The sequence below is a fragment of the Nodosilinea sp. LEGE 07088 genome, assembly GCF_015207395.1.
Lineage (GTDB): Bacteria > Cyanobacteriota > Cyanobacteriia > Phormidesmidales > Phormidesmidaceae > Nodosilinea.
This window is the reverse complement of sequence record NZ_JADEWX010000014.1, coordinates 1-57,671: the sequence shown is the minus strand read 5'-3', so window position 1 is coordinate 57,671 and position 57,671 is coordinate 1. Positions and strand designations below refer to the sequence as shown.

Sequence of the window (57,671 nt, the reverse complement as noted above, 5' to 3'; positions counted from 1 at the left end):
GCCGGAGGGGACGTCGGCTGCGGGGGTATGGTCTCTACGGCAGCCAGAGTCTCCAGATTTAATCGGGAGGGTTGAATGCCGCCCGCCAGTTGCTTAAGCAGCTTAGGCTGAGTCTCATGCCACAGATAAACAATGCGATCGCCTACATCCCAGGCGTCTTGCCCCAGCGCCACCCGCAATGCCCCGTCGTGCTCTACCAGCAACGGCAGCATAGCACCGCTACGCGTCAGCATGGCCAGGTGGGCCCGTTGGCGATCGGGTGCCTCTGAGCGCAGATGGGTTTCACCGAGGCGCACCTCGCCATCGCTCAAATAGGTGTTCCATTTCTTAATAGCTAGACGGGGCGTTTGGGCTCCCTTCAGCTGCCCCTGATTGGGCAACTCGCCCGGATTTTTTTCCTTCGGCAGCACAGCAATTACCCGAGCAGGCTGAAATTCCTCCAACGCCCGCTGAGCGACAACAGCGTTGACCTCGCCGTTCTTGGTCATGGCCAAAAAGGTTCCCGCCTTTCCTAACCCCGCCGACTCCAGCACGTCGCTATCGAGAGCACTGCTAATCAGCACCTCAATGCCTTCTTCCTCGGCAGCTGCACTGGCGGCCTCGTTAGTGTCGATCATCACGACCGGATCGCCATATTCCTTGATCAGGCGGGCGATCAAGAGGCTGAGGGGGCTGTACCCAACAATCACGGCTCCCACCGCATCGGCCTTGGTAATCCCCAACCAGCGGGCCACCAGACGCGCCGTCAGCCCCTGCACCAGCACTGTCAAAATAATTGTGAGAAAGACCAGGGCTTTAATGGCATCGCCCCCGCTAATGCCACGCTCAGTCAGCAAGATGGCAAACAGTGAGGCCACCGAAGCTGAGACAATCCCTCGGGGTGCCACCCAGCCTAAAAACAGCTTTTGTCGCCAGTTGAGGTCACTAGATCGAGTGCAAAGCCAAATATTGACCGGGCGTACTACGAACATCAGGGTCAGCACAGTCAATACCGCCCCTTTACCCAGGGCAAACACACTGGCAATGGACAAATCTGCCGCCAGCAAAATAAACAGCACCGACACCGCCAGTACCGTCAGCTGCCCCTTAAATCGGCGCAGCAGGCGTTCTTCGGGCACCGATAGCCAGCGCACCATCATGCCCGCGACCACCGTAGCCATCAGCCCCGACTCGCCGCGAATGCTCTGGGCCAGCCCAAACAGCCCCCAGAGCCCTGCCAGCACCACCAGGTTACGCAAATCTTCGCTGAGAAAACTGGCGCGCTTGAGCAGCAGACCCATGAGCCCGCCGCCGATTACCCCAATCAAGGCGCCAATGCCCAGGCGCAAAATCAGGCCGCCCACTACTATGGCGGGGGCCGTATCGCCATTGAGAATAATGTCGAGCACGACTACGGCCAAAATCGCCCCCACCGGGTCGACCAGTACCCCTTCCCCTTCAAGGATGGTGGCAACTTTGCGATCGACCTCGACCTGGCGCAGCAGCGGGCTGATGACGGTGGGGCCAGTTACCACCACCAGCGAGGCGTAGAGAAAGGCCAGCGACCAGGGAAACTCTCCCAGCCAGTGGGCGGCCATTCCACCACCGATGAGGGTGACAAAAATGCCAATCGTGACCAAGTTGCGCAGACTATTCGAAACCTGCCCCAGTTCGCTCAGTTCTAGGCTCAGCCCCCCCTCGAATAGAATGAGGGCGACGCTGAGAGCCACAATCACCTCTAGCCCTACTCCCAAATCCTGAGGGTGAATGAGCCCAAGGCCGTCTGGCCCGAAGCCAATGCCAAACAGCAGCAGGAAAATAATGCTGGGCACCCTGGCGATTTCTCCAATTACCTGGGCGGTAACCCCGGCCAACACCGTAAGCACAATCTGGATGGTGAGGGCGAAGGAAGTATCCATAGGCGTATAGGGTAACACCCCTACTGTGGCAGACTAGGGGCAATCTCGCCACGGCAACAGGGCTATCTCAAGGGCGTAGCAGCAGATAATATAAGCGTCCTGGCGTATTGATCCGCCCTGCCAGTTCCCCGGCCGCAGCGCCAGAGCCAACAAATAGATCGACTCGGCCAGGGCCAAGGATGGCTCCGCCAGTATCTTGGTCGAGCACCAGGCGAGTGGTGAGGCGGCTGGCCCAGCTGCCCTGGGGAGTTGGATATGGCAACGGTAGCTGAATGGCGGCGATCGCACCCGGGGGCAGTAGCGTCTTATCGGTAGCAATCGAATATCCGGCGGTGACCGGCACACTAAGGCTACCCGTGGGTGCCCCTGAGTCGCCTTCACGAAAGAAAATAAACCGTTCGTTGAGCGGTAGGTATCGATCTAAGTCGGCTGGGTTGGCCTCAAAGTAGGCGATCACGTTGGGCAGCGACAGATCGTCGGGGGCGATTTTGCCGTCGTTGACTAAGGCCCGGCCAATGCTGGTGTAGGGGTATTCGGTGCGGCCTGCGTAGCCCACCGACATGATGTCGCCATTGGTTAGTTCTAGCTTAGCTGACCCCTGCACCTGCACCAAAAACGCCTCGAGTCGGCTAGCCAGCCACACCAGCTCTAGCCCGGCCAGGGGGCCCTGGCCGCTGGATAAGCCATCGCTCCCTTCCAGTTCCAGGCGGGTGGGGTGAGGCTGGGGCCAGCTTTCTAAGGTGGGCGGGCGGCGATAAAGCGGGTAGCGGTACTCGGCGGTGGGTACCGTGCTAGCGCGGTATTGGGGTTCAAAGTAGCCAGTGTAGGCGACGGTGCCCTCGCCATCGGTACCGATCGATTCGTAGAGCACAAACTCACGCCGCAGGGCAGACTGCAAGGCCTGGTCGTCGGGGCTGTGGGTTACCAACTGGCGCAGGCGCTGCAGGCTGCGCCAGACGCGATCGCGGGTAATACCCGGTACCGGATAGGCTTGATAGTCTGCCGCTGCCTTGGGCGTAGCCAGGTAGGTAAGGCTGTAGTGAATAGCCTGAAGCAGCGCCTGGCGATCGCTCGGTAGAGCCAGCTCGGCCCAGATCTCGTCGTTGTCTCCAGGGGCCAGGGGTCGCAACGGCAGCACAGCGGGTGATGCCGCTGTCGAGGATTGCTCCGATACCGCCGCTTCCACTTCAGCCGCCTCAACCAAAGGCAGCATGAAGCCGGATATCGCTAGCGATAACCCAGCGCCTAAACCAGCGCTCAATAGAGCGTTACTCAACCACACCCAACTGCCCATTAAAATCGTTCAACGCTAGAGCTAAACACGGGCTCTACTCGAATAGCGCTCAGGCGGGAGGGGCGAATCACCATGTACTCACCGGGGTTAACCTTGGGCAGCGGCACCGTAATAAACTCCTCAGAGGTGGCCTTAGGCATCAACTCGCCGCTATACCACTTTTGAAAATCTTGAATAGAAGAGAAGCGCACCTCTTCGTGGTGGCCGCCATCAAACAGCATGTGAATGATGTACTCACTGGGCGTTCTGGGCATAGAGATAGCGTTCCTTCAGTTCACCGCCCCTATTATGGGCTGTTTGGTTATAAAAACCACCAATTCTCGAGGAAATTTTCCGCCTTGCCAGCCCCCCCAAACTATGGAATTGGCACGGTGTCTAGCAGATCGGCTATTAGTTGCTGGGGCCGATAGTGGCCCGCTGGTATGAGCCGATGGGCCAGCACGTGGGGGGCCAACTGCTTGGCGTCGTCGGGTATGGCGTAGCTGCGTCCCTCCAGGTAGGCTAAGGCCTGCATCGCCCGATAGAAGGCCACCGACCCTCGCGGACTCACCCCTAGGGTAATGTCACTGTGGTTGCGGGTAGCCCTTACCAGGTCTAAGACGTAGCGTTGCAGCGATTCCTCCACCGTCACCTGGGCGCATTCTCCCCGTAAAGCCAACACCTCATCGAGGGTAATGCAGGGTTGAATATCGTGGGGAGATGCCCCACCACCCAGCCGCTGCAGCATGCTCAGCTCCTCGCTTTGGTTGGGGTAGCCGAGACTAAACGACAGGGCAAAGCGATCCATCTGGGCTTCGGGCAGCGGAAAGGTACCCTGATATTCCACCGGATTCTGGGTGGCGATAACAAAAAACGGATTGGGTACCGGGCGTGACAGCCCGTCGAGGGTGACCTGGTGTTCTTCCATCACCTCCAGTAGTGCCGACTGGGTGCGGGGGGTGGCCCGGTTGATCTCATCGGCCAGCAGAATATTGGCAAACACCGGCCCCGGCAGAAACTGAAACTCGCCGCTGCTGGGGTTCCAAATGTTGGTACCGGTGACATCGGTGGGCAACAGGTCGGGGGTGCATTGAATGCGCTGGAACCTGCCGTCGATGCAGCGGGCGAGGGACTTAGCCAATAGGGTTTTGCCCACTCCGGGCACATCTTCGAGCAGGGCGTGCCCGCCCGAAAACAGGGCCACCAATACCAGCCGAATCGAGTCAGATTTGCCAACGATGGTTTTGTCTAAATTTTGAATGAGTGTTTCAATCCGATCGCGCATGCTGTGTGACCCTTGCAATAACCCAGTCCAGTTTGATGGCGATCGCTGACCCGCAGATACAGGTCTGCCCTGCGACTGGCGTTTGGTGTAGTTAGGATTATGATGCCCTGATCGCTCCCCAACTGCCTACTAGTGAGGACTAATAACCCGCTCAAGCTGGCGATTGGGCCAGTTCGCCCAGCGCGCGCTGGCAGTCGTGCTGAATCTGGCCTTTGAGACCGTCGAGCGACTCAAATTTTTGCTCGGGTCGCAAAAAGCCGTGCAGATAAACTTCTAGGGTTTTGCCATAGAGGTCGCCCGTCCAGTTGAGCAAATGCACTTCAGCGGTGAGCGTGACCCCGTTGACCGTGGGTCGATGGCCCAAATTCATCACGGCTGGCAATAGAGGATAGGGTGCAGCGATCGCTCCCTGCACCCACACGCTATAGACACCATTAGGGGGCAAAAATTTGTCGTTGGGCAACTGTAAATTAGCGGTGGGAAAGCCTAGGGTATGGCCTAGACGCTGCCCTCTGACGACTCGGCCCACTAGGCTATAGGGGCGTCCTAGCAGCTGCTTCACAAGGCTTAGATCGGTTGTCTCTAAAGCCTGGCGAATACGAGAACTGCTGATGCGTTCGGTGCCCAAGCAGGTTAATGGGGCAATATGCACCTGCACTCCGTGGCGTTGGGCCAGGGTTTTGAGGTCATCAACCGTGCCCTGGCGCCGCTTGCCAAAGCAGAAGTCTTTGCCCACGCTGATGTATTGCACCCGCAGTTTTTGTACCAGCAGTTGTTCGACAAAGGCCTCGGGTGATAAATCGGCCAGGTGCTGAGTGAAGGGCAGCAGCAGCAGTTGACCAATGCCCAGACGACTAATCTGGGTGGCTTTTTCGGGCAGCGGCGTCAGTAGCGGACGGGGCCGACCCGAAAAAAACTCCTGGGGATGAGGGAAAAAAGTCATCACCGTGGGCATGGGTGCTGCCGTGGGATCAACCGATTGGTGCCCGTCTCGATCGAGATTGGGCTGCCTGTCTTGGCGATCGCTAAAGCCCTGTAACCCAAACCCATGGCTAGCCCCTTCGATCACTGGCTCAACCCCATGGCCAAATGCCGGTGCCACGGGCTCGATCACAGCCTGGTGGCCTAAATGCACACCATCAAAGTTCCCCAGGGCGATCGCTGTTGGGGTAATAGCAGTTGTCAGCGAAGAGGTGATCCACACGCTTTACATTTTTACACAGATACCACTCGGGTCTGATTAGACATTCCGCTAGCTGGGGTCTAGGGGCCTACCCTAGCGCCGATGTCGCCCCCATGACTCTATTCTGGAATGGGCTCTATTCTGGAATGGGCTCTATAGCCGAGCCGTTGGCGAGGGCCGCCCCGTTGGGCTCAGGTGGTCAGATCGATCACCATGCCTTCTTGGGCCACCACTGCTCCTGGAAAAGCCGCTTTAGTTTGGACGGCAACTTGATCCATAAAGTCATCATTGTGGGTGGGGTCGTGGTGGAAAATTACCAGGGTTTTGACGTCGGCCACTTTGGCCACCTTCACCGCCTCTTGCCAGGTGGAATGGCCCCAGCTCACCTTGCTCGATTTTGGATCGTTGTACTCTTCGTCGGTATAGGTGGCGTCGTAGATCATCACGTCGGCATTGCGGGCCAGCCACACCACATTGTCGTCTAAGCGATCGGGGTAATGTTCGGTGTCAGTGATATAGGCGGCCACATGATTTTGCCAAGTGACCCGGTAGCCCACCGATTCACCGGGGTGGTTAAGCAGGGCATTTTCGACGGTGATATCGCCGAGATGAAGGGTTTCACCCACTTCAATGTCACAAAACTTGAGGTCGGCTCCCATAATCTGGAGCGGCACCGGAAAGTTGGGGTGCAGCATTTGATCGTTGAGCCGTTGCTCGATGGTCGATCCGTTTGGGGCAACGGCTCCATAAATATTGAATCGGTTGCCGGGCACAAAGGCCGGTGAAAAAAACGGAAACCCCTGGATGTGATCCCAATGGGAGTGCGTAAAAAAGAGATTGGCCTCGACCGGCATTTCGGCCAATAGGGCATTGCCCAGTTCACGCAGACCGGTGCCGCCATCAAAAATCAGCCGATGCCCCCCAACTAGCATTTCAATGCAAGAGGTGTTGCCGCCGTAGCGCACCGTAGACGACCCTGGGGAGGCAACGCTTCCACGCACGCCCCAGAACCGGACTAAAAACTGCTCGGTAAGCTCAGCCATGGATCTCTCGAGGTTGGGAAAGCGTGGAACATCAAGCTAATAGGGGTTCTAGATATGCCTTGGGGTAAAGCATTAACCTGAGATGCTTCTAATGGTAATGAACTCTGCTCAAAATGATCAGGGTGGGTCAACCACCTCACCGCTAGAAACTCAAGTTGCTAGTTACTTCATCCTAGTCTGCCCTGAACCGGAACAAGATCCCTCTGGTAGGTGCGATCGATTTAGCCTATGTCGGCAGTAGCGATCGCCGCCCGCTGGCTAAATCGATCAGGTCGCCCAGGGCGGTGAGGTTGTACTGGAGCGGCGTCACCGAGATGTAGTGCTCGTGAATCGCCTGCACATCGGTGGGGATGGCTTTTAAAGATTGTTTCAAGTCGGTTGGCCAGCCTTGATGGGGCAGTGGGTCTTCGATCGCTTCAATCGCTTCTCCCGCCAGCCAGTAGTAGGTTTTGCCGCGGGGGTCAACGCGTTTTTCAAATTGGTCGAAGTAGCGGCGAATGCCCTGGCGGGTGATTTTAGCGCCTTTGATCTCCGCCGCTGCCACGGCTGGCACGTTGACGTTGAGCAGCAGGGGCGCTCCGGCAGAGAAGCGGTGGCCATCGCGATCGCCCAGCAGGTCACAAATAAAGTCAGCGGCGGGGGCAAAGCTTTTTTGGGTAAAGCTGGTCAGGCTCACGGCAATTGATGGAATCCCTTCCATGACTCCCTCCATGGCTGCCGAGACGGTGCCTGAGTAGACCACATCGTTGCCTAGGTTGGCCCCATGGTTAATGCCTGACACCACAATATCTGGGGGGGTTGCCATCAGCGCCCCCAGGGCCAGCTTGACGCAGTCGGCGGGGGTGCCTGAACAACTCCAGGCCTGAATCTCGGCTTTGAATACCGACTCCACCAGTTCGGCTCGAATCGGCTTGTGCATGGTCAGGCCGTGGCCCGTGGCCGATCGCTCGCGATCGGGGCACACCACTGTCACCTGGTGTCCCGCTGTTGCCAGTGTGGTCGCCAGGGTACGCATCCCCTGAGCAAAAATACCGTCGTCATTGCTGATCAGAATGTTCATGACTGTTCCCCCGCCGCACTAAAATAATCAAAGCCTAGAGCGCTCAGCTTAGCCCTCAGGGCAAATCTACTCCACCCATTGTCGTTGCACCTTACCTTTAGAATGACCGCCGCACCCACTTCCCTCGAAACTGACCTGATGGCCATGAAGGAGGCTGCCCAGGGCGCGATCGCCGCTGCTACCACCCTAGAAGACCTGGAGCAGCTACGGGTCGGCTACCTGGGCAAAAAAGGCCAGCTCTCGAAGGTCTTAGGCGGCATGGGCAAACTTTCTGCTGCAGATCGCCCGCGCATTGGGGCCCTGGCCAACGAGGTGAAAGAACTGATTCAGACCCAGCTAGACCAGGGTAAAACCGCCCTTGAAGCCGCCAAAATTGAAGCCCAACTGGCCACCGAAACCCTTGATGTCACCATGCCGGGTATCTTTCGGCCCCAGGGTCGAGTTCACCCCATCAACAGCATCATCGATCGCATTGTCGATATATTTGTGGGTCTGGGCTATACCGTTGCCGATGGCCCCGAGATCGAAACCGATTACTACAACTTCGAAGCGCTCAATTTTTTGCCCGACCACCCGGCCCGCGACATGCAGGATACGCTGTATCTGCCCAACGGCCACCTGATGCGCACCCACACCTCCAATACCCAGATCCGCTATATGCAGGCTAACGAGCCACCGCTGCGGGCAGTGGCCATCGGCCGCTGCTACCGTCGTGACACCGTCGATGCCACCCACGCTGCGGTATTCCACCAGATCGAGTTCTTCGCGGTCGATACCGACATCACCTTCACCGACCTGCGGGGCACCATCAAGGTCTTTCTCGAAGCCCTCTACGGCGAAATTCCGGTGCGCTTTCGGCCCAGCTTTTTTCCCTTTACCGAGCCTTCGGCGGAGGTGGATGTAGAGTGGCAGGGCAAGTGGTTGGAGGTACTGGGCTGTGGCATGATCGACCCCAACGTGCTCAAGTCTGTCGGCTATGACCCCGAGATCTACAGCGGCTTTGCGGCGGGTCTGGGCGTCGAGCGCCTAGCTATGGTACAGCACCAGATCGACGATATTCGTCGCCTCTACAGCAGCGATCTGCGCTTTTTGCAGCAGTTTTAGGGCTGTGAACGCAGCTTTACCAGCATCATGCTGGTTGGCGTTGCTGAGGTAAAAGATGATTTGCCGGAACTGCCCCTCAATCATGCCTGGAATCAGCAACGCCCTGTAGCACTCAAGCGCGAAAAGGTTTCTGTCAAACAATATCGGCCTTAAACTCTGTATACAATGAACTGTATACAGAGACGTCACAGTTTATGATGGTCTGTAACGTTTTCTGGAGTTGGCGTTTCATCTCTTCATTTAACTCCCCTCACAAAGGACCTATGGCTCTCTTAAAAACCCTTGGTATCAACGGCCGACGGCTCAACCAGAGCATTGATGATTTGGCCCAGATCGGGCAGCTAGAGAACGGCGGTATTCGGCGGCTGGCCTTTAGCACAGAAGACCTGCAAGGGCGCGAGCTGGTGCGACGGTGGATGGTAGAAGCGGGACTGAGCGTCTGTATTGACACCGCCGGTAATTTAATTGGGCGACGGCCTGGGCGGATCAAGGCAGCGGCGATCGCCACCGGCTCCCACATCGACACTGTGCCCTGTGGCGGCAAGTTTGACGGCAACCTGGGCGTGCTGGCTGGCATCGAAGTCGCCCGCACCCTGCAAGAAAACGACATCACCCTCGACCACCCGTTTGAGGTAATTGTCTTTGCCGACGAAGAAGACACCATGATCGGCAGTCGCGCCATGGCTGGCACCGCCTCCCTAGATGCGGCTGGCTACCACCGCAAAGACGGTCGGCCCATGGATGCCTGTATCGATGGCGCCGGCGGAAACTGGGAAGAACTGTCCCTCTCGGCCCGCACCCGCGATGATATTTGTGCCTTCGTTGAGCTCCACGTTGAACAGGGCGGCATCCTCGAAACGGCCCAAAAGCAAATTGGCGTGGTGCAAGGCATTGTCGGCATGCAGCGCTACCAGATTCACATCAAGGGTCGGCCTAACCATGCTGGCACCACCCCCATGGATTACCGACAGGATGCCCTGGTGGCAGCCGCTCAAGTGGTGCTGACGGTAAATCGTTTGGGTAAGCGTCCCCCCGGCCACCAGGTAGCTACGGTGGGTGCCCTGCAGGTGTGGCCCAATGCCGATAACATCGTGCCCGGCCAGGTGCAGTGCAGCCTCGATGTGCGCGACCTCAACCAGGATGTCATCAATGATTTGATCAACGACTTCAAAGAAGAACTGATTTTAATTGCCCGGGAAACCGGCACCACTATCGAGCTGGTGCCTCAGCTGGATGTCGCCCCCAGCCCGGCTGCCGACCACATTCAATCGATTATTGCTGAGGTCAGCGATCGCTTTGGCTTGAGCCATATGCCCATGCCCAGTCGCGCGGGCCATGATGCCCTAGAGATGGGACGTTTTACCGATATGGGGATGATTTTTGTGCCCAGCGAGGGCGGCTTCAGCCACTCAGAGGTGGAGTACACCACCCCTGAAGAATGCGTCAACGGGGCCAATGTGCTGCTAGAGACGGTGCTGCGCCTCGATCGCTACTATCAGTAATTGGGCAGCAGGGGCGGCTATTCTCTCTAATTCGCTTCAACATCCCTAAGATTCACCAGTGCCTGGAATAAAGCGTTCCAGGCGTTTTTTATCTGGTTAACACGTTCCTTTAGGCCCAGGGCGAAGCTGCAAGCGGTTCGGATCGCCGCCTATATCCAGTCAGGACATGTTTAGGTGTTGGCGCTATAGTTTAGCTAGTGCTCCTATACAAGCTGCAACAATCCCTATGGTTTTCTTCGGTTTAGGCAAAGGCAAAAAATCTGAAATGCCCGCTCCCAGCGATGCACTGCCGGGTCGGGCTACATCAATGCCTGTGCCCGATCAGCATTACGTCAATGGCAATCCGTTGACGCCTCCCTTCCCCGCTGGCATGGAGATCGCCCTCTTTGGTATGGGCTGCTTTTGGGGAGCCGAACGCAAGTTTTGGCAGCTAGAAGGGGTTTATGCCACCTCGGTCGGCTATGCCGCTGGGTATACCCCCAACCCCACCTACCAGGAGGTCTGCTCGGGTCTCACTGGCCATAACGAAGTAGTGCAGGTCGTGTTTGACCCGGCGGTGGTGAGCTATGAGCAAGTGCTCAAAACCTTTTGGGAAAACCACAACCCCACCCAGGGCATGCGTCAGGGTAACGATGTGGGCACTCAGTATCGCTCGGGTATCTACGTTTATTCCGAGGCCCAGCGTCAGCTGGCCGAAGCATCAAAACAAGCCTATCAGGAGGCGCTGAGTGCATCGGGCTATGGCCCGATCACGACTGAAATATTGGATGCCCCGGAGTATTACTACGCCGAGGCCTATCACCAGCAGTACCTGGCTAAAAACCCTGGAGGCTACTGTGGGTTGGGGGGAACGAATGTCGCCTGCCCCGTGGGTCTAGCGGTTGAGCACTAGGGCAGAGGCACCCTGGGCTAGCCTTTTCGTATCGGCATGGCGTGAGGCCACAATTGTAGTTGGACAACACTGGCGCTACAGCTGAAAATATGTGACGCTACCCGGCGGTAGGGTTGCTTCGAGGTGCGATCGCAGCCCAACAAATTGTCAACGCTGATTTAGCTCGTCGATAGATTTATATCTGGGGGTTGAGGCTAGAGCTAACCTCGACTCCGTAGGCTAAGGTCATTGCGATCGCTAAAATTGATGTCTGATACCAAATCCTGATTAGCTATTCCCGATTCCCCAGTGGTGCATTGCGGCTAATCAAAGCAGTCAGAGGACTGCCGGACGGGGGTGTAGCCGCGAATGCACCCTACGGTTATACCTTTTGGGGATCGGGGTTATGGGATTCGGATTTGGTATGACTAGGAAATTTTCCCGTCTGCCTACCTTTACAGCTGCGGCGAAATTAGATCCTAACCATGCTCCAACGTTGAGTCTGTCGATTGCTTGACCATCACTACCAAGACCGACCATGAAGATTTTGATGATCTTGACCTCCCACGATCAGCTGGGAGACACCGGCCAAAAAACGGGCTTTTGGCTGGAGGAGTTTGCCGCCCCCTATTACGTTTTCAAAGATGCCGGGGTTCAAATTACCCTGGCCTCTCCCCAGGGCGGACACCCTCCTTTAGACCCTAAAAGTGATCAGCCCGATGCTCAGACCGAGGCCACTCAGCGTTTTCGGCAAGACTCTGATGCCCAAACTGCCTTAGCCAACACAGCTGTGCTGGCCAGTGTGTCTGCCGATGACTACAACGCGATCTTTTATCCTGGGGGCCATGGTCCTCTGTGGGATTTGGCCGAAGACGCCCACTCCATTGCTCTCATTGAGGCATTTTATGGTGCCGGTAAACCTGTCGCAGCGGTGTGCCACGCGCCAGCGGTGCTGCGTCATCCCCAAGGTGCTGACGACTCACCCCTAGTCAACCACAAGGAGGTAACTGGTTTCGCCAACACTGAAGAAGCGGCTGTCGGCCTGACTGAAGTAGTCCCTTTTTTAGTAGAGGACATGCTGAAACAGAATGGCGGCAAATACTCTAAAGCGGCAGATTGGCAGCCCCACGTGGTCAGCGACGGTTTGTTAATCACTGGACAAAACCCCGCTTCTTCGGAGCAGAGCGCAATAGCGCTATTAGATCATCTTGGCCATAAATAGGGTTGCCCCAGCAGTCGGAAACTCAACGCTACCTCTGTTCCAAGGGGAGACAGTGCTGTCTGATTGCTGGATCTTGCCAGGCTGTCATGTTTAGCTGCTTATCAATCGTGCTAAACCACAGCATCAGGTCAGCCAGCCTAACACCGTTGCCTCCTCGTTGGATGCACTCGTTGAGGGAAGTTAGTTAACGTCTGACTCAAGGAGATAGTTGACATAAACCCATTTTGGTAGCTTTATGAAGCATAAGGATAAGGCTGCTGATCAACTTCCTATCTGAGCTGAGGGGCGTTGCAATGACGTTAGATGCAAGAATTGGAGCTATCCTACAGCAGAATGGGCAGTGCCAATTCACGGTCTGGGGGCCTGAACTCACGTCCGTTGATCTAGAGTTGGAGGCAACCCCGGCGGCTGTCCCCATGGAGCCCATTGATGGCGGCTACTGGTCGGCTACCGTCAGCGGGGTGACCGCAGGCACTCACTATCGCTATCGCCTTAACCAGGCTGACAGTTTTCCCGATCCGGCCTCTTTCTATCAGCCTGAGGGAGTGCACGGGCCGTCTGCCGTAGTTGACCACAGTGCCTATGGCTGGGGCGACGCCGCATGGAGCAATATCCCCTGGCCAGACTACGTTATCTATGAGCTACATATTGGTACCTTTACACCCGAGGGCACCTTCGCAGCGGCGATTGCCCGCCTCCCTGATCTCAAAGCTCTGGGCATTACCGCGATCGAAATTCTGCCGGTGGCGCAGTTTCCGGGCGATCGCAACTGGGGTTACGATGGCGTGTTTCCCTTTGCCGCCCAAAGCTCCTACGGTGGGCCTGAGGGCCTCAAGAGCCTAGTGGATGCCTGCCACCAGCAGGGCCTGGCGGTGATGTTAGATGTGGTCTACAACCACTTCGGCCCCGAGGGCAACTACACTGGCCAGTATGGCCCCTATACCACCGAGAAATATCGCACGCCCTGGGGTAGTGCCATCAACTTCGACGACGCTTGGTGCGACAGGGTACGGCAATACTGCATTGAAAACGCCCTGTACTGGCTGCGCGAATTCCATATCGATGGGCTGCGCCTCGACGCCATCCATGCCATCTATGATTTAAGTGCCGAGCATATCCTGGCAGAAATGGCGGCGGCGATCGCTGCCCTGTCAGACCAGCTGGGCAAACCTCTATACCTCACCGCCGAAAGCGATCTCAACGACACCCGGATTATTCGCCCGGTTGAGCAGGGTGGGTTTGCCCTCCAGGCCCAATGGTGCGATGACTTTCACCATGCTCTGCACACGGTGATTACAGGTGAACGCTACGGCTACTACCAGGACTTTGGCACCTGCACAAATCTGGCCACATCCCTGCGCGATCGCTTTATCTATAGCGGCAAGTTTTCCCCCTTTCGTCGGCGACGGCACGGCAATTCGGCCACCGCGCTGCCCTCCCACCAGTTTATTGTCTGCGCCCAAAATCACGACCAGATTGGCAATGCCAAAGGCAGCGATCGCCTCTCCAAGCTCGTCCCCTTTGAGGCCCTCAAGCTGACAGCGGCAGTTCTCCTGACCTCCCCCTACATACCGCTACTGTTTATGGGCGAAGAATATGGCGAGGTCGCGCCCTTCCAGTATTTCATTAGCCACGGCGATCCAGACCTGGTCAAAGCCGTTTATGAAGGACGAAAGCGCGAGTTTAGAGCAGCCCATGGGTTTGGGGAACCAGCCCCGGCCCACGAGGTAGCCACGTTTGAGATGTCTAAGCTGAACTGGCACCTGCGCCAAGAGGGTCAGCACCAAACGCTGCTGCGGTTTTACCAGCATTTGCTCGAACTGCGACGGCAGCTCAAACTGGGTACCCCTTCTTACTCCCGAGACATCGCGATTACAAGCGACGACGACCAGCAGGTGATCGTCTATCAGCGGGCTATGGCCAACGGGCTGCTGCTGTGCCTGATGAACCTGAGCCCGGCTCCTAACACGATTGATATTCCCCACCCCGACCAGCCCTGGGTTTTGAAATTTGATTCCGCTGCCGTCGAGTGGAGTGGCCCGGGCTCTGCGCTACCAGAGAAAATTACCGCAGCGCAGTCCCTAGAGCTGTCGCCGCTCAGTTTTACCCTGTACGGAGTGACCTAATTCAGGCAGAGAGTTGCCCACCGCCGATCGAAGCTCCGGTTAATTGCATCATTACCTCCGTTTTGGACTCGCCATGCGCATTCCTACCGCAACCTATCGTCTTCAGTTCAACCCAGCCTTCGGTTTCGAGGCGGCCCAGGGCATTGTCGACTATCTTCAGGCGCTGGGGGTTTCAGACATCTATGCCTCCCCCATCTTTAAAGCGCGGGCGGGTAGCACCCATGGGTATGACGTGGTTGACCCCACCCAAATTAACCCCGAGTTGGGTGGGCCAGCGGCGTTTGACGCCTTGATCGAAACGGTGCAGCACCATGGACTGGGTTGGCTACAGGACATTGTGCCCAACCACATGGCCTACGACAGCGAAAACCCTTTCTTGATAGACATTCTGGAACATGGCCCCTATTCGGAATACAGCGACTTTTTTGATGTGGAGTGGGAACATCCCTTCGATGACTTTAAGGGCAAGCTGCTAACGCCATTGTTGGGCGACTTCTATGGCCGTTGTCTAGAGCGGGGTGAGCTCACCCTCGACTACGACGAAGACGGCCTGACCATAAATTATTACAGCCTCTGGATTCCGCTACGCATTGAGTCCTACGCCGGGTTTTTAAACCATGATTTGGATCGCCTTGCCCGTGCCCTAGGCCGCAGCCATCCAGACTTTATTAAGCTGCTGGGCATTCTCTACATGCTCAAAAATCTGACCCAAGAAACCACCGGGCGGGAGCGCAAAGACCAGGCTCAATTTATTAAGGAGCTGCTCTGGGAGCTTTACACCAGCGACACCGCCGTGCAGGAGTTTATTCAGCACAATCTGGCTTTGTTTAATGGCGAAACCGACACCACCAGCAGCGATCGCTACGATCTACTCGACAAACTGTTAGCCGATCAGTTTTTTCGTCTCGCCTTTTGGAAAGTGGGGGCAGAGGAACTCAACTATCGCCGTTTTTTCACCGTCAACGAACTGATCTGTCTGCGCATCGAAGATATCAAAGTCTTTCAAAAGACTCACTCGTTGATCGCCCATCTCGTAAAAACCGGACAGATTCAAGGACTACGGGTCGATCACATCGACGGTCTCTACAACCCCGAACGCTACCTCCGACGGTTGCGCACCAAGTGTGGCGAAGACGTCTATGTAGTGATAGAAAAAATTCTTGAGCAGGATGAAACCTTACCCGAGGATTGGCCCATTCAAGGCACAAGCGGCTATGACTTTTTGAACCAGGTCAACGGCCTGTTTTGCCAGCGGGCCAATGCCGCAGCCTTTGATGCTATCTATAGCCGTCAGGTGGCTGAAACCCCAGACTATGAGGCCTGGGTAACCAACAAAAAACAGCTGATCGCTGCCACCAACCTGGTAGGCGACGTCGATAATCTGGGCCATCTGCTCAAAGGCCTGGCCGGTCGGTATCGCTATGGTCGCGACTTCACCCTCAGCGGTTTGCGTGAGGCCATTTTGGAGGTGCTGGTGCAGTTTCCGGTGTACTGCACCTATATCAACGAGGATGGAGTGAGCGATCGCGATCGCGCCTACATCCAGCAGGCGATCGCCCAGGCCCAACGGCATATCCCCCAGCTGCAAAACGAGCTGTCCTTTATCGAAAAGGTGCTCACCCTCGACTACGAAGACCTGCTCAGCCCAGAGGATCAGGCCGCCTGGCTGCACTTTACCATGCGGTTTCAGCAGTTCTCTGGGCCCCTGATGGCCAAGGGGGTCGAAGACACGTTGTTCTACGTCTATAACCGCCTCATCTCCCTCAACGAAGTGGGGGGCAATCCCGGCATCTTTGGAGTCACCGCCCAAGAATTTCATCAGTTTAACCAGCGGCAACTGGCCCAGTGGCCCCACACCCTCAACGCTACCTCGACCCACGATACTAAACGCAGCGAAGATGTCCGAGCCCGGCTCAACGTCCTGTCAGAAATCCCCGCAGAATGGGATCAGCAGGTGCAGCGCTGGCAAACCCTCAACAAGGCCTGCAAGCTGGTCACCCCAAAGCGGACTATCCCTGACCCCAACAATGAATATTTTCTCTATCAGACTCTAGTGGGGGCTTTTCCCTTTGAAACCAACCCCCAAGACTACTCCGCTTTTGTTGAGCGCATCAAAGCCTACGTGGTAAAAGCAGTGCGCGAAGCCAAGGTCTACACCGCCTGGCTACGCCCCGACGAAGAGTACGAAGCGGGCTTCGTCACCTTTGTAGAACGGATCCTCGATGACTCCAAGCCCAACCAGTTTTTGGCGGAGTTTCGACCCTTTCAGCAAAAAATTGCCGAGTACGGCATCTACAATTCCCTGGCTCAAACCCTGCTCAAACTCACCGTTCCTGGGGTGCCCGATCTCTATCAGGGCAGCGAACTGTGGGATTTTAGTTTGGTTGATCCCGACAATCGCCGTCCGGTCAATTACAGCGATCGCCTCTCGTTTTTGCAGGAGATTCAGCGCCGCTGCCAAACCGACCTCAAGAGTTTGCTGGGTGATCTCAGGGCCACTCGCCACGATGGCCGTCTCAAGCTGTTTTTGATCACCCGCACCCTGGCAGCCCGCCAGCGGTATCGAGCCGTCTTCGAACAGGGCGATTACCAGCCCATTGCAGTCGAGGGGGAACAGGCCGAGCACATGGTGGCCTTTGCCAGAACCTACCAGGGGCAAACTGCGATCGCCATTGTGCCTCGCTTTCTCACTGGCCTCATCACCCCTGAGCAAAACCCCTGCGGCAAAACCGTTTGGGGCGATACGGCCCTGGTGCTGCCGACCAACCTCAACGGCCCCTGGCAAGACGCCCTCACCGATGTAAAGCATCGCGATCAGCCCAGGGTGCCAATCGCCAAGATTCTGCAAATCTTCCCCGTAGCCTTACTCGTTACCGCGTCTAAAGGATAAGCTATTGGAGTAGGAAATAAGATTTGTAACCAGTGAAAATATCTGCTCTCTCGCCTGCCAGCGAGCTGACGCCCTGGCAGATTCGTGCTGTTCGTGCCTATATCAAAACCTCCTGGCAGACCCTGTCGCGATCGCTCAGCCACGTGCTAGAGGCGGCCCAAGACGAAAAAATCGAGCATACTCCCGGCACGCCCTGGCCGCTCTATATATCGGCCCAGGAAGATCGCTACACCGTGGAAGATGCCCTGCTGGCCGTACTCAGCCCGGAAGAATTTGCCCAAATCGAATTGCGGGTGCTGCCTGCTGACTACGATCAGATCACCGATCATGGGCTGCTGTATTTACCCCACGATTACGTAGTGCCCGGCGGTCGCTTCAACGAAATGTACGGCTGGGATAGCTACTTCATTTTGCTGGGGCTGCTGCGAGATCAGGAGCTGTTGATGGCCAAGGGCATGGTAGACCAGTTCATCTACCAGGTGCAGCACTACGGCACCGTGCTCAACGCCAACCGCACCTACATGCTCAACCGTTCCCAACCGCCAGTGCTCTCACTGATGGTGATGGCCGTGTTTCAGCACACGGGCGATACCGACTGGCTCCAGAGCCTGCTGCCGGTGCTCGAGCGCTACTACTACTACTGGATGGTGCCGCCCCACTTTAGCCCCGTCACCGGGCTCTCCCACTACCACGCCCTGGGCCACGGTCCGGCCCCCGAGGTGGAGAGTTCTGAGCGAGATGAAGCCGGTCGCACCCACTACGATCGGGTGCGGGAATATTTCCGCGAGCACCCCATCGACGACTACGACGTCAGCCTGTTCTACGACGCTGAGACCGACCAGCTCACCGAGCTCTACTACCAGGGCGATCGCTCCATGCGCGAGTCGGGCTTCGACATCACCAATCGGTTTGGCCCCTTCAGCGCCGACATCATCCACTACGCTCCGGTTTGCCTCAACGTGCTGCTCTATCAGATGGAGCAGGATATGGCCGAGTTCTATCGCATGCTGGGTCGCAGCTGGGAAGCCGAAATTTGGCAGACTCGGGCCCAGCATCGCCACCAGCTAATCGACCAATATCTATGGGATGACGAAGCGGGGCTGTACTTTGACTACAACCCCCACACTGGTCAGCGCCGTCCCTACGAGTTCGTCACCACCTTTATGCCACTCTGGGCGGGCATTGCGTCGCCTCACCAGGCGCGGCGGGTAGTCGATAACCTGAAGAAATTTGAGGCCGAGGGCGGCCTGCTCACCAGCACCCATACATCGGGTAACCAGTGGGATGCGCCCTTTGGCTGGGCTCCCTTGCAGTGGTTTGCAGTGGGCGGGCTAGCCCGCAGCGGCTACACTGACGACGCCCACCGAGTCGCCACTAAATTTGTGCATATGGTGGTGCAGGAGTTTGAGAAAACCGGCACGCTCCTAGAAAAGTATGATGTCGAGCGCTGTTCCGCCAATGTCTCCGACGAAATTCAGTTTGGCTACAGCTCCAACGAAATCGGCTTTGGCTGGACTAACGGCGTGGTGTCTGAGTTTCTCTGGATGCTGGAGCAGCGCCCCCAGACCTGGGCTGAGCAAGCAGCTTAAAAGGGGTTAGGCCACCATAGCGATCAGCGTGAGATAGGGAATTGTCTCTGGAGCAGGCGTCAGGAGCCAGAATATACGGCCCTCCTGGGTTCTGGCTCCTACATGCTGAATTCCTGCCTGAGCTGGCTGGCCTGGCTGCACTCCCTCGTCATTTATTGAGAAGGCTTGACAAGGCTATCGAAATGCTAATGGCCCATGGCATTGCAGACCCGATTCGATAGGGTTGAACTACAGCGATGTCATCTTCCCAGGAGGTCTGGCCTATGGCTAATGCGGTTGCCCCGTTCTGTCCGCCAGTGGCAGCAGACGCCTTTGCCATTAAAGACTGCGCCCTACTGACCATCGCCACGGGCAAAAAAGCCACGACCCTCAAAGAGCTGCAAACCCATCTCACAACCATCGATACCGACAGCATCTACCTGCATGTGTGGGGCAGTTTGCTAGAGCCCCACTTCGATGTGCGGGAGTACAACAACCACTTTGCCTCCTGGGCCCGACGGGGATTACACGACGACACCCTGGCCGAGCGTCTGGCCATGGTAGACCCCAATGACTATGGCGATTTAGAGGCCCTGCGGCAGGAATTACTAGAGGTGATCGCTGAGCGCCTAGATGAGCAAGAATACCTGCGCTGGGTCTTGGCCACCGAACCCTTCGAGTTTATCCGCTCCACCATCGTGGTGTTTGATACGGCCAAACGGATCCAGCAGCCCGAAGAGCTGATCACGCTCATTCCGCACCTGTCAACCAGCAGTATTTTTTACCACTTCATCGATGCCCGGCGTCGTTTGCCGACCAGCCAGGACGATTTTTGCTTTTGGCTGGCCTGCTGGGGCGATCGCTATGCCGAATTGGCCCAGCACCTGGCCGCCATTGATCCCTACTTCAACAGCCTCACCACCATCCGTCAGCAACTGGCGAAAACCTTTGAGCGCTACTGTCCGAGGGAACGCCCATGAGCATTTTGGATCACTATGCTCAGATCGTTGGGGATGACGTGATTGATCAACTCCAGCAGCTGGCTCAGCCGCTCCAGGGCAAATCGGTGGTACATGTCAATTCCACCAAAATCGGCGGTGGAGTGGCCGAAATTTTGACCAAGCTGGTGCCGCTCATGCGGGAGCTGGGTTTAGAGAGCCACTGGCAGGTGATTACCGGCGATGAGCCCTTTTTTCAGTGCACTAAGGCTATGCACAATGCTTTACAGGGTAACCCGGTACCCATTAGCCAGGAGCTGTTGACGCACTATGAGGAAATTAACCGAGACAACGCCGAGCGGCTGCGATCGCACCTGACCGACGCCGATTTTGTCTTTATCCACGACCCCCAGCCCGCTCCTCAGCTCTCCCTCTGTCCCAACCGCCAGGGCCACTGGATCTGGCGCTGTCACATCGATGCCAGTCATCCCTACCGACCCGTGTGGAAGTTCTTGCGCCCGTTCATCGAACTTTACGAGGCCAGTATCTTTTCGCTACCGACCTTCGCCCAGGCTCTGCCCCACCCGGAATACATTATTTCCCCCAGCATCGACCCCCTCAGCGAGAAAAATTGCTCCCTCGACAACGACGAGGTGCAACAGGTGCTGCAAGAGTTTCACATTGACCCCGACCGACCGCTGGTGGTGCAGGTGTCGCGGTTCGATCGCTTCAAAGACCCGGTTGGGGTGATTCGAGCCTACAAAATGGCCACCAAATTTCACCCAGACCTCCAGCTGGTGCTGGCGGGGGGCAGCGCCACCGATGACCCCGAAGGCGCTCTGGTGCTGCAAGAGGTCAAAACCGAGGCCAACCACGACCCCGATATTCATATCTTGATGCTGCCCCCGGATGCCCACCGCACTATCAACGCCCTCCAGCGAGGGGCCGACATTGTGCTGCAAAAATCTACCCGTGAGGGGTTTGGCCTCACCGTCACCGAGGGCATGTGGAAGGGGAAGCCCGTGATTGGAGGCGATACCGGCGGCATTCGTCTCCAGGTGGTGAACTATCACACCGGTTTTTTGGTCAATACCCCCGAAGGAGCCGCTCTGCGGATTCGCTATCTGCTCAATCAGCCCGACAAAATCGCCGAATTTGGCCATCAGGCCCGAGAGCTGGTGCGAGAAAACTTTTTGCTCACCCGTCACCTGCGGGAGTACATGACCCTGATGGTTTCGCTCCTCTACGGTGGCGGCGATCGCCTGGAACTGAGCTAAGTCGGGGCTAAGTCAGCGGTACTAGGGCTGCGGACTGGCCATGCTCCTCGGGCGCGGGGCCACCGGGCGACAGGGGTTGCCGTAGCATATTTGTCCTGGGGGCAGCGACTTAAATACGCTGCTGCGCGCGCCCACCACAGTGTTTGCCCCCACCGTCACCCCCGGGGCCACAAAGCAGTCGGTGGCTATCCAGGCTCCGTTTTCAATCACCACCGGAGCTATTTCCAGGCCGAATTGCAGGTCGCCCATGTCGTGGCTGCCGGTGCAGAGGTAGCTTTTCTGGGAAATGACACAGTGCTGACCAATGGTGATCGGGGCCAGGCTGTAGAGCACTACATCGTCGCCAATCCAGCTGTGATCGCCCAGGGTGACATGCCAGGGGTAGGTGAACCGAGCGGTCGGGCGAATGACTACGCCTTTGCCCACAGTGGCCCCAAAGCGACGTAGCAGCCAGCGCCTGGGCCCGTGAGCAGCGTGGAGCGTGAGGGGAAAGATGATCGCCTGGAGGAGCCACCACAGCAAAATCACCGCCTTAGGTCGCCCTGGTTGATACCACGATTGATCATAGCAATCGAGCTGTACCCAGGCAGCAGTATCCTCCAGGTCGGGGGACGAATCAGAAGCAGAACAAGGGGGGACGGTCATAGCCAGCTGCGATCGCAGGAATTCTACGGGGCCGATTCTACCGAAACCATAGCAGAGTTAACCTCTGGCTGAGCTGCGGGTTTTCCATTTTTGGGGGCGACATTGAGCTGGCCACCAAACTGTCGCAGCTCGAACAGTTTGACTCCAATTTGGTACTCATACTGGCTCAGCAATCGCCCATAGATATAGCCTGCCCGGCCATCCAAAAAACCCAGTTGAAGCACATAGAAGATCAAAAACCGCAGCAGAGGCTTGAAAGGAAGCCGTACCCAAATCTTCTTAAGAAACCGTTTGCGCTGCACCGCATCGCCCCACAAACTCGCGCCAATCGTGCCGCCGTCGCCCATGCCCGTCAATAGGTTGTAATAGACCTGGGCCTCCCAGTTTGAGTAGCGGTTGTGGCGAGCCAGCCAGTGGTAGAGGTCACGAAAATCTTCGTGTAGCATGTCGTGTTTGAGATAGCCCACCGGGCCATCGATCATCACATGCTCATGGACTTCGTTGTCGCCGGTATTGGGGATATCGGCAGTTTGCAGGTTTTCATAGCGGCCTGCCCGATGGCGAAACAGGCGCAGGTTCCAGTCGGGATACTTGCCGCCGTGACGAATCCAGGTGCCCAAAAAGAAGACCCGCCGATTGAGATAGTAGCCGTCGAAATTGTCCTGCTGGATGGCGGTTTCAATCTCGTCCCACAGCTCGGGGGTAATGCGCTCGTCACAATCGACAATGAGAACCCACTCGTGACTAAAGGGCAAGTTGTCAAGGGCCCAGTTCTTCTTCTTGGGCCAGTGGCCGTTGAAATCAAACTGCACCACCTTGGCCCGGGCAGCGGTGGCAATGTCTATGCTGCGATCGCTGCTGTGAGAATCCACTAAAAAAATCTCTGCAGCTCGCTCCAGGCTGGCCAGGCAGGCGGGTAGGTTTTGCTCCTCATTCTTAGCGGGAATCAGCACCGAGATGGGAATTTTGGGAGAGGGGGTAGCCATAGTGAATTCTGTTCAACAGGGGGATTGCGTTAGCGAACACTGCGGGCCGCAGTCACCTAAGAGCCAGCCCCAGGGCGGGGCCGGAGGTAGTTTAGGCAACTGGTCAAGTAACCTAGCTGTCCATAGGCGTAGACCAAATTTTCAAACCGTAGGGCCGGGTCAGACCAGTGGCGCAGGGCTTTGCCAAGCCCCCGCAGCAAACTCATGCCTCGCCCGCGTACTCGCCCTAGGGTAAACGACTGGGCCAGCTGCTCGCGGTAGCATTCGCTAATGCCCTGCCACCAGCTGCGGCGCAAAAACCAGCCCCGGTGCAGCCGCTCTGGGGCAACATTGTGGGCGACCTGGGCCTGGGGCACAAATAAAACCTCATAGCCTGCGGCCAGAGCCTGCTGGGTGAGGTGCAGTTCTTCGTTAGACAGCAGGTTATTGCCCACCCGCCCGAGCTGAGGATCAAAGCCCCCCACCGTGGTGAGAAACGCCTTTTTAACCGCGTAGTTGAGCCCCCTCGGAGTCTGGCCAGGGTTGGTAATGGTTTGAATGGTTGAGCCTAGATCGTAGGCCCCTAAGCTCTCGGCTAAAGTCGATGATAACCAACCGGGGGGAGTTCTGTGAGGGGGCCAGACCAGGCTGATATAGCCGCCTGCGATCGCCGCCTGCGGATGCTGCTCAAAGGCCACGGCCAGCGCCTTCAGCCATTCGGACGAGGCCTCGGCATCGTCATCGAGGTAGGCTAGAATCTCGCCCTGGGCGAGCGCAGCGCCCCGGTTGCGCGCCGTTGAGAGACCCAGGTTGCCTTCATAGATATAGGTTAACTGCGGGTGGGGCAGATAGCCTTCGACCACTGCCCGGGTATCGTCGGTGGAGGCATTATCGACCACAATCAGCTCATAGTTGGTATAGGTTTGCCCCAGTACACTGGCGATCGCGGCCCCCAGATAACCAGCCCGGTTATGGGTGCAAATAATCGCTGACATAAACGGTTGAGCCATAGCCAACACCACTACCACCAGGCTGCTAAAAGACCTATTCCTGCCCACCATTAAAAAATGGGCAACTTAGACCCGCAATGATCCTAAGATGCCCATTTAAGTCTCAAGACTATCTCAGCCATAGAGCTGTCATCGCCTAAGCCGAGCTATCGACTATGGCGAGGGTAAGGCTGGTAATACACCTTAGCCCCCTGATCCGGTACGTAGTGGCAGGCCCAGTATGACCGGGCAAAGCTCGTCCACACCGATTCCTTAGAGCAGCGGTAGTAGTCGCCTAAAATCGGTTTAATGGCCTCAGTAGCCGCTTTCAGATGGTAGTGGGGCATGGTTGAGAAAATATGGTGGGCGACGTGGGTACCAATGTTGTGGTGAATGGGGTTAATCAACCCGTAGTCACGGTCAATGGTTGACAGTGCCCCCTTGAGAAAGTACCAGTCTTCGTTCCGATACCATGGAATATCGGGCTCGCTGTGGTGCAAAAAGGTCACCAGATCGAGCCATATCACAAACACCAGGTAAGGGCCAATATAGTACTGCACCAAAAAAATAAATCCCTGGCTGATACCCAAGCCGACGAGCCCCAAAACCATGGCCAACCAGCACAGACTGCTGACCAGCACATCCCCTCGCTCCGATGGGCGAAACAGCTGGCTGCTAGGCAGGAAGTGCGATCCGCTCCGTCCCGAAGATCTAAAAAATAGGTAGAACGGGTAGGCAAACAACAGCCCATAAAACCGAATCATCTTTTGAACCCAGGGCATGGCCCGGTAGGTTGACTCCGCGATCGGGTACCAGCTCTCATCCGTGTCGATATTACCGGTATTGGCATGGTGGGTGCGGTGGCTAATGCGCCAGCCGTGGAATGGCACCAAAATCGGCGTATGGGCTAGGTGCCCGACCAGGTTATTTAGCCATCGGTAGCGCGAAAAAGACCCGTGACCACAGTCATGGCCGACCACAAACAACGCCCAAAACATGGTGCCCTGAGCCAGCCAAAAAATAGGGAAAAATAGCCAGGAATTGAGACTATGGGCGATCGCATAGAGCCCAGCGATAATGCCAAGATCGAGCCAGAAATAGGCGAGGGATTTCAGAGCAGATGGCTGAAAACAATAGTCGGGAATAGCCGCTTTGAGATCTTGAAGGGTAAAGGTCAACTCCTCAGCTGAGCGAACATAGGCTGAAAGCGTCTCGTCTTTCGCCCGTTGAGGAACACGATCTGTTTGCACGCAGGTACCAGTTTAACCATTAAGGATCAATGCCCAGACGCCTTCTATCGATCAAGACGAGGCAATTATGAATGGGCGTTACATAGCTTAACTTTTTATAGAATAAAATTCTATTCTTTTAGAAAATACTCAGTGGCTGAGCTGCGATCGCAGCCAAAAATATAGCGCTGGCCAATTCACTCAAGACCATGCCAGTCGCCCGTGGCCAAGACTGGGACGGCGAACTGGCCTATAGTGATCGCCCTCAGGACAGCAGCCAAACTCAGGTGTTTTGTAGCCCATACCGATAGCAATCCGCCGCTGTAGCAAATCACGGCCCAGCCGACGGCATGGGTCGTAATGCTCCTACTTAGTGGCAACGGCAAGGACTTAGTGTCAACGGCAAGGATGGGTCAAGGTCTTAAACGTCTCTTGGAGCGGTTGGAAAGGGCTAGGCATGGCCACAACCAAAGGATCCATTCCCTTAACCATACGGTCGAATCTTAAGCATTTGGTCAAGAGACGATGATCAACAGTCCTATAGTGAGCTTTTGTTTAGGCCATTACAGGGCTGCCATCGACTTCACTTGACCGGTCTGTGGTTGATGTCTGATGACCGCAGTAATAATTCTCTCCTGACATCTCGGCTCCCGTGGCAGGTACTCCCTTTAAATCGTTAACAGTGGGCTAGTTTGCATCCGAGAATTCCCATTCTATGAGTTCGCTATAACACCTTATGAACTCCGTAGACTACGGAGCTGATAAGGTGTTATTGCCCATTTGACGCGCCTGTACTAAATGGTTTAGATAGGCTTTGAAGTTGCTCTAGGTATCAGTGACTAACCTAAAACAGTTACGCGAATGGTTGAGGAAATTGGCTTTTCAGTGTGCTAGCTGATCCGCGATCAGCCCTCTATACAAGGGCTCTGAACTGAGATAGCCAGCTTAGAGAGCGCCTAAAAAAACCTGGTCTCGGTTTCAAGAAAAATGAAAAGTATAAAAAAAATAACCTTCACTGCAAATGTACGGATAGGCCTTAACGGCATTAATCTTGGCCTCATCAGATTATGTCAATCCTGTGAAAACGGATGCTAAAAATCAGCGGTGTCGATGTTTCTTGGTTAGATCACATATAGGGAACTCATCCGATGGCCGCTGCCAATGTCTAGGCGTAGGTGCAGCGGTCTCCAAGAGTGGGTAACCTGATTGTCATCATAGAGATCGCATCATTTTTTCGCTGGCTTAGTTCCAGCCTTGATGCTCTTGCAAGCCCCTGGCAGGACGAATCCTCTAGCCCCCAGTCTTCTGCGATGACTTATATCTAGCTAGGGAGTATACCTTTGACTATGGCTACGTCTGCACCCCATCCGTCGGTTAATGCTCAAGTTGGTGTCTATGAATGTGCGATCACGCTCAAATTCCGGATTTTAGAAGAGAGCCATGTCATGGTCGATCGCGACCAGCTCCTTGAACAGTTGATTGATGCCTATTCCTACGGCAGTGATGAATTTGTCGAGCAAATAGAGGCTCAGATAGAAGTCTGCGAGGTCTCTGAAATCGCCGCTTCGCCGCTGATGCGTCGGCAGCTGATTCGCCTACGCAATCTCCCTTCTGCCTGAGGGGATGCCTATGCAACTGTGCAGCAACCTGAGTAGACCTGGTTCCCTCGCAGCTCTAAGCCTCGTATATTGGTATTAATAAGGGCTTAGCGCAGAACTAAATAAACTGCTCTAAGCCCAGTAGTTGCTTTAGTCCAGGTCTATGAACAGTCACTCCTCACAACACGGGTTCGCTCGCTTCATTCAAATCAGCTGGAGCGGCTTTTTAGGTTTGGTCTTGTTGCTGCTGGTGAACGGGTTGGGGGTGGCACCAGCCGCAGCCTTGGCTGTATTTCAGATGCCGACAGTAGCAGCTGGGGAGGCGACCTGGATTATCGATGAGGCCAACATCATTAGCCGCATTAACGAGACTAAAATCTCGGGTCGCTTAGGTGGCTTAGCGTCGGCAACGGGTAATGAGGTTCGCCTAGTGACCCTGCACCACTTTGACTATGGTGAAACGGTTCAAACCTTCACAGATAAGTTATTTGAGCGTTGGTATCCAACGCCGGAAGACCAGGCCAACCAAACTCTGCTGGTGCTGGATGAAGTGACTAAGACCGTAGGGATTCGTGTGGGCGATCAAGCGGCTACAATGCTGACTTCAGATATCGCCGCTAGCGTAGCCCAAGAAACAGTGCTCTATCCTCTTTTAGAAGGGGATAAGTATAACCAGTCATTTTTGTCGGCGAGCGATCGCCTGGTGGCAGTACTCAGTGGTCAGACAGATCCTGGGCCACCAGCCTTTGATGACTCCTTTGACAGCGAAGGCACCTTTGCGACTGCTCAGGAAACTGCTGAAAATCGCGGCAACACGACGATTATCCTCGTGGTGTTGCTAGTGCTGGCAACGGTGATTCCGATGGCAACTTATTTCTGGTATGCCGGGTTTGGCAATTAGCGCCTGAGTGAGCGATGCTTGGCAGCCAGATTCTTCGATTCGCCTCTGGGCATGGGGCCCATCCCTCGTTCAGCCTAGCGGCAAGTATGGCTTGACTTACCTGCAACAATAAATGAGCTCACAATAAATGGGTTTAAAGTGCCGACGAGGCCAGCCAAAAGCTGACCAAAAAACCGGCAATCGTAGAAAAAGTGATTGATCCGCCACCCATTTCATAGGCTTCAGGCATCATGGTACTGGCAATCATTGCCAAAATAGCTCCTCCTGCGGTGGCCTGAGCGACTGCTAGCATCCATTCTGAAGCGACGTTGACCATCAGGCTGCCCCCCATGGCCGCTAGGCCGCTGAGTAATACGGCTCCGCTCCACAGGGCTAGGATGCGCTGGGAGGACGTACCGGCCTGACGCATGCCAATAGAGCTTGACATGGCCTCTGGAATATTGGAGATAAACACTGCCATCAGAAATGATGCGCCGGTGTGACCAACGCCAGCGTGAAAGCCAATGACCAGAGCTTCGGGAATATTGTCGATCAGGGTGCCAACTAAAATGGCTAGAGGGGCTGAGCTTTGGGCCAGTTCCTTAAACTGTTGCTCTGAAATCGGAATATCGACCTCAACACTGTCGAGCACCTGCCGCCGCCACTGGTCGTCATCCACTAGGGCTGGTTTGGCGGTCGATTGATTGGTCTCCCGCAGACGCCGAGCCAGAATACGGCTCAGCCCGCTGGATAGCTGGGGTGCGTAGGTGAGCATGGCGTCAAAGTCAGCCTTGTCTAACTCGTAGAGTTCCATGGGGGTTTTGGCGAGCACCGTGGCCGATCGCTCTTCGCCAGTGAGGAGGGCCATCTCGCCAAAGATTTCTCCAGCGCCCAAGGCCGCTAGTCGCTGCGGCCCTTTCAGGATATCGGCTTCGCCTTCTACGATTAAAAACATCGAGTCGCCAGGGGCCCCTTCCTGGCACAGCACTGTGCCAGCTTCAGCTCTGAGGGGTTTCAGGAGCGGAATAATGGCCTGCATCTCTCCCGGAGAGAGGCTGTGGAGCACCTCGATATGGCCGATGCGGTTGAGTATTTCTGAGGCTTCGTCTTGGCGATGGTGGTAGAGAAAGCGCCGCGACGAGGATGGGTGGCGAATGAAGCCTCCCTGGTTGTCGATATAGGTGACGATCACGCTAAATAGGGTGCCGCCCAGGGAGAAACCCACGACTAGGGGCCAGAAACCGCTGCGGGTATAGGCTGGGAGAGTAATGTCAAAGGCGATCGCCGAGAGCAAGGTGCCACTACCAAAGGCCATAATAGCGGCCGTTAGCGATCGCGCCGGGCGCCAGGCAATACCGAGTACGGCCCCTACGAGTAAACTAGAGGCCCCCACTAATCCTTGAACTAGCGCAGCAAATTGAAGGCTCATGATCGCAATGCCGGGAGTGCAATAGCCGGGCATGATGACCAGGGTACTGCACAATGCTCCGCTTCCTGGCAAACTAAAGCTGAGGGAATTTTTAGCGCTTACCATTGTCACTGCTATGACTCTACCCACCCAGCGTCGTCGTTCCCCTGATCCCAATCGTCCCCGACAAGCCAAGGTAGGGGGCACTGCCTCATCTCGCCGCCGCTCCTTTGGGGGACTCTGGCTGCTGTGCGGGCTGTTCTATGCTGCGGCCGGATTGATTTTAACCGCCCTATCAGAGGCCTCTTGGTTGTGGCTAGGGGCGTTAGCGGCGACTGTGCTGCAAGGGGGCGCTCTGGCTGGACCACGGTCACTTCAGCGGTTTCAATGGTTGACGGCTAACTTGCTGGTGCTGGGCAGCATTATAGGCGGCAGTGTGATGGCTGCAATGTTGTCGATTGCCCTTAACCACCTAGGCACTGATAACCTCAATGACTTAACGCTCACCAGTGTATTGGTCGATATCGTGCTCTATAGCTGCTTTGCGGTGGGGCTAGCGGTGTTGTGTAGTCTGGCCGTCACGGCCCTGGGCGATCAGTTGCTGCGCCGCTACTCAGGACGCACAACCAGCATTGTTTTAATCGCAACCAATGTGCTGGGTTTAGCGCTTGGCGGTGCTTTGGGTTTGCTATTGATATAAATCGTCGGCGATGTGAGCCAAGATCTGTGGACCAAGATCTAGGTAATCTCGTAGCGAAAGCTCAGCGCGACCCAGCGATCGTGGTGCAGGGCGTAGGTATCTGTGACGTCACCGGTACTGAGATCTTGCAGCAGTGCCTGGGCCAGCTGCAGAGGCTGGGCCACTGAGCGAAAGCCTGTCGCCGTCGTCGGCAGATTGCCCCCCAAGGTCGCCAGGCATTGGTTCAGAGGTTGGGCACTGAGCACCACGTAGGATTCCACCCAGGTGGCGGCCCCAGGCATAGCCCAACCTGGGCCATCGTTTGGGAGGGCAAGGGTCTTACCGGGATCTAGCGGAGTGGCTTTCTCAGGTACGTCAGCTCCCTCGACGGTAGTATCCCCGGGCAGAGTCACTAAAGCCGTGCATTCTCCCCGACTGTCAAAGCTCATCCACAGTAAGTGTAGGGTCTGGTTAGAGACGTTAGCCAGGTGATAGCCGATGCGACTATCGCGGGCGAGGCGCAGGGGCTTGAGTTTGGTGACCGCCTTTTGGGCCTGACGAATGACCGGTGGCCAAGCGGCTGAGCCGCTGCGATCGGTTGTCTGCACTAGCAAAGTCTGGCGTTTGGGCTGTACGGTTTCGAGCACTGCTGCTGCCGCCAATTGTGAGGCCGCTCGGTTTTCAGTCAGGCGTAGCAGCTTCAGGGCCAGCAGGGTCTGAAGGTTAGGCGTCAGGCGATTGACCGCTGTTTTTACCGCCTCCTCTTTGGCCAACATAGTGCCGGGCAATAGGGTACGGTTGGGAGCAAACAGCCCATAGCTGCTCTCGGTGACGCGATCGTTGGGTTTAGGCATAGTATCGGCAGCTCCGGGTAGGGCCGCCGTTAGGGTAGTGGTCGGGCCAGCCGGTAAGCGGCCAAATAGACAGTCAGCTGCCCGATCGCCAGCGGTCACTGAAGTCACTAATGGAATACCTGCTAGGGCACTGGTGGCGTCAACCCGTTCGACCCGTTTGAGCTGGCTGTCGAGGGCCACTACCAGGTCGATGCTGACCGGTAGTAACCGGACCTGTTCATAGACCGGCTGTTGCCCTAAGGACGTCAAGAGTGGAGTACTGGCTTCGACTGGTTTGGCCAGGGCCTTGAGGCCGGTACGCGACTCTAATCGCAGGGGCACTGTCTGCCCGGCGGTGGTCGTGGCCACTAGCTGCGATCCGGGCTGCAGGTAGCGCAGCACCAGAGAAGGGACTCCGCCCAGCCACACGGCCAGGGGACGATTGTCACTAGAGGGCAAGACTACCCCGGCTGCAATCGGCAGCTGGGCCGGCAGCCCATAGGCGGCAGCACTAACGCTGGAGCTCAAGTGGTTGATGACGACGGGCTGTTGGTCGGCCCCGACCCACCCTCTGGTGCGCTGCATGATCCGTTGCAATAGCACGTTGGCCGTAGGGGACTCGGTTTCCCAGAGGCTTTGGGTCAGAGCATAGGTTAATATCCCGGCGTTAAATCCCTCCCATGGGCTTTCAAGAACCAATCCCCCAGGTTCAGCGGCTCGAATGAGCAACCCTGGCCAGGGTGCCGATAGGTTTAAGGGCAGATCTGAGGGGAGAGAGCCGGTGGGCATAGTGGGTCGCGATCGCACGCGTGAACTCCCCCAGCGCAAATAGCCGGTATTCTGGCTACCGGCATCAATGACCGTGGTTAGGTTAGGCGTCGCCAGGCCTTGCAGACTTTCAATCAGCTCAGCCTCTAGCAGATCGCCGAGAACGGGATTACTTTCACTGGGTAGACGACTGTCAACCGGTACCCAGGCAATGGCCAGGCCAGGGTCTTGGCCCCCATGCAAGACTCGCACCTGACTGCCGTAACCGCTGAAATGGAGCACCACCACGTCGTCAACCTGGGCCTGTTGCACCAGGTCATCAATAGCCGCCAGGATAGCGCCTCGAGTGGCCGCTTGATTCGTCAGGGTGACAACATCCACTGGTTGAAACCCAAACCGATGCACCAGCAACTGTCGCTGGAGTTCCACATCGGTCAGGCAGCCCTTGAGGACGACATCTTGGGCAACGCCAGGATCCAGAGCCCGATCGGGATAGTTGTTGATGCCAATTAACAATGCGAGTTTTCGACGGGCCGGTTTTGCTAAGGCCTGCTGGTACTGTCCGGCGGTAGTCAGCAGCGTGGTGCCACCTAACCCTAGCGCGCCCAGCGCCAGGGTTGTCTGCTGCAAAAATGCCCGTCGATTTAGTCTCACCGAGTTGATCGCATCCTCTTAGCTGACGGTTTCGGGAACCCGCATGGCTTTGGCTAGCTCAGCTGCCACCTCAGGCCGAGAAAACTCGGGTGGGGGTAGCTCTCCCTGGCGCAGCATTTCTCGAACTTTAGTGCCTGACAGGTGAATCCGCTCATCTTTGCTGCTGGGGCTCGTTTTAGACGTTGCCATGCCCCCCGTACGAGTACAGTAAAAGGCATGCTCAAACTTCATAGGCACAATGCCCAACTCGGCGGGCTCAAACTCATCAAAGATGTACTGAGCATCGTAGGTGCCGTAGTAATCACCCACTCCAGCATGGTCACGACCCACAATAAAATGGGTGCAGCCGTAGTTCTTGCGGATTAGCGCGTGGAATATCGCTTCCCTAGGCCCAGCGTAGCGCATTGCGGAGGGATTGATCGCAAGAATCACCCGGTCTTGGGGGAAGTAGTGCTCCATCATGATCTCGTAGCAGCGCATGCGCACGTCGGCGGGGATATCGTCGGATTTGGTTGCCCCCACGAGCGGGTGCAAAAATAGGCCATCTACGGTTTCGAGGGCGCATTTTTGAATATATTCGTGGGCCCGGTGAATCGGGTTGCGGGTCTGAAAGCCGACTACGGTTTTCCAGTTGCGATCGCGAAACATAGCCCGCGATGCCGCCGGATCGACCTGGTAAGCCGGAAACAGCGGATGGGGATCGCGCTGCATGAGCCACACCGGCCCAGCTAGGTTAACGGCTCCCTGCTCATAGACGACCTTGACCCCAGGGTGTTTTTCTTCGTCAGTGCGGTAGACATGATTGGCTTCGTGAGCCTTGTCGTAAGTATATTTCTCTTCTAGCTCGAGTATCCCGACAAACCGGCCCATGGGGTCATCTAGGCGTACCAGCGTCCCTTCTTGCAAAGGGGCGGCGGTAGCTTCGCTCACCGATAGGGTGACTGGGATGGCCCAGGGGAGGCCATTGGCTAGACGCATATCGGTAACGACGGTATCGTAGTCGGCTTTTTTCATGAAGCCAGTTAAGGGGCTAAACCCCCCGATAGCGATCATCACTAGATCAGAAAAGGCTCGCTCGTCAAGGCTTACTCGGGGTAACGTATCCGCTTTATCTAAAAATAGTGTTTTTTTATCGGTGGTCACTAGGCGATTGACCAGGGTCCCGCCGTGGGGCGCAATGCCGTCTTTTTGTAGAGTCATTGAGATACTGCTGCCTTCTGCTGAGATAGAACATGGACGATGGGTCGTTACCCACCCAAAGGAACGGACTCACCATTCCTGTTATATGAAATTACATATTGGCAGAAATGTCACCCGAAGTTGAATCAACTTCAAGTATGCTTCAAGTTGATTCAGATTTGAAATGAATTTGAAGGTAGCTACAAAACAATTTGATGATTCAACGGTAACGTAACCGCTGAATGTCGCGATCGCGAGCCTGTCGCCTGCCCTAGTCGCGATGGATTTGTCGCCAGAGGGGATGGGATGGCCCTTGGGCTTCAATCCGATGAGCTAACTTTTGCAGTCGCTGCTGCTCCATCGGGGTCGCCCCGAAGAGAATATAGCGGCTCTCGGCTACGAGAAGGGCAACCGTTAGCCCCACACATAGCCCCAGCCCCACAGCTGCGGGGCGATTATAGGCAAGGCTCAAGCGCAAAGCAGACCAGGTAAAGTACTGACGCAGTTGGGTGATGTCGGGGCCTAGGCTCCATAGACTGAGGCTGCCTACAGAAACCCACAGAAGACAACTGATGGCCCACCAGCGGCGCAGTATGACTACCCTCAGTTTTTCCAGGGGCGGGTTGAGTTTTGAGGAGGGCATGGCTAACGGGGTTTAGCTCAAGGTCTCAGGGGGCTCGTGGGGAGATGATTCACCGTAGGCATGACCGCTGCGATCGCGCCACAGAGCCAACAGCGAACTGGCGATAAAAATACTGGAGTAGGCTCCGGCTAAAAATCCCACAATTAGGGCCAGGGCAAAATATTTCAGCGTGGGGCCGCCAAAAATGACGATCGCCACCAAGGGCAATGTCGTCGTCAGGGAGGTGTTGATCGAGCGAGCTAAGGTCTGGTTAACCGCGCTGTCGACGACATCATTGATGTGGAGGCCAGGATTTAGCTTGATGTTCTCGCGCACGCGATCGTAAATCACTACCGTGTCGTTGACCGAGAACCCTACAATCGTCAGCAGCGATACGATAAATAAGCTATCGACCTCAACCCTCAACACCAGGCCTAAGATAGCAAACACCCCAGAGGTGATAATCACATCGTGGGCCAGAGCCAGAATCGCCAGGAGAGCGTAGTCAAGCTTAAAGCGCAGGCTCAGGTAGGCGACGATGCCCGCAAAGGATACCAATAGGGCCAGCAGCCCCGACACTAGCAGTTGCTCACCAATCACTGGCCCCACTGAGTCAATCTGGGTGGAGCTCGGGTCAAAGGGGCCGATAGCCTGATCTAGAGCATTTTGCAACGTCGTGCGCTCATCGACATCGAGGGTGCGGGTACGGATGGAGATCACCTGCCGGTCATCGCCCAGGACTTGAAGGCTGCTGGAGTCAAGCCCCTGCTGCCCCAATACCTGCCTAACCTCAGCCAGATCAATAGTTTCGCTACAGCTGTTGGTCGTCAAGCAGGCTCGGCTGAGCTGCAGTCGGGTACCGCCAGCGAAGTCAAGCCCTGGCTTCAGGGGCGCACCAAACTGCTGCCATGAAATTGCCATCGCCACCAAGCTAGCCAGCACCAAAGTCCCTGAAATAAACCACCAGAGACCGCGCTGCTGAATAATGTTGAGCTTCATAGGCACTCCTAGGGGCGAACAGAGGTAGGACGAACGGAATCTAGACCAGGGCAAAATAGGCTGGGCCGCCTAAACTGAGGCAGGCTAATCGCCAAAAACATCAGTGTCCGGGTGCAGGTCAGGGCCGTGAACATGCTGATCAGCACGCCGATGCCTAGGGTAAGGGCAAACCCTTTAACTAACCCGGCTCCAAAGGAAAACAGGGCCAGGCAGGAAATCAGGGTAGTAACGTTGCCGTCTAGAATGCTGGAAAAAGCTCGAAAGAAGCCCGATTCAACCGAACGATAGAGGGTTTTATTGGCTCTCAGCTCCTCTCGAGTCCGTTCAAAGATCAGCACATTGGCATCGACGGCCATGCCAATGCTGAGAATGAAACCAGCAATGCCCGGTAGAGTCAGGGTAACTCCCAACAAATTAAAGGCCGCCCAGGTGAGCAGCGCATAGATAATCAGGGCAATATCGGCTAGCACGCCTGGCAGACGATAGTACACCGCCATGAACACGAGCACGAGCACCAGCCCAGCCAGACCCGCGTAGAGGCTACGCTGAATGCTGTCACGCCCCAGAGTTGGGCCTACAGTGCGGTTTTCAACCACTTCTACCGGCAGGGGTAGGGCACCCCCTCGCAGCTGAATCTCTAAATCGCGGGCTGATTCGGCGGTAAAGTTGCCAGAAATGACGGCACTGCCGCCAGTGATCCCGGTTTCGGCGTATTGCACATTGACGGTAGGCGCACTGAGCAGGCGATTGTCGAGGAAAATGCCGATGCTGCGGCCAGTACCGGCGATCGCCTGACTGATCTCGGCGAACTGGGTGCCGCCCTCGTTATTAAACTGAATCACAACTTCCCAGAGGGTGCCGCTGGTAGGGCGAGCAATGGCATCGGTGAGGTTGTCGCCGCCCAGGGTGCTGGGTTCAAACAGGTCACTGATGGCAGCTTCGCTGGCTTTGATATCGGCCTGGAGCTTGTCAATGCGGGCCTGGGTTTCGGTTTCTATGGGGGTATTTTCGGGTACAGTCGCCTGGAGGGCGGCCAGTTCTCCCAGATGAGTTTGGAGCACCTGGTTTTCGATCGGCAGTTGTTGGTCGGTGCCTGCCCGCTGGGCACGGAACTCGAGCTGGGCCGTACCGCCTAGAACCCGCTCCGCCTGCTCAGGATCGCTGATGCCGGGCAGCTGCACCAACAGTTGGTTATTGCCCAACTGTTGCACGATCGCCTCCGACACGCCGAGGCCATTGACCCGCCCTTCCACGACCGTTTGCACGGCCTCCATTTCTCGATCGGTAATGGTGGGAATGGCTTCGGTCGGCTGCACCTGAATCGTCAACTGTGAGCCGCCCCGCAGATCTAACCCCAGCCGCGTGGGCAGTTGGCCAATGACCACCGCCGCCGCGATCGTTAGCGCCACAATAAACCCTAGCCAAGCTCGATATTTTGCCATTGCAATTTGTGCGATAGGGACGGAAGCAGAACCAATCTGCCTGCAAGCTTAAAACGGATGGATCAAAACCCACCGGCTTGAATCATCGGGTCGGGATGGCAGTCTGGGGGAGGCCAACCACCTGCGCCTAGACCTTCAGAGCGACCATGTTTTCAACGGCGGCCTCAATTTGTTTGGGCTGCACAATGGTCAATGTTTCTAGCTTACCGTTGTACGGGGTAGGAATGTCCTGGGAAGACAGGCGCACCACTGGGGCATCGAGCTCGTCGAAGTAGCGATCATTGATGGAAGCAATGATTTCGGCCCCAATGCCGCCGGTTTTCATACACTCTTCGACAATGATCACCCGGTGGGTTTTCTGAATAGAAGCCCCGATGGTCTCAAAATCAAGAGGCTTGAGCGAAATTAAATCGATCACCTCGGGGTCAATACCCTTTTTCTCTAGACCTTTGACGGCCTGCATGACGTGGTGGCGCATGCGGGAGTAGGTGAGCAGGGTGACGTCTTTGCCGGAGCGCACGATTTCGGCCTGGTCGAGGGGCACCACATACTCGTGGTTGGGCAGATCTTCTTTGAGGTTGTAAAGCAGCACATGCTCAAAGAACAGCACTGGGTTGTTATCGCGGATAGCGGCTTTCAGTAGACCTTTGGCATTGTAGGGGGTAGAGCAGGCCACAATCTTCAGCCCTGGCACCGCCTGAAAGTAGGCCTCGAGCCGCTGGGAATGCTCAGCTCCGAGTTGGCGGCCTACCCCCCCGGGGCCGCGAATCACCATAGGGATTTTATAGTTGCCGCCGGAGGTATAGCGCAGCATGCCGGCGTTGTTGGCAATTTGATTGAAGGCCAGCAGTAAAAAGCCCATGTTCATGCCCTCAATGATAGGCCGTAGGCCAGTCATGGCCGCCCCTACGGCCATTCCCGTAAAGCTGTTTTCAGCGATCGGGGTATCGAGGACGCGGAGTTCACCATATTTCTCGTAGAGATCTTTGGTGACTTTATAGGAGCCACCGTAGACGCCGACATCTTCACCCAGTACAAATACGGTATCGTCGCGGCCCATTTCTTCGTCGATGGCTTCGCGCAGGGCATTAAATAGAAGGGTTTCTGCCATTTCTTTCGGTGCTAATAGGGGAGTAATTGGATATTAGGGACAGGCCGGGGGTCTCATCCACTGGGCATCTAGCGCGACTGGCGCTAATCTTCGGCGAAGATATATTTGCGCAGATCGTCGGGGCTGGGTTCGGGGCTGTCTTCAGCAAAGGTGAGGGCATCATCAATACTGGTTTGGATGCGATCGCGCATCGCCTTCAGCGTCGCCTCATCGGTCAGGTTGTGCTTGAGCAGGTAGGCCTCGAACCGCTTGATAGGATCGCGGGCCAGCCAGGCTTCTTTTTCAGCCTTCGATCGCAGTTCGTCGGGGTCGGCTAGGGAGTGGCCTCGAAACCGATAGGTGAGGCATTCGATCAGGGTTGGCCCTGCTCCAGCGCGGGCGCGGGCGACGGCCTCCTGGGCGACGGCGCGCACGGCCATCACGTCCATACCATCGACTTCCACACCAGGCATGCCAAACACCGAGGCTTTCTTATAGATCTCGGGCTGGGAGGTGGCCCGTTCGTGGGCCATACCGATCGCCCATTTGTTATTTTCTACGACAAACAAAATTGGCAGTTTCCACAGGGCCGCCATGTTGAGACACTCAAAAAACTGGCCGTTGTTGCTGGTGCCATCGCCAAAGAAGCAGGCGGTCACTTGATCGGCGGTGGGGTCGCCCAGGGCATCTTTGCGATAGCGCGACTGAAATGCGGCCCCCAAGGCTACGGGAATGCCTTCGCCAATAAACGCAAAGCCTCCGAGCAGATTGTGCTCGCTGGAAAAAAGGTGCATCGATCCGCCGCGCCCCCGGCTACAGCCCGTTTCTTTGCCAAATAGCTCGGCCATGACATTATTGGCGGGTACCCCGGCACTGAGGGCGTGGACGTGGTCACGGTAGGTGCTGCACACATAGTCGTCGGCCCGTAGAGACTTGATCACCCCGGTGGAGACGGCTTCTTGCCCATTGTAGAGGTGGACAAAGCCGAACATTTTGCCCCGGTAATACATCTCGGCGCACTTGTCTTCAAAGGATCGTCCCAGGATCATATCTTCATAGAGCATCAGACCCTGCTCGGGAGAAATGGGTACCGTTGGAGCCTGAGATGGGGGTAACGTCCGTTCTTGAACCATGGGTTTTGCTGGGTCCTACGCCGCGATGTCCAACTGTTGACTATACCGAAAAGTATCCCCCTTGGGCAGCTGATCCCCTGGGGTAGGTCTTAATAATCATACCGAGTGGGCTGCTGGCGATGGGTATTCGGCAATGCTGGAGGAAAATTTTATTGAGACACAAAGGTGTTGTGACTGGGTCTAAGGTGATGACCTAGACCCGAGGGAAACGTAATTTTGAGTTCAATGACGGTTCAATGACGCTTGACAGGCACCCATAGAGCCCCGAAGAGAGTAGCTGGCAGAGACCTTTATCCAATCTTTAAGCTGCCTTGGCCGGCGGCGGTCATCGGTGTGCCTAAGTTGTGAAAGACTAACAATATGGGCGGTCTGGCTGGGCTATGGATGCTGCCTAGAAACCGGTATCGCCTCGGGCGAGATTCGTTGTGAATAGGCTACGAGGTTAGCGGGGTCAAGGTCGAGCCCACCTCTGGCAGTGGGAGTAGGCTTGTGTTATAAACTTCATTTTTGTTCTGATTTGAGGGCAAACGCGATAGGGTAGAGCTGTTTCCCAGCGCCCTAGTAACATCCAGGGGGGTGCGGACCGAAGGACGCAGGGATGAGGTTGCGCCTGCTGCCCCTAAGGGCTTGCTTTGGGTAGGAGCGTTGATGACGGGGCAAGAAATTGGGATTGCCCTATTTGGCTGCCGCGGCAGTTGTTAAAGTTCGGTGGCTTGGGCAGTCCGCAATAAATCTTTTTGGATACTATTTCGAGTGAATTCGCCGTTGGGGACGTGAGCTGTGCAAATTCCGTTAGACTACTACCGAATTTTAGGGCTGCCCATTCAGGCGACCGCAGATCAGCTCAAACAGGCCCATCGCGATCGCAGTCTGCAGTTGCCCCGGCGCGAGTTCTCATCGGCTGCCATTGAGGCCCGCAAACATCTCATTGACGAAGCCTATGCCGTGCTGTCCGATGCCGAGCGGCGGCGCGACTATGACAGTAAGTTTCTGGCCAGTGCCTACACGGTTGATATGGAACCCGATCCCCAGCCAGAGGTGCGACCCGGACAAGCTCTCACCCTGGACGCTGGGGAAGCTGCCCTGCGATCGCTGGCAACCGAACCTGGCGGCAGCGAAGTCCAAAGCTCCAAGATTGAGATTGATAGCGACCAGCTCGTGGGGGCACTGCTGCTTTTGCTAGAGCTGGGGGAGTATGAGCAGGTGCTTCAGCTGGGGCAGTCTCAGATCAGCAACCCCTACGCCAGCGACGGCGCGGCTATCCCTGACCCTGGCCAGGAAGATGTAGTCCTCACCTTAGCCTTAGCCTGTCTAGAGTTGGGGCGTGAGCAGTGGCAGCAGCGCCAGTACGAAGTGGCTGCCGATTCGCTACAAACCGGTCATGAGCTGCTGGCCCGGGGCAACTACTTTTCAAATTTGCGGGCTGAGATTCAGACCGAACTTTACAAACTGCGCCCCTACCGGGTGCTGGAGCTCTTGGCACGCTCTCTAGATCAAACCCGAGAGCGACGTCAAGGGCTGAAGCTCCTCAAGGCTATGCTCGAAGACCGAGGCGGCATCGAAGGTACCGAAGACGATCTCTCTGGGCTGGCCATCGACGACTTTTTGCGGTTTATTCAGCAACTGCGCGACTATCTCACGGCCTCTGAGCAGCAAGAGCTATTTGAGCACGAGGCCCGTCGCCCCTCCCCCGTCGCCACTTATTTAACGGTCTATGCCCTGCTGGCCCGTGGCTTCGCTCGCCACCAACCGGCGCTGGTGCGCCGGGCTAAACAGCTGTTGTTGCGGTTAGGGGCGCAGCAGGATGTGCACCTGGAGCAGGCGGTCTGTGCTCTGCTGTTGGGACAGACTGACGAGGCCAATCGCGCCCTAGAACTCAGCCAGGAATACGAGCCCCTGGCCTACATTCGCGAGCACTCGCGCCAGTCGCCCGATCTACTGCCGGGCCTGTGCCTTTACGCCGAGCGCTGGCTGAAGGACGAACTGTTCCCTCACTTTCGTGACTTTAAAGACCAGGAGGCCACCCTTAAAGACTACTTCGCCGATGCCCAGGTACAGGCCTACCTCGAGACCATGCCTGTAGGTTCGCCAACGGAGACCCGGGGGGCCCAACTCGGGGCGACCCAGTTCCCGGTTGCTGCCGCCGCCGGGGCGGCTCAGTTCCCCACGATCGCAGGGTCACTCCCCATTGACGCGCCCACTATGCCTAACCCTGCCGCTACGGCCCAGCGAGTTGGGCCGCCGCCCGCTGGGCCGACTGACTCGGCGGGCTACAGTGGGAATGGCTATACGGCTTACCCGGGGGCTGCTCAGGCTCGTAATGGCAATGGCAATGGACGCTTTTATTCACCCTCAAAGCGTCCTAGCCCGCCGACTGCTGACAGATTAGAAACCCCTGCTCGTGAGCGCCGACAAGATCCTAACGTTGACGATCTTTCAGTGGCAGAACGGGTGGCCCAGTTGTCCCCTGAGGGGCAGATGGCGGCCCCGAATAGTGATCCGGCGATACCGGCTAAAAAACGCCGATCTCACCCCCCCGAAGCCGCCAGTCTGGCTCCAGGGCAAGCCTTTTCGCCGGATACTGCGCCTGGCCGTCAGAGCCGGAGTGCTTCACCCCACTGGGGGCGGCTGGCCCTGGTGGGGGCCGCTGGTGTTGTTGGGGTGGGTATTTTAGGCTTTGGTACGATGCGAGCGCTGGGCTGGGTGACCGCTGCCTTTAGCGGCCCCCGCATCTCGGGTCAGCCGTTAGCCATTAGCCTCGACCAGCCCGCCTTCGAAATTCCAGAAGCCCCGCCTGCCGCTGCCGAAATCGGCGTCACTGATATGGCCAATCGAGTGATCAGCGAATGGCTCGAAGTTAAGCAAGCGGCCCTCGGTAAAGACTATCAGGGCGATCGCCTAGGGGATATTTTGCTCGAGCCAGTGCTGACCCAGTGGCAGCGGCGGGCCGATGCCGCCGTTCAAGAAAACTGGTATTGGGAGTATAAACACACCGTTGAGGTGGAGTCTGTAACCCCCGATGACCCGACCGTCGATCAGCTCCAGGCGATCGCCGTTGTCTCTGAAAAGGCTCAATTATTTGAGTTTGGGGTTGAAAATACCGGTGCCGCCTACGATGATACCCTCCGAATGCAGTACGATTTGGTACGTCAAGACGGTAAGTGGTACGTGCAGGGCATGACCAAACTGGCCGATGTAAATTAGGTGCTGGTTTAGCAATGTCTTCGGACGGGCAGTGCTGAACTGTGTTTTGATAGAATGCTGTTCGTATTAACACCAGAGCTGCATGCCAGTAGATAGCCCGCCCGCTCCCCAGCCACCCTTAGTGCTCGAAACCCTCGTTGCCCAAGGGCTACCCAGTGATGAGTGCCCCCGTCGAGCGCGCATTCAGCTCGATTTACTGTTGCTCGCGATTGAGGCGCTCGATCTGGTGGGTAGCGAAGCCATGCTAACGGCAGCCCGCGACCTTGCCCTAGATGGCCTGGTTAAGAGCCGTGTACATCTCTGGCTACTGCGGGGCACTAACCCCATGCGCCGTTACAGCCAGCGTCGGCCTCTGCATACCGAAGAGGCTAAGGCCTTGGTGATGATTATTTGCACCTTATCGCGACGGTTGACGGTGCTGGTGCGACAGCTGCTAGTGGGTTATCAGCAGCTGCGTGACCGCGAGCTTTCCCCAGAGCACCATTTTCGCCTGGCCGACTACCTGAGCCGCTTTCGCAGCCATTTTCGAGCCCGCATGAACCCCCGCCGCGCCGGGGTGATTGCCTACAGCAGTGACGAGAAGCTCAATCAGCTAGCCATTGAACTATTGCAGCAGCTGCTGCTATGTTCTGGGGTGCTGGGCCCTCAGCGACTCTGGAGTAGCCTGTTTGACGGAGAAGTATCATGACCGTTCAACGGCGATATACCTTACCCCACTGCAACCTGGTACTGGAAGGGCTGAGCGACAATGCCGATGACCCATTGTCGCCTCTGACCGTGCTGATGAATGCCGAGTGCTACCTGCCCGGGGCCACCGACGCCACCCTTACCGGGGGTCGAGAGTTTTTAGATAGTCTGGTAGCGGCGGTTAGTCGCTACGGCCAACGGTTGCTCAGCGGTGTGCCCTACCCGACGGCGACCGGCAGCGTGCCGCCGATGGTTGACGTCAAGCCCGGTGAAGGCCCCTACCATCACCTAATTGTGCAGCAGCAGCCCTTGGGGGAACCCGTTAGCGATGTCAATGCCCAGCCGCCACTCGATGTGAAGTTGAGCACGGTGCAGTTCTACGACCTGATGGAAGCGGTCGATCAGCTCCTAGCTGACTCTCAAACGCTGCCCGATCTGACGGCTCAGTTTCAGGCGGTGTCGCGGCGGCTGGTGCAGCCCACCGAACCGATTACCCAGCGAGCCGCGCCAGCCGCCTTGGGCGCGGCGGTTCTGGCCGCGGCGGGTTTGGCTCTATTCTTTGTGCCTCTGCCTGAGTTTGAGCCGACCCAGCCCGAGACTGAATCGGTGGCTCCGGCTGAGTCGAGTACTGCCCCCACGGATGCACCAGCCGCTGATGGTGACGTCGGTGGGGAGGCTGCGTCTGAGCCATCGTCTGGAGAGAATGACTTAGCCCTGGCAGACAACGCTCCGGCAATTACGGACGGGGCTACGGTGGTGCTGCTGCAGGGTGACGTAGCCCGCCGCCTACAAACGGCTTGGGCCGACGCTCCCCGGCCCGTTAGCGATCTGGTCTATCGGATTGCGGTCTCAGAAGACGGCGATATCTTGGGGTACCGCTATGAAAATGACCTGGCCTTAGCCGAGGTCGATAATACGCCGCTGCCGGAGCTGACCTTTGTGCCAGTGGATGGGGCTGGCCGGGTGCAGGAGCGGGTAGCTCAGTTTGTCGCCACCTTTACCCCCGATGGTGAGGTAGTGCTGGAGCCAACGGAGAACCCGGAGACCACAGCGGCGGCCGAGGCTCTGCCCGAACTGACTAGTAAGGTAGGCGATGGCGATCGCATTCGCGCCTTGAACAGCGAGCTCTACGACCGTATTCTCGACCAACTGGAACCCCTATCGGCCAGCGAGGCCCTCCGGTTTCGGGTGCGCCTGACCGAGGACGGCGAGATTGTAGGCTACGAGCCGACCAACGCTGCCGCTGGCCTGCTGGTGGCCGAGACACCGCTGCCCAGTTTGGTAACGGCGACCGATAGCACCGCCGACCAGGTCGATTTCCAGGTGGTGTTCACTGAGGGTGGGGTGCTGGAGGTGAGTCCGTGGGATGGCTGGCCCCAATAGCCAGTGCGATAGCCAGTGCGATCGCATCACCTCTGCTCTTGCCGCTGTAGTGCTTGCCCAATGTTTTTAGCCCGGTTGCGTTATGGCTGATGCCCCCGATCTGCCACCTCTATCGTCAGAGTCTGCTCCGTCGGCGGAGCCCTCTAACCCTGTTGCGCCCCAACCGTCGGGGCCACCTCCGGCTCCCAAGGGGCCATCTGGTAAGAGCAGACTGCATGCCCTGTGGACGCTGGCTGTGCGGCTGATAGTTTTGGGCATGGGGGTGAGTGTCGGCTGGCTAGCCGGCCTGCTGGTGGCCCAGGTGTTGCCGTCGAGTCAGCCGTCGCTACCCGCGGTGGAAGTAGCCCTGCGCTATGGCAACCAAACCCGGCGCAAGCTGCGACAGCTGCCCCGCTGGTGGCGAGACGACGGTACGGCCCAGCTGGGGGCCGCCCCACCCGAGCGCCCCGCAGATGTAGCGCCAGCGGTCGTACCGCCAGCGGTTGAACCTGCCCCCCCGGCGGCTGAGACTGAAGAACCTGCCCTCAGTGATGCCGATCGCGATCGCCTCACCGCCGACCTAGCCGGTCTACGCCAAGACCTGGCCAATGCCGATACTCGCCTGACCGAGCTAGAAGAAGCGCTGAATGTCACCCCCAATGGCACCCTGGCCGATCGCCTAGGACGGATCGATCAGCGCCTGGCCCTCCTCAATGACCCGGAGGCTGGCTCTGAGGTGCCCCCGGTCGCTGAGCCTGAGACGGCCTCGGCTGACGCTAGCGATGTTGCTCGGGTGCCCTACCAAGAGCCTCGCTTTCCGCTGGTGCGCGATCGCGTCGTGTTGCCCAGCGCCCTGCTGTTTGAGCCGGGCAGCAGCACCCTCACCGCCCCCGGCCAGCAATTGCTCGACAGCATCATTCCAGATCTACGCCGCTACGGCCCGGCTACACTGCTGGTGGGCAGCCACACAGATGGAGCGATAACGCCTGATCTAGCGGGCCAGCTGACCCTGCAACAGGCATTGGCCGTACAGCGCTTCCTCGAACCTCAGCTGGAGGAGAGCATGACGCGCTGGGTGCCCGTGGGCTATGGCAAAACCCGACCCAGTACCGTTGGCACCACCCCTGGAGAGCAACAGCGCAATCAGCGGATCGAAATTGGCATTGTGCCCGGTAGCTAACCTATGCGACTTGTTTTCTTTGGCACTCCTCAGTTTGCCGTGCCCAGCCTAGAGCGGCTGCTGGCCGAACCGGGCTTTGAGGTAGTAGCGGTAGTCACCCAGCCCGATCGCCGACGGGGCCGGGGTAAGGCGGTCGATGCCTCACCGGTTAAGCAGGCGGCAACCAACTGCCCAGTGCTGCAACCCCTGCGGATTAAAAAAGACGCCGCTACCCTGACCGCCCTCAACGGGCTGCGGGCCGATGCCTTTGTGGTGGTGGCCTACGGGCAGCTGCTTTCCCAACGCATTTTAGACATGCCCCGCTGGGGGTGTATCAACGGCCACGGGTCGTTGCTGCCCGCCTATCGTGGGGCCGCCCCGATTCAGTGGTGCATTGTCAATGGCGAGACCGCTACGGGGATGACCACTATGAAGATGAACCTGGGCATGGATACTGGCGATATGCTGCTCAGGTCGCACTGGCCCATTGGCCTGCTCGATACCGCTGAGGACGTGGCCGCCGCCCTATCTCAGCAGTGCGCCGATCTGCTGGTAGAAACCTTGCATGGCCTCCAGGCGGGCACCCTGACCCCCATGCCCCAGGACGAGGCTCGGGCTACCTACGCACCACTGATTCAAAAACAAGATTTTGAGCTCGACTGGAGCAAACCTGCGATCGCACTGCACAATCAGGTGCGTGGTTTCTATCCCAACGGGGTGACGACCTTTCGCGATCAACCCCTGAAGGTGATGGCCACCGCGCCCTTGGTAGACCCCTACTGGGCTGCCCTGCCCCCAGAGCTGGTGGCCTTGAGGGATGCGGTGGCGGCGATCGCCGCTGCCCACAAAAATCCTGCCCCTGGCACCCTCGTCGGCTGGCTCAAGGGCCACGGCCCCCTGGTACAGACCAGCGAGGGACTGCTGCTGTTGCGCCGGGTTAAACCCATGGGTAAACAGGCCCAAGCCGGGAGTGATTTTGTCAACGGCAGTCGCCTGCAGGTGGGGGAGGTCTTGGGAAGCCTGCCTGCTGATCAGTCGCCCTAGCTCAGTTGGTAAGCTGAACTGAATCGGTCATTCTTCCGGTAGAGATAAACCGCAGATGAAAACAGAATCTCCCGTGCCTATCGCGACCTATGGGCCAGTGCCAGTCCATCTTCAAAACCGCCGCGAAGTCGTGTTCTTAGTGCTCTCAGGGCTGTTTCTAGGCACCCTTGGCATGCTCAACATTCTGGGCATTAGCCGATTTGTCAATATTTTCACCTGGGGTGACGTTGCTGTGACGGTGGCGGTAGGGGTGCTGCCCTACCCGCTGACCTTTCTCTGTACCGACCTGATTTCAGAACTCTACGGCAAGGAGCGGGCTAATCAGGTGGTGTGGGTGGGGCTAGCGCTGAATATTTGGGTGCTGTTCATTGTCTGGCTGGGGGGCGTGCTGCCGGGGTTTGAGGCTCTGGACCCGATTACGGGCGAGCTTGCCAGGGATGCCGCCGGGCGACTGCCGGTATTTTTTGAAATTCGTAACCTTACCTTTGGTGCGGTGACGGCCTCAATGCTGGCCTACCTGACCGCCCAGTTTGTAGATGTTTACCTGTTTCACTTCTGGAAGGAGCTGACCAACGGCAAGCATCTGTGGCTGCGCAACAACGGCTCTACCCTGGTCAGCCAGCTGGTCGATACTACTGCCGTAGTACTGATTACCCACTTTTTGGCCGGGGCGTTGCCCATTGAAGCCGGGCAAGCGCTGTGGCCACAGCTGATTCGCTTTATTGGCTATGGCTATGTGTTTAAGCTGGTGGCAGCGCTGCTGGATACGGGGCCGTTTTATCTATGCGTGTTTTGGCTCTCAGACTACCTGGGGTTAGAGTCTCCTATCTCGACGCCCAAGCGCCCTCGGCTCGGTAGTCAAGGGCAGAACTGACACAGCATTGAGCTTCTGCAGAGAGATTTCAATTGACTTGCAGCAATGACAATAACGTTGTGCATTGAGCATATGCTCGTGTGATAGCGGCGTATTCGATATTGCTCTATGACAGCGACGTTGTGGATTGAGTGTATCCTCGTGTGATGGCTGCATATTCGATATTGCTCTATGACAGCGACATTATGCATTGACTACTTAATCGATTGCGCTGCTGCAACGACGTTGTCAGGGCGCGATATAACGTATTGAGCTGTCGCATTAACGTATGCAGCCCTCGCACTCAAGAATTGCACTCTCACACTGACGTATGCGGCGATGGTCAAAGACCGGCAGGCCAACGCAACAACGAATTGCGGTGCTACAGCAAATCTGACAGTGCGGGCATCTCATGCGCTGGAACCTATATGCTATAGCTATTCTAGCTATCACCTCTTAGAGAGCCAGTGTCGGCTTCGCGGGGAGCGGCTTTCCCGCTCCGCTCTCGCAGTGGCTTTTTGCCTTTTCCGTTGGCTTTAACGCCTTTGCCAAAGCCATCCGTTGACGGCGGTTTGGATGAATTCTGCGAACTCTGATTGACGTTCTCTTCCAGCGGCAACAGCCGTTCACTCAGAACCCGCACTAACATCTGGATGCTAGCGGGGGTCGCCTCCCAGTCGGCCTTAGGAACGCGGATTCCGGCTATCTCGATCTCGTCGCTCATCGTTTTACCTTACCGAGTCTCCTGACCCAAAATCCCTAAACCTTCGTTAAATTCCTGGGACGGTTACATTTATCGTAGGGATGAGCATTGCCTACCAGTCTTAAATCAGTGCTATTCCAAGTAAGGTGCGAAAGAATTATTTATAGCGCCAATTCAAATCTGAAGTGCATCAGGGTTATTCCTAATTGCATTAATGACGGTCTGTGTGTCATTGAGTACAAAACGCCCCTGTTGAACTTTTCGACCATACAGTACCGGGAACCTATTAACCGTAGGGTACGCCATCGCTCTGCGTGACGCACCAAACTCACTCATCTCCAAACTCTACTCTCTCTAAAAGCATCCTATCCTCACCGCCCCAATCTGGCGGATACATATTTTCCTGTACTAAACGATGCAAACTCGAAAACGGCCCCTGCTGGGGTACTTCACAAAGCCCATGCCGCACAGGATTGTAATGAATGTCACAGTGAAAGGTGCGTCACGCTGCGCGATGACGGCACCCTACCCCTAGCTAAGTAGGGTGGGCAGTACCCACCACCCCCTTCTCCCCCTCTAACTCAACCGTTCTCTTCTTCCCTCCGCACCGGCATTCCCCATCTACTCTATGGGAACCGCAGCTGCTCGGTCGATTGAGTTTCTGAGGTTAACTTGCCCAAGTTCGTTGCTGATGCTGCTCTTAATTTTTATGCTGAAATGGGAGATAGAGCATGCTCCTGTTTTTCAGCTCAAGCCAAAAGAGGTCAGTCAAGATGCCGAGAGTTGCGATTGAGCTTCCGAATGAAACAATTGCTGACTTCTGCCAGCAGTGGCAAGTCACTGAACTCGCCCTCTTTGGTTCCGTCCTGCGCGACGACTTTCACCCCGACAGCGACATTGACGTAATGGTGCAATTTTATCCAGAGGCTCATCCTACCTTCGCCAGCCTGGATCAGATGCAAGCGGAACTCAAAACCATTTTTGATAGAGACGTTGACCTCATTACCCGCCAGGGTATAGAAACCAGCCGTAATTATTTACGCCGTCGCGAAATTCTTTCCTCAGCCCTGGTGATTTATGCAGCGGGATCTTCAATTTCTGCTTGATATGCTGCAATCCGCAGAGTTGATTCTGACTTACACGGATCAATGCTCTAAGGATGAGTTTATCGCAAATGTGCAGCTTCAAGATTCAGTGATTCGGCGACTGTTGGTGATTGCTGAAGCCGCAAGACGGGTTTCAGACGCAACTCGCCAGATACTACCAAATATCTCTTGGCAAGAAATCAATGGCATGCGAAATCGGTTAGTTCATGGATACGATGATGTAAACCTCAGTATTGTCTGGGATGTAGTTCAATTTGAGATATCGCCTTTGATTGAGGAATTGAAATTGCAGGTTCCTCCGGAGCCTTAAGAATGGCCGGAAGTGATCACTATCTCAATACCCTAACTACCGGCATGAGCGAGTCACAAAACCTACTTATCCTTATCGGTAGCCCTCGCCGAACCGGCACTCAGCCACCCTCGCTACCGCCGTTCAGCAGAGTGCAGAACGGGTCGAGACCCAGGTAACGCCCTGCTGTCCTATTCTTCCACCAGCCCAAACTCCACCAGGGCTGGGTAAAAATTTCGGTTTTCGTGGCTGGAGCGACTGAGCTTAATTAGGGCAAAGCGCTGGAGGGGTTTTAGCCCCTGCCACTGGGCCAAGCTCAGAGCCACCCCTAGCTCCAGGGCCTTTGTCTGCACCTCGGCAGGGATCTTGGTGTCGTCTTGCCAGGGTGGGTGAGGGTCTATGGCCAGAGTTGAGGCGGGCTTGCCCTGCACCTGCTGCACCAGGGCTTGCACCGCCTCAGCATAGGCCGCTGCCGACTCGCCGTCTTGGCAGGGGAGCTGGGTGATGCGATCGCGATCGCCATGGCTAAACCGATGCCAGTGCTCCAGCTTGAGCTTCACGCCGCAGGTATCGAGCTTCATGCGCACCTGCATGGGGATGCAGCGCAGCGAATCGACAAAATCGGCTTCAAACTGAAAAAAATCCTGGTTCTCCCAAGCATCACTGGTCTGAGTCATAGGGACAATAAGGAGGCTATCAGCCCCCTAGCGAGGCTGAAAAGCCGGTACATTGAGCTGATAGGCTTGGCCCTGATGGGTGACAATAACGGCCCCGGCATCGGCTGTCTGAGGGCTGGGGACGGCCGTGAAGGTCACCCGCTCCACCGACCTTCCGGGCGGCGGGGTCAGGGCCCCGGCCACCTGGCTCGCCTGTTCGAGCTGGTCTGTGAGGGAAACCAAACCGCTGAGGCCATTGATCAGGTCGCGCAGGTTGCGACGTATGGCCGGGTCGCCCGTCAGCTCATCGACATCGGCAAGCACCTTGTTGGCGCTCTGAAACACGCTGCGGGCTGAGTCAAGCGTCTGTTGTAGCATGACCAGGTTCTCGGGGCTATTGAAGGTGCCAGTAATGCTGCGAATGTCGGCCGCGGCAGCGGCGGCATTGACGGAGAGCCGGTCGAGATTTGCAATCAAGTCGCTCTGTTGTAGGGCCGGGCTGAGGGTAGCGGTAACTGCCGCAATGTCGGCAGTGCTGCGGTTGATGTTGTCGAGAGTGGTAGCCAGGGTGCCTCGATTGGTCACGACTAAACGGTTAATCTCGCTACCGGTGATCTCAAACTCGGCGGCGGCGTTACCGATATTGTCGGTGGCCCGGTTAGCCGATGTGAGTAGTGGGTCTAGGCCCGTCTGGAGCTGCCGCGTCAGGGTTGTCAGTTCGGTGGAAAGCACACTGGCGCTTGCGGTCAGGGTGGTGGCGTTATCGAGGGTGATCTTGAGGTCTTCGATAATGTCTGGGTCAGCAAAGGTTTCTGCCAGCCCCTCCGCTGAACGAATCAGGGACTCGTAGCTGGCCCCGACCTGACCTTCCAGGCGATCGCCATCGCAAATGATGGCCTGCCCCTGGCAGTCGGCGGCGGTAGGTTTAACGGCCAGTTCTTGGTCGGCGAGGAGCCGCTGGGGCGTAATGTCGATGGTGGTGTCGCCGATTAGCCCCGACTGATTCACTAGAATCGACGCATCGCGCGGAATCCGCAGCTCGTTGCTACCAATTTCCACCGCGACATCGACCGCATTGGTACTGGGCATAATGCTCAGCACTCGCCCTACGGGCACCCCACGGTAGCGAACGCTGGTGCCCTCCTGCATGCCCAGCGTATCCTCAAAGGTCAAGGTGGCGCGGTAGCTACGACTGCCGGGGTTCAGACCTCTTAGCCAGAGCACCAGCCCACCAAACAAACCCACTGCAATCAGAATTAGCAGCCCCACTGACCCTTCTCGAATTGCCCTTGCCCGCATGCTGCCCTCTCGACCTAACCGCTCAACTTTGGTTTGTTACCAGCCAACGTTGTCCTAAATCAGTTCTGGCTGTTCTGGGGTAACAGTAGACTCAGACAGTTTAGGCTAGAGACGTAGCCTCTGGCCATCATTGCACCATTTGAATGGGCCCTTCGACCCGCCCACTAAAGAATTGACGGACGAATGGGTTATCGGTGTCATCTACCGCAGCCACCGGCCCCGCCCACTGAATCCTGCCCCGATGTAAAAAGATCAGGCGATCGGCAGTGCGACGAATGGTGCTGTCTTGATGGGTCACAATCAGGTATGAGCTACAGCCATTATTCTGCTGAATGGTGCGAATCAGGTCTTCGATTACCGTTGAGGCAATAGGGTCTAGCCCCGCCGTAGGCTCATCGTACAGCAGTAGAGCAGGCCGATCTTGAGGATTTTCAGGGTTTGAAACAATCGCTCGGGCAAAGCTGACCCGCTTGCGCATGCCGCCGGAGAGCTCGGCAGGGTAGCTGTTGCCAGTGCCCGGTAGACCCACCATGTCGAGTACCTCATTGACGATCTGACGAATCTGGTGAGGAGACAAATTGGAATGTTGATACAGCAGAAACCCCACGTTTTCTTCTACCGTCAACGAGTCAAACAGGGCCGCTTGCTGAAACACCATACCAATCCCCACTGGGTCGGAGGCATCTTCAATCAGCCCTTCCCGCCGCTGCCCCTGAATGTAGATTTCTCCAGCATCGGGAGAGAGCAACCCGGCAATAATTCTCAAAATGGTTGATTTACCGGTACCCGACGGGCCAATAATGGCCACCGCCTCACCGCGATTAACGGTGAGGTCGATATTGTCGAGCACCTGATTGTCCCCAAAGCGCTTAGAGATGCCGCGCAGCTCAAGCAATATCTGGTCGTCGCAGTCACGGGTGGGTGTCTGTGAGCCGGGTGCTCCAGCCGATATAGGCCCAAAGGAGGGGCTGTGGTGATGGGAAGCAGTCATAAACCCTACTGATATCAGGCCCCCTACCTGTGCCACGGTTACAATTACCTGGCTGGGGTTATCCCAGGCAAAGAATTTACTAAAGCACCGATAGCTCTAGGGGCACATCCATGCTTTGACTCTATCAAATAGCCGCTAAAATCGAAGGCGCTGGTGCTAAATCCTACCAGGGGCTGTTGAAGAGCCTGAGAATTTCACGCTACGTCGTGAAAGTGGGTCAAGGTAGACCACATCTTAGGATATGTACGGCAGCTAGATGGCCAACAACATCCACACAGGCTCTGTTTGTATGGCTGCTCAGGTTGGTCAGATCTCTATCGACCTCCTTCCATGTTCCTAAAACCTCTTCATACGGCCTTAGCCAGACTCTTTCGCCGGGCCCGGCGTGAGTCCCTTACCCTAGCAGCACCCCGACGGGTCAATCGGCTGATGGGCTGGCTGGCGCCAGGGCTGCTGGTAAAACGATGGCTGTTTTTGAGTATGGCCGGCGTGCTGATGGTGGGCGTGGGGCTGATGATTTGGCTGAAGCTAACCCCTGTGTTTTATACCGGCCAGGTATTGGGAGCCGCCCTCCGGGCGTTTACGACCTACGTGCCGAGCTATGTGAGCGGCCCTCTGGGTATTTTGCTCGGTTTGTGGCTGATTTTTTGGGGCCAAAGTCGCACCGTGGGCGCGATTACCGATGTGTTGATGCCAGGGAATGAAGAGGATTTGCTCGATGCCCTGTTGACCCAGCGGCGACTTTCTCGGGGCCCCAAAATTGTGGTGATTGGGGGGGGCACCGGGCTGTCTAACCTGTTGCGAGGAATGAAGCAGTACAGCGCTAATATCACGGCCATCGTCACCGTGGCTGACGATGGTGGCTCGTCGGGGCGATTGCGCCGCGAGATGGGAATGCTACCGCCCGGAGATATTCGCAACTGTCTGGCGGCCCTGGCCGACGAAGAGAAACTACTGACGGAGCTGTTTCAATATCGCTTTGAGGCGGGTAGCGGGCTGGTAGGCCATAGTTTTGGCAACCTGTTCTTGACGGCGATGAATGAAATTACGGGCGATCTGGAGCAGGCCATTGCGGCGAGCTCTAAGGTGCTGGCGGTGCGAGGCCAGGTGTTGCCCGCGACATCAATGGATGTGCAGCTCTGGGCCGAACTCAGAGATGGCCGCCGCATTGTGGGAGAGTCGAAAATTACGGAAGCGCGAGGCCATATTGTGCACATCGGCTGTTTGCCGCCCAATCCTCCGGCTTTGCCTAAGGCGGTGAAGGCCATTGAGGAGGCCGACTATATTGTGATTGGCCCTGGCAGTCTATATACCAGCCTGATTCCTAACCTGCTAGTGCCCGATCTGGTGAAGGCGATCGCAGCCCGGCGGGTGCCGCGTATTTATGTTTGCAACATTATGACTGAGCCGGGGGAGACCGATGGCTTCTCGGTATCTGACCACATTCGGGCGATCGATTCGGCCTGTGGTTGCTACCTGTTTGACGCGGTGCTGGTACAAAAGATGATGCCCTCTGACCCGGTGATTACCCACTATGCTAGGGCCGGGGTCGGGCCGGTGCTGCTCGATCGCGCGGCTATTCTAGATTCTGGTCGCCGCATTATTGCGGCCAATGTGATGGAAGAGCGAGAAAACTTGACGGTACGCCACCACAGCGAACGCCTAGCGCGGGTGCTGCTACGCTGGTATACCCGCACCCAGCGGCTGTGGTAGCTGAGAGTGGCCCAGCCCAATTAGCCCAGCCCAATTAGCCCAGCGCAATTAAGAGGGATCGTCACTAAAGCGGCGGCTGACCCAGCCAACAATACCGCTGGCGATCGCGCCAGCCATCAGCACGCTGATGGCCGGTAAAATCAGTGGGTTCCAGAGAGAATACCATTGGTCAAGGCCCAGATCGAGATTCATGCTGCGCCCCAGTACGGCTACTAGAAACCAGCCCAGACTCAGTAATACCAGCCCTAGATCGATCACCAACACCCAGCTAATGAGGCTGGAGATGCGTTGGGTAATGGGTGTGTTGTTCATCGCTGTACTGAATAAATAAGCTATCGATTAGGTTGACCCTAGAGCGGTCGGTCTCGGGCCGTTTATGTTAGACCCTACACAAAAAATAGGCTGCTCTCACCTTAGAGCAGCCTATCAAAAAGATTAGCGTCATCAACTGAATGATACAAAATTTGCCTTGGCAAGGGCATATCGCTGGCCCGAAGTCATTCTAGGTGTCCAAATTTTGGATCAGCAGATTATCGGGATCGACGTAGTGGCAGACGGCATCATCAACGCAGATAAGGGCCCAACCTGAAGCCTCAATGCTGACTAGTTCATAGTCATCGTTTTGTACAAAAAATCCCTTGTGGTTCCGAGTCTCGGGCTTGATTCTAACGACGTTATCAGACATGGCTAAATGTTCTCCAGAAAACTAATGACCAGCAATTGATGAGAGAAACCAAGTGACTTACTTGAGGAAATCCTATCATTGCCTTCATGAGAATTTTATTAAGTAATCTAAGGGTTTATTGCAGGAGAGCCGTGTAACTGGATGTTAAGGCTGCTGTGCGATCGCCTAGCTGTAGCGTGATTCCCTGGTTTTTCGTTTGTTGCTGCTTAAAGCACGTTTTTTTTGCTGTCGAAGGAAGATTAACTTAAGTTTTATTAACTCTCTATGAGTGGCAGAAAAGATAGGAAAAATAAGTATTTCTACTCCTTTTTCCTAGGAGCCTTGCTCAGGATTTTGCTGAATTCAAGGTACCTATCTCTTGATCCCTAGCCAGTTTCTTCTTGGCTGAGTATGTTTTTAATTAGCTGGCGATCGCGTTGGGTAGCTTTATATACCCTTGTTGCTCCCCTTGCGTAAGGATCCTTGAAAGACTCGTTGGCCGACGGGCTCGACCTCCGAAGGTGCGATCTGTAGCGGGCCAGTCGGGGAAATTGCTAAGGGTTCGTAGGCAATGACAATCGGAAAATTGCGCTGTTCGGCAGCGGCTAAGAGGTCTTGGCGCGGACGATTAGCCGGGTCAAAAAAGGCCGGATCGTAGTCAAAAAAGGCTTGGTTTTGGCCCTCGACCTGAAGGTTGCTGGCGCGCATTTCCTCGTCATAGGCGAGGGTGTAATTAATGAAGTCAGGCTGACGCTCTCCAATCTGAATACGGTCTTGAATGGTCAGCCGATTTTTGACGGTGAGACTGTATTGGCTCTGGGTACCGTTGTCGTCAGCAAAGTAGAGGCGTTTGAGTCTAGTGTTAGCGGCGAGGCCAGCGCGCTGGCCGGTCGATAGCTTGAGGTCGCTAAGGGTAAACCCAGAGCTTTTAGAGACCTGGCGCTGGGTTAACGAGAACCCGGTCGCTGGGGTCGATGAGTCGAACTCATAGGTACGGGTGTCGTCGGTGAGGCTAATGGCCAGGCGAGGAATTGCGATCGCGCGAGGGGCGACAAAAGTGACTTCAAGTCCGCTAGCGGTGGGCAGGCAAAACAGGGTGAGCGTCTGGTTGGGGAGCAGCCTCAGGTCATCTACGGTGGCGGCGTAGCCGGGGCCGGTGATCTGCAGGGTGGCGGGCGGCTGGGCGGTGGCGGTTCCTGTCAGGGTGATCTGTAGCGCCTGCCCCAACCCCTCGGCGGGGAGATGGTAGCTGGCGGGCACGTCGCGATTAAGCCCGCCCTTAAAGGGCACTAACGCGGCGGCTTGACCGGGGGCGGTCGAGACGATCGGGGTGAGGGCCGGCATCACGGTAAGCTGTCCTTCGCCGATTAGGGTGATGTCTAGACTGCGCTCGGGTGGGGCCTCGGCGGCGGGGCGGCAGAAAGGGCAGCTAAAGGAGCCCATGGCGGTGGGCCGATCGGTAGCAGGCGGCTGTCGCCACGATCGCTGGGTGAGATCGAGGGTCTTGCTCTGGGCGTCGCCCCGGTACTCTGGCCCGTCGGGGAGCGGTCGGTAGCGCCAGGCATCGGCCTGGGTATCAAACTCCACATGGAGATCGGTGGGGCTAGTGGGCCTGCCTGCCGGGTAGTTGCTGTCGTAGACATAGACCCAGTATTGGCCGCTGCCCCGGTCTTCGACTCGGTAGGGGGTGAGGGTGTGGCCTGCGGTGAGCCCGCCTGCGACTAACTGATAGACGCCCATGGTGAATGGGTCACTAGAGCCCGAGAGAAAGGCGCGCACGATCGATAGCAAAATCTGGCTGGGCGGCCAGGTATTGCGCACGGTTTGGGTCTGCTCAAAGACTTCGGTGACGCCCTGCATTAAAAATAGGTTGGCGATAAACGTCTGGAGCTCAAATAGGGTGCGGGCGAGGCCAAATACCGTTCGCCCGAGCACGAAATTTATCAGTCGCTGCCACCAGGGCAGGCGGGGCTGGGTGGGCTGCCAGAGCTCGAGTACGGCGGCGGCCATGCCCTCCGAAAGTCCTTGGTTCATGCGGTTTAGCTGAGTTCTCAGCCAGCTTTGGGCAGCGGCGGTCAGCACACAGTGAGCCGAGTCGCCGCCGCTGCATACCTGGGTGCCAAAGAGCTGTTGCAGCTGGGGGGTCAGCACCTCTTCCCAGGCCTGGGCGTTGCGGCTGAGATCGATGGCCTGAATCAGCTCTGCGTTAGAAAACTGAAACCCGTTGATGGCGGGGTCAAAGTCGGGTAGGGCCACCGTGCCGTCGGGCAGTTGAGCCAGTTGGGCGAGAGGAGTGAGGTCTGGGGCAGGGGGCCCAGGCTGAGCGGCCCTGGCTAGGGCTAGATAGGGCGAAAGCTGGGCCGTGATCACGGCGGTCAAGGTCGCGATCGCAATTCTGCGCCCGAGCGATTGGAGCGTGATGTTGTTAGGTAGGCCCACTGGATTTTGGTAGTGCATTTTATTAAAGGACAGAGGAAAAAATGGACTCTTCCCTTGCTGCCAGCTGCTCTCTGACTCGGCAATTGTAGTCATGGATGAACATCCAGATCGCACCGATGTGATGCTCTAGCTTTTTGGAAAAGGACAGTGTCTTCCTCACCAGCCGAGAAATCCGCGGCCTCAAGGTGTTGTTCAGTCTTTCGATGTCGCTCGTCAGGCCGCTATCTTTGTCAACAGCAACATGCCGCTTGCCCGGCATCACGTCCACGTAGGCCTCCCAGTCATCGGTGAGGCACTTGTAGGTTTGCTTACCGCGCCTGGTAGTGCCGTTCTTGGAGATGTTGTGAGACCCGCAAGTTGGACAGGTCAGCTCGATTTTCAGGGCTCCTACTCCCTCAGACTAGAAATACTTTTTGTTCTCACCCTAGTACGGGTTCTGCGATCGCCCCCTGCAAATACCCCAGCCATTCGGTCAAGCTCTCCAGCTGCTTCTCCGGCTTCAGCACCCCCAGCCCGCGCACAACGACCTTGCCGCCGCTGTAGACAAAGCGAGATTTTAGGTGGCTGGGGAGGTTTTCGCTGATCTTCTTCCAGGCCGGTTCTTCCATCGGGGTTTCCATCACCACATGCTGCTTGCCCTCGGGCTTGATACGCGAGAAGCCCACCGCTTTGGCCACCAGCTTTAGCTCCAGCATCCGCACCAGCTGCTCGGTGGCGTGGGGGATAGGGCCGTAGCGATCGCTCAAATCCGCCGCAATCTGCACTAGCTCTACCTTGCTGCTGGCACCGGCCAACGAGCGGTAGGCACCCATCTTTTGCTCCAGGTCGGGGATGTAGTCGTTGGGCACAAAGGCAGTGACGTTGAGATCGACCTGGGTATCGTCAACTTTGGGGATATCTTGGCCGCGAATCTCGGCGATTTCTTCTTCGAGCATATCCATGTAGAGATCAAAGCCAATTGCATCCATTTGTCCCGACTGTTCCACGCCGAGCAGGTTGCCAACCCCACGAATTTCCATGTCGCGCATGGCTAGCTGGTAGCCCGAGCCCAGCTGGGTGAACTCCTGAATGGCCCGTAACCGCTTGCGGGCTTTGTCGGTGAGGGATTTTTTGGGGTAAAACAGCCAGGCGTGGGCCTGAATGCCCGCC

General features: G+C 56.6%; 49 protein-coding genes and 1 pseudogene (1 of these 50 running past the window's edge). 22 read left to right on the top strand and 28 right to left on the bottom strand.

All coding sequences use genetic code 11. The features are described 5' to 3' along the window. From IQ254_RS05880 to surE, 7 genes are all read right to left on the bottom strand, one after another. Positions 1 to 1,898, bottom strand: partial view of a sodium:proton antiporter gene (locus IQ254_RS05880; RefSeq protein ID WP_193965240.1) — the 5' portion only. 175 nt of this gene lie to the left of the window's left edge; 1,898 of the gene's 2,073 nt are visible here — the first part of the coding sequence; the start codon lies at positions 1,896 to 1,898; its stop codon lies off the left edge, out of view. Positions 1,899 to 1,965: 67 nt separating this feature from the next. Next, on the bottom strand, positions 1,966 to 3,111 hold the full coding sequence (locus tag IQ254_RS05875; protein ID WP_193965239.1) for a murein transglycosylase A: 1,146 nt from the start codon (positions 3,109 to 3,111) through the stop codon (positions 1,966 to 1,968). A gap of 80 nt (positions 3,112 to 3,191) precedes the next feature. Beyond that, positions 3,192 to 3,446, bottom strand: coding sequence for a hypothetical protein (locus tag IQ254_RS05870; RefSeq protein WP_193965238.1), 255 nt, complete (start codon positions 3,444 to 3,446; stop codon positions 3,192 to 3,194). Positions 3,447 to 3,547: 101 nt separating this feature from the next. Continuing rightward, positions 3,548 to 4,456 carry a MoxR family ATPase gene (locus tag IQ254_RS05865; RefSeq protein ID WP_193965237.1) on the bottom strand — a complete coding sequence of 303 codons (909 nt, stop codon included), beginning with the start codon at positions 4,454 to 4,456 and terminating at the stop codon, positions 3,548 to 3,550. 151 nt (positions 4,457 to 4,607) lie between these two features. After that, positions 4,608 to 5,660, bottom strand: a complete 1,053-nt coding sequence (locus IQ254_RS05860) for a bifunctional riboflavin kinase/FAD synthetase (protein ID WP_193965236.1) — start codon at positions 5,658 to 5,660, stop codon at positions 4,608 to 4,610. Between the two features lie 170 nt (positions 5,661 to 5,830). Then, a complete protein-coding gene (locus IQ254_RS05855; protein WP_193965235.1) occupies positions 5,831 to 6,682 on the bottom strand; it encodes an MBL fold metallo-hydrolase in 852 nt (283 codons plus the stop codon). A gap of 226 nt (positions 6,683 to 6,908) precedes the next feature. Then, positions 6,909 to 7,742 (bottom strand): 5'/3'-nucleotidase SurE, encoded by an 834-nt coding sequence (gene surE / locus IQ254_RS05850; RefSeq protein ID WP_193965234.1) that lies wholly within the window; start codon positions 7,740 to 7,742, stop codon positions 6,909 to 6,911. 102 nt (positions 7,743 to 7,844) lie between these two features. Between surE and pheS the strand changes: the two genes are divergently transcribed. The 10 genes from pheS to IQ254_RS05805 all read left to right on the top strand — a co-directional run bounded on the left by pheS (position 7,845) and on the right by IQ254_RS05805 (position 21,240). Further along, complete coding sequence (pheS, locus tag IQ254_RS05845) at positions 7,845 to 8,846, top strand: phenylalanine--tRNA ligase subunit alpha (RefSeq protein WP_193965233.1); 1,002 nt, start codon at positions 7,845 to 7,847, stop codon at positions 8,844 to 8,846. Positions 8,847 to 8,873: 27 nt separating this feature from the next. Beyond that, positions 8,874 to 8,999: a hypothetical protein gene (locus IQ254_RS31990; RefSeq protein WP_255526975.1), complete on the top strand. Its 126-nt coding sequence runs from the start codon at positions 8,874 to 8,876 to the stop codon at positions 8,997 to 8,999. 110 nt (positions 9,000 to 9,109) lie between these two features. Continuing rightward, positions 9,110 to 10,348 (top strand): Zn-dependent hydrolase, encoded by a 1,239-nt coding sequence (locus IQ254_RS05840; protein WP_193965232.1) that lies wholly within the window; start codon positions 9,110 to 9,112, stop codon positions 10,346 to 10,348. 226 nt (positions 10,349 to 10,574) lie between these two features. Next, positions 10,575 to 11,240 carry a peptide-methionine (S)-S-oxide reductase MsrA gene (gene msrA, locus IQ254_RS05835; protein ID WP_193965231.1) on the top strand — a complete coding sequence of 222 codons (666 nt, stop codon included), beginning with the start codon at positions 10,575 to 10,577 and terminating at the stop codon, positions 11,238 to 11,240. 517 nt (positions 11,241 to 11,757) lie between these two features. Next, positions 11,758 to 12,441, top strand: coding sequence for a type 1 glutamine amidotransferase domain-containing protein (locus IQ254_RS05830; RefSeq protein ID WP_193965230.1), 684 nt, complete (start codon positions 11,758 to 11,760; stop codon positions 12,439 to 12,441). 293 nt (positions 12,442 to 12,734) lie between these two features. Continuing rightward, on the top strand, positions 12,735 to 14,567 hold the full coding sequence (treZ, locus tag IQ254_RS05825) for a malto-oligosyltrehalose trehalohydrolase (RefSeq protein ID WP_193965229.1): 1,833 nt from the start codon (positions 12,735 to 12,737) through the stop codon (positions 14,565 to 14,567). A gap of 73 nt (positions 14,568 to 14,640) precedes the next feature. After that, on the top strand, positions 14,641 to 17,457 hold the full coding sequence (gene treY / locus IQ254_RS05820; RefSeq protein ID WP_193965228.1) for a malto-oligosyltrehalose synthase: 2,817 nt from the start codon (positions 14,641 to 14,643) through the stop codon (positions 17,455 to 17,457). 32 nt (positions 17,458 to 17,489) lie between these two features. Beyond that, on the top strand, positions 17,490 to 19,046 hold the full coding sequence (locus IQ254_RS05815; protein WP_313887380.1) for a trehalase family glycosidase: 1,557 nt from the start codon (positions 17,490 to 17,492) through the stop codon (positions 19,044 to 19,046). A gap of 263 nt (positions 19,047 to 19,309) precedes the next feature. Beyond that, positions 19,310 to 20,005, top strand: a complete 696-nt coding sequence (locus IQ254_RS05810) for a DUF5752 family protein (protein ID WP_193965227.1) — start codon at positions 19,310 to 19,312, stop codon at positions 20,003 to 20,005. Next, positions 20,002 to 21,240, top strand: coding sequence for a glycosyltransferase (locus tag IQ254_RS05805; protein ID WP_193965226.1), 1,239 nt, complete (start codon positions 20,002 to 20,004; stop codon positions 21,238 to 21,240). The genes IQ254_RS05810 and IQ254_RS05805 overlap by 4 nt, the downstream gene beginning before the upstream one ends. Positions 21,241 to 21,261: 21 nt before the next feature. Here the strand turns inward: IQ254_RS05805 and hpsU are convergent, their stop codons facing one another. From hpsU to IQ254_RS05785, 4 genes are all read right to left on the bottom strand, one after another. Continuing rightward, a complete protein-coding gene (gene hpsU, locus IQ254_RS05800; RefSeq protein WP_193965225.1) occupies positions 21,262 to 21,885 on the bottom strand; it encodes a hormogonium polysaccharide biosynthesis acetyltransferase HpsU in 624 nt (207 codons plus the stop codon). Positions 21,886 to 21,908: 23 nt separating this feature from the next. Continuing rightward, positions 21,909 to 22,871 (bottom strand): glycosyltransferase family 2 protein, encoded by a 963-nt coding sequence (locus tag IQ254_RS05795; protein WP_193965224.1) that lies wholly within the window; start codon positions 22,869 to 22,871, stop codon positions 21,909 to 21,911. 56 nt (positions 22,872 to 22,927) lie between these two features. Further along, positions 22,928 to 23,860: a glycosyltransferase family 2 protein gene (locus IQ254_RS05790; protein ID WP_193965223.1), complete on the bottom strand. Its 933-nt coding sequence runs from the start codon at positions 23,858 to 23,860 to the stop codon at positions 22,928 to 22,930. Positions 23,861 to 24,006: 146 nt separating this feature from the next. After that, on the bottom strand, positions 24,007 to 25,017 hold the full coding sequence (locus IQ254_RS05785; RefSeq protein ID WP_228040226.1) for a fatty acid desaturase: 1,011 nt from the start codon (positions 25,015 to 25,017) through the stop codon (positions 24,007 to 24,009). A gap of 1,397 nt (positions 25,018 to 26,414) precedes the next feature. Between IQ254_RS05785 and IQ254_RS05780 the strand changes: the two genes are divergently transcribed. Together IQ254_RS05780 and IQ254_RS05775 are read left to right on the top strand one after the other, a co-directional pair. After that, positions 26,415 to 26,687 carry an Npun_R1517 family heterocyst differentiation transcriptional regulator gene (locus IQ254_RS05780; RefSeq protein ID WP_193965221.1) on the top strand — a complete coding sequence of 91 codons (273 nt, stop codon included), beginning with the start codon at positions 26,415 to 26,417 and terminating at the stop codon, positions 26,685 to 26,687. A 142-nt stretch (positions 26,688 to 26,829) separates the two neighbouring features. Further along, entirely contained in the window at positions 26,830 to 27,567 is a 738-nt protein-coding gene (locus tag IQ254_RS05775; protein ID WP_193965220.1) for a photosystem II repair protein Psb32, read from the top strand. Positions 27,568 to 27,700: 133 nt separating this feature from the next. On the opposite strand, the gene IQ254_RS05770 is transcribed toward IQ254_RS05775, so the two are convergent. Next, entirely contained in the window at positions 27,701 to 28,975 is a 1,275-nt protein-coding gene (locus IQ254_RS05770; protein WP_193965219.1) for a cyclic nucleotide-binding domain-containing protein, read from the bottom strand. Between the two features lie 115 nt (positions 28,976 to 29,090). Here IQ254_RS05770 and IQ254_RS05765 point away from each other — a divergent pair, with 115 nt between their 5' ends. Then, complete coding sequence (locus IQ254_RS05765; RefSeq protein ID WP_193965218.1) at positions 29,091 to 29,654, top strand: hypothetical protein; 564 nt, start codon at positions 29,091 to 29,093, stop codon at positions 29,652 to 29,654. A gap of 38 nt (positions 29,655 to 29,692) precedes the next feature. Here the strand turns inward: IQ254_RS05765 and IQ254_RS05760 are convergent, their stop codons facing one another. The 7 genes from IQ254_RS05760 to pdhA form a co-directional block, all read right to left on the bottom strand. Beyond that, on the bottom strand, positions 29,693 to 31,888 hold the full coding sequence (locus IQ254_RS05760; protein WP_193965217.1) for a caspase family protein: 2,196 nt from the start codon (positions 31,886 to 31,888) through the stop codon (positions 29,693 to 29,695). Positions 31,889 to 31,906: 18 nt separating this feature from the next. Continuing rightward, the gene (gene sat, locus IQ254_RS05755) at positions 31,907 to 33,088 is read right to left on the bottom strand and encodes a sulfate adenylyltransferase (RefSeq protein WP_193965216.1); all 1,182 of its coding nucleotides are present in this window, start codon (positions 33,086 to 33,088) and stop codon (positions 31,907 to 31,909) included. 250 nt (positions 33,089 to 33,338) lie between these two features. Then, positions 33,339 to 33,710, bottom strand: a complete 372-nt coding sequence (locus tag IQ254_RS05750) for a hypothetical protein (protein WP_193965215.1) — start codon at positions 33,708 to 33,710, stop codon at positions 33,339 to 33,341. A 12-nt stretch (positions 33,711 to 33,722) separates the two neighbouring features. Next, positions 33,723 to 34,688, bottom strand: coding sequence for a protein translocase subunit SecF (secF, locus tag IQ254_RS05745; protein WP_193965214.1), 966 nt, complete (start codon positions 34,686 to 34,688; stop codon positions 33,723 to 33,725). Between the two features lie 8 nt (positions 34,689 to 34,696). Beyond that, positions 34,697 to 36,130: a protein translocase subunit SecD gene (secD, locus tag IQ254_RS05740; RefSeq protein ID WP_193965213.1), complete on the bottom strand. Its 1,434-nt coding sequence runs from the start codon at positions 36,128 to 36,130 to the stop codon at positions 34,697 to 34,699. Positions 36,131 to 36,257: 127 nt separating this feature from the next. Continuing rightward, complete coding sequence (locus tag IQ254_RS05735) at positions 36,258 to 37,241, bottom strand: alpha-ketoacid dehydrogenase subunit beta (RefSeq protein ID WP_193965212.1); 984 nt, start codon at positions 37,239 to 37,241, stop codon at positions 36,258 to 36,260. A gap of 83 nt (positions 37,242 to 37,324) precedes the next feature. Further along, positions 37,325 to 38,353 (bottom strand): pyruvate dehydrogenase (acetyl-transferring) E1 component subunit alpha, encoded by a 1,029-nt coding sequence (gene pdhA / locus IQ254_RS05730; RefSeq protein WP_193965211.1) that lies wholly within the window; start codon positions 38,351 to 38,353, stop codon positions 37,325 to 37,327. A gap of 780 nt (positions 38,354 to 39,133) precedes the next feature. On the opposite strand from pdhA, the gene IQ254_RS33055 reads away from it, so the two are divergent. The 6 genes from IQ254_RS33055 to IQ254_RS05700 all read left to right on the top strand — a co-directional run bounded on the left by IQ254_RS33055 (position 39,134) and on the right by IQ254_RS05700 (position 46,683). Continuing rightward, positions 39,134 to 41,557, top strand: coding sequence for an IMS domain-containing protein (locus IQ254_RS33055; RefSeq protein ID WP_193965210.1), 2,424 nt, complete (start codon positions 39,134 to 39,136; stop codon positions 41,555 to 41,557). Positions 41,558 to 41,639: 82 nt separating this feature from the next. Then, complete coding sequence (locus IQ254_RS05720; RefSeq protein ID WP_193965209.1) at positions 41,640 to 42,245, top strand: DUF3038 domain-containing protein; 606 nt, start codon at positions 41,640 to 41,642, stop codon at positions 42,243 to 42,245. Then, positions 42,242 to 43,627, top strand: a complete 1,386-nt coding sequence (locus IQ254_RS05715) for a DUF4335 domain-containing protein (protein WP_193965208.1) — start codon at positions 42,242 to 42,244, stop codon at positions 43,625 to 43,627. Before IQ254_RS05720 ends, IQ254_RS05715 begins: the two co-directional genes overlap by 4 nt. Positions 43,628 to 43,709: 82 nt before the next feature. Further along, entirely contained in the window at positions 43,710 to 44,786 is a 1,077-nt protein-coding gene (locus IQ254_RS05710) for an OmpA family protein (RefSeq protein WP_193965207.1), read from the top strand. Positions 44,787 to 44,789: 3 nt separating this feature from the next. After that, entirely contained in the window at positions 44,790 to 45,809 is a 1,020-nt protein-coding gene (gene fmt / locus IQ254_RS05705; RefSeq protein WP_193965206.1) for a methionyl-tRNA formyltransferase, read from the top strand. A gap of 55 nt (positions 45,810 to 45,864) precedes the next feature. Then, entirely contained in the window at positions 45,865 to 46,683 is an 819-nt protein-coding gene (locus tag IQ254_RS05700; protein ID WP_193965205.1) for a queuosine precursor transporter, read from the top strand. Positions 46,684 to 47,104: 421 nt separating this feature from the next. Here the strand turns inward: IQ254_RS05700 and IQ254_RS05695 are convergent, their stop codons facing one another. Then, positions 47,105 to 47,386 (bottom strand): DUF6444 domain-containing protein, encoded by a 282-nt coding sequence (locus IQ254_RS05695; RefSeq protein WP_193965204.1) that lies wholly within the window; start codon positions 47,384 to 47,386, stop codon positions 47,105 to 47,107. Positions 47,387 to 48,138: 752 nt separating this feature from the next. On the opposite strand from IQ254_RS05695, the gene IQ254_RS05690 reads away from it, so the two are divergent. Further along, positions 48,139 to 48,471, top strand: coding sequence for a nucleotidyltransferase family protein (locus tag IQ254_RS05690; RefSeq protein ID WP_193965248.1), 333 nt, complete (start codon positions 48,139 to 48,141; stop codon positions 48,469 to 48,471). After that, on the top strand, positions 48,443 to 48,781 hold the full coding sequence (locus IQ254_RS05685; RefSeq protein ID WP_193965203.1) for a DUF86 domain-containing protein: 339 nt from the start codon (positions 48,443 to 48,445) through the stop codon (positions 48,779 to 48,781). Before IQ254_RS05690 ends, IQ254_RS05685 begins: the two co-directional genes overlap by 29 nt. Before the next feature lie 170 nt (positions 48,782 to 48,951). Here IQ254_RS05685 and IQ254_RS05680 read toward each other — a convergent pair whose 3' ends face one another. The 3 genes from IQ254_RS05680 to IQ254_RS05670 form a co-directional block, all read right to left on the bottom strand. Next, entirely contained in the window at positions 48,952 to 49,437 is a 486-nt protein-coding gene (locus IQ254_RS05680; protein ID WP_193965202.1) for a nitrate reductase associated protein, read from the bottom strand. A 27-nt stretch (positions 49,438 to 49,464) separates the two neighbouring features. Continuing rightward, positions 49,465 to 50,715, bottom strand: coding sequence for an MlaD family protein (locus tag IQ254_RS05675; RefSeq protein ID WP_193965201.1), 1,251 nt, complete (start codon positions 50,713 to 50,715; stop codon positions 49,465 to 49,467). Between the two features lie 127 nt (positions 50,716 to 50,842). Further along, entirely contained in the window at positions 50,843 to 51,706 is an 864-nt protein-coding gene (locus tag IQ254_RS05670; protein ID WP_193965200.1) for an ABC transporter ATP-binding protein, read from the bottom strand. Positions 51,707 to 52,036: 330 nt separating this feature from the next. Between IQ254_RS05670 and yvcK the strand changes: the two genes are divergently transcribed. Then, positions 52,037 to 53,419 (top strand): gluconeogenesis factor YvcK family protein, encoded by a 1,383-nt coding sequence (gene yvcK, locus IQ254_RS05665; protein ID WP_193965199.1) that lies wholly within the window; start codon positions 52,037 to 52,039, stop codon positions 53,417 to 53,419. Positions 53,420 to 53,467: 48 nt separating this feature from the next. Here yvcK and IQ254_RS05660 read toward each other — a convergent pair whose 3' ends face one another. The 5 genes and pseudogenes from IQ254_RS05660 to IQ254_RS05640 form a co-directional block, all read right to left on the bottom strand. After that, on the bottom strand, positions 53,468 to 53,731 hold the full coding sequence (locus tag IQ254_RS05660; protein WP_193965198.1) for a hypothetical protein: 264 nt from the start codon (positions 53,729 to 53,731) through the stop codon (positions 53,468 to 53,470). A gap of 190 nt (positions 53,732 to 53,921) precedes the next feature. Continuing rightward, on the bottom strand, positions 53,922 to 54,104 hold the full coding sequence (locus tag IQ254_RS05655) for a hypothetical protein (RefSeq protein ID WP_193965197.1): 183 nt from the start codon (positions 54,102 to 54,104) through the stop codon (positions 53,922 to 53,924). A gap of 426 nt (positions 54,105 to 54,530) precedes the next feature. After that, positions 54,531 to 56,615, bottom strand: a complete 2,085-nt coding sequence (locus tag IQ254_RS05650) for a hypothetical protein (protein WP_193965196.1) — start codon at positions 56,613 to 56,615, stop codon at positions 54,531 to 54,533. Next, positions 56,545 to 56,817, bottom strand: a pseudogene (locus IQ254_RS05645) (IS1 family transposase); the annotation flags it as partial. The pseudogene IQ254_RS05645 and the gene IQ254_RS05650, both read right to left, overlap by 71 nt. Before the next feature lie 124 nt (positions 56,818 to 56,941). Further along, on the bottom strand, positions 56,942 to 57,671 hold a 730-nt coding region (locus IQ254_RS05640; RefSeq protein ID WP_313887379.1), incomplete at its 5' end, for a TRCF domain-containing protein.

Coding starts and splice junctions, on each gene's coding strand:
- IQ254_RS05875 (WP_193965239.1), bottom strand. CDS start 3,111: ATGCTGCCTTTGGTTGAGGCGGCTGAAGTGGAAGCGGCGGTATCGGAG.
- IQ254_RS05870 (WP_193965238.1), bottom strand. CDS start 3,446: ATGCCCAGAACGCCCAGTGAGTACATCATTCACATGCTGTTTGATGGC.
- IQ254_RS05865 (WP_193965237.1), bottom strand. CDS start 4,456: ATGCGCGATCGGATTGAAACACTCATTCAAAATTTAGACAAAACCATC.
- IQ254_RS05855 (WP_193965235.1), bottom strand. CDS start 6,682: ATGGCTGAGCTTACCGAGCAGTTTTTAGTCCGGTTCTGGGGCGTGCGT.
- surE (WP_193965234.1), bottom strand. CDS start 7,742: ATGAACATTCTGATCAGCAATGACGACGGTATTTTTGCTCAGGGGATG.
- pheS (WP_193965233.1), top strand. CDS start 7,845: ATGACCGCCGCACCCACTTCCCTCGAAACTGACCTGATGGCCATGAAG.
- IQ254_RS31990 (WP_255526975.1), top strand. CDS start 8,874: ATGCTGGTTGGCGTTGCTGAGGTAAAAGATGATTTGCCGGAACTGCCC.
- IQ254_RS05840 (WP_193965232.1), top strand. CDS start 9,110: ATGGCTCTCTTAAAAACCCTTGGTATCAACGGCCGACGGCTCAACCAG.
- msrA (WP_193965231.1), top strand. CDS start 10,575: ATGGTTTTCTTCGGTTTAGGCAAAGGCAAAAAATCTGAAATGCCCGCT.
- IQ254_RS05830 (WP_193965230.1), top strand. CDS start 11,758: ATGAAGATTTTGATGATCTTGACCTCCCACGATCAGCTGGGAGACACC.
- treZ (WP_193965229.1), top strand. CDS start 12,735: ATGACGTTAGATGCAAGAATTGGAGCTATCCTACAGCAGAATGGGCAG.
- treY (WP_193965228.1), top strand. CDS start 14,641: ATGCGCATTCCTACCGCAACCTATCGTCTTCAGTTCAACCCAGCCTTC.
- IQ254_RS05810 (WP_193965227.1), top strand. CDS start 19,310: ATGGCTAATGCGGTTGCCCCGTTCTGTCCGCCAGTGGCAGCAGACGCC.
- IQ254_RS05805 (WP_193965226.1), top strand. CDS start 20,002: ATGAGCATTTTGGATCACTATGCTCAGATCGTTGGGGATGACGTGATT.
- hpsU (WP_193965225.1), bottom strand. CDS start 21,885: ATGACCGTCCCCCCTTGTTCTGCTTCTGATTCGTCCCCCGACCTGGAG.
- IQ254_RS05795 (WP_193965224.1), bottom strand. CDS start 22,871: ATGGCTACCCCCTCTCCCAAAATTCCCATCTCGGTGCTGATTCCCGCT.
- IQ254_RS05790 (WP_193965223.1), bottom strand. CDS start 23,860: ATGGCTCAACCGTTTATGTCAGCGATTATTTGCACCCATAACCGGGCT.
- IQ254_RS05780 (WP_193965221.1), top strand. CDS start 26,415: ATGGCTACGTCTGCACCCCATCCGTCGGTTAATGCTCAAGTTGGTGTC.
- IQ254_RS05775 (WP_193965220.1), top strand. CDS start 26,830: ATGAACAGTCACTCCTCACAACACGGGTTCGCTCGCTTCATTCAAATC.
- IQ254_RS05770 (WP_193965219.1), bottom strand. CDS start 28,975: ATGAGCCTTCAATTTGCTGCGCTAGTTCAAGGATTAGTGGGGGCCTCT.
- IQ254_RS05765 (WP_193965218.1), top strand. CDS start 29,091: ATGACTCTACCCACCCAGCGTCGTCGTTCCCCTGATCCCAATCGTCCC.
- sat (WP_193965216.1), bottom strand. CDS start 33,088: ATGACTCTACAAAAAGACGGCATTGCGCCCCACGGCGGGACCCTGGTC.
- IQ254_RS05750 (WP_193965215.1), bottom strand. CDS start 33,710: ATGCCCTCCTCAAAACTCAACCCGCCCCTGGAAAAACTGAGGGTAGTC.
- secF (WP_193965214.1), bottom strand. CDS start 34,688: ATGAAGCTCAACATTATTCAGCAGCGCGGTCTCTGGTGGTTTATTTCA.
- secD (WP_193965213.1), bottom strand. CDS start 36,130: ATGGCAAAATATCGAGCTTGGCTAGGGTTTATTGTGGCGCTAACGATC.
- IQ254_RS05735 (WP_193965212.1), bottom strand. CDS start 37,241: ATGGCAGAAACCCTTCTATTTAATGCCCTGCGCGAAGCCATCGACGAA.
- pdhA (WP_193965211.1), bottom strand. CDS start 38,353: ATGGTTCAAGAACGGACGTTACCCCCATCTCAGGCTCCAACGGTACCC.
- IQ254_RS05720 (WP_193965209.1), top strand. CDS start 41,640: ATGCCAGTAGATAGCCCGCCCGCTCCCCAGCCACCCTTAGTGCTCGAA.
- IQ254_RS05715 (WP_193965208.1), top strand. CDS start 42,242: ATGACCGTTCAACGGCGATATACCTTACCCCACTGCAACCTGGTACTG.
- IQ254_RS05710 (WP_193965207.1), top strand. CDS start 43,710: ATGGCTGATGCCCCCGATCTGCCACCTCTATCGTCAGAGTCTGCTCCG.
- fmt (WP_193965206.1), top strand. CDS start 44,790: ATGCGACTTGTTTTCTTTGGCACTCCTCAGTTTGCCGTGCCCAGCCTA.
- IQ254_RS05700 (WP_193965205.1), top strand. CDS start 45,865: ATGAAAACAGAATCTCCCGTGCCTATCGCGACCTATGGGCCAGTGCCA.
- IQ254_RS05695 (WP_193965204.1), bottom strand. CDS start 47,386: ATGAGCGACGAGATCGAGATAGCCGGAATCCGCGTTCCTAAGGCCGAC.
- IQ254_RS05690 (WP_193965248.1), top strand. CDS start 48,139: ATGCCGAGAGTTGCGATTGAGCTTCCGAATGAAACAATTGCTGACTTC.
- IQ254_RS05685 (WP_193965203.1), top strand. CDS start 48,443: ATGCAGCGGGATCTTCAATTTCTGCTTGATATGCTGCAATCCGCAGAG.
- IQ254_RS05680 (WP_193965202.1), bottom strand. CDS start 49,437: ATGACTCAGACCAGTGATGCTTGGGAGAACCAGGATTTTTTTCAGTTT.
- IQ254_RS05675 (WP_193965201.1), bottom strand. CDS start 50,715: ATGCGGGCAAGGGCAATTCGAGAAGGGTCAGTGGGGCTGCTAATTCTG.
- IQ254_RS05670 (WP_193965200.1), bottom strand. CDS start 51,706: ATGACTGCTTCCCATCACCACAGCCCCTCCTTTGGGCCTATATCGGCT.
- yvcK (WP_193965199.1), top strand. CDS start 52,037: ATGTTCCTAAAACCTCTTCATACGGCCTTAGCCAGACTCTTTCGCCGG.
- IQ254_RS05660 (WP_193965198.1), bottom strand. CDS start 53,731: ATGAACAACACACCCATTACCCAACGCATCTCCAGCCTCATTAGCTGG.
- IQ254_RS05655 (WP_193965197.1), bottom strand. CDS start 54,104: ATGTCTGATAACGTCGTTAGAATCAAGCCCGAGACTCGGAACCACAAG.
- IQ254_RS05650 (WP_193965196.1), bottom strand. CDS start 56,615: ATGACTACAATTGCCGAGTCAGAGAGCAGCTGGCAGCAAGGGAAGAGT.